Consider the following 56,827-nt stretch of genomic DNA (forward strand, 5'->3'; position numbering starts at 1 on the left):
TCGCGTACACGCCTTTGGCTTCCAGCAACTGGCGCGGGCTGCACAGGAACAACAGCACGCCCAGCGGCAGGCCCAACAGCACGGTGAATAGCAGCGAACCGCCGAGCATCAGCAGGGTGTCGCCGGTAGCCAGCCAGATTTCGTACCAGTCGATATTGGAAAAGAAACTCATCAGGACTTCCATCAGCGCAGCACCTCCATATGGACGTCAGCTGCGGTGAAGTGAGCAAACGCCGCTTCCATGTCGCCACCGGTGACGGCCAGGGTCAATTGCCCATAAGGGACGTCTTTGATGCGATCGATGCGACCGGCCAGGATGCTGTAGTCCACGCCCGTTTCCCGGGCGACGGTACCCAGCAACGGCGCGTAGGTCGCTTCGCCCTGGAAGGTCAGACGCACGATACGCCCCGGTACGTGAGCGAAGTCGTCGCGCTGTTCGCTTTCGTCGATTTGCTCGTCTTCCTGCACGAAGCGCTTGGTGGTCGGATGCTTGGGATGCAAGAACACCTCGGCCACCGAGCCTTGCTCGACGATCTTGCCGGCATCCATCACCGCCACCTGATCGCAGACTCGACGGATCACATCCATTTCGTGGGTGATCAGGACGATGGTCAGTTTCAGCTCGCGGTTGATCTCGGCCAGCAGTTGCAGGACCGACGCCGTGGTTTGCGGGTCCAGGGCACTGGTGGCTTCATCGCACAACAGGATTTTCGGTTTGGTCGCCAGGGCGCGGGCGATGCCGACACGCTGCTTCTGACCGCCGGACAATTGCGCCGGGTACTTTTTCGCATGGTCAGCCAGGCCGACCCGCGCCAGCAACTCCGCCACACGCCGGTCGATTTCGCTACGGGACAGTTCACCGGCGAGGGTCAGCGGCAGCGCGACATTGTCGGCCACGGTTTTGGAGGCCAGCAGGTTGAAGTGCTGAAAAATCATCCCGACCTGCTGACGGAAGCGCCGCAGGCTATTGGCATCCAGCGCGGTGACTTCTTCACCATCGACGATGATCTTGCCGCCACTGGAGTTTTCCAGGCGATTGATCAGACGCAGCAGGGTACTTTTTCCCGCGCCGGAATGGCCGATCAGACCAAAGACCTGACCATTCTCAATCGTCAGACTGGTCGGATGCAGGGCGGGAATATCCTTACCGGCGACGCGGTAAGTTTTGTGGACGTTTTGAAACTCGATCACGTAGCGAACCTTGTGGGGCGCGTTAGAAAAGGATCAGCGGTTAGCCGGGCGCGCATTTTAGCCTGTCCGTATAGAGGTTCTTAGCATTTATTTCGCATTCAACCAGCGATTTGGCAATAACGCGATCAAAGGTCAGAAAAAGGGAACGGCGCCAACGCGCCATCGGTCACTGATTAGGCAACTCGAGAATGCCTGGATGCCGTGTATGGGCAATGGCTCATAAGCCTTGGCCCGACGGGAATCGCAACGAGGAGTTTACGTCTGATGAGTACTAAAAAGCCTGCCGCCCCCAAAAGCGCACTGGCCGGGACCGATACCCTGGACCGCGGCAACACCAATGCCAAGCTCGACAGCCTGGAAAAATTTTGCTCCGATGCCACCGAACAGGCCTTGCGCACCAACCAGGGTGTGAAGGTCGCGGACAATCAGAACACGTTGAAGGGCGGTGCCCGCGGGCCGTCGTTGCTGGAAGATTTCATCATGCGTGAAAAGATCACGCACTTTGACCATGAACGCATTCCCGAGCGCATCGTCCATGCCCGTGGTACCGGCGCACATGGTTACTTCCAGGCATATGAAACCCATTCCGTACTGACCAAGGCCGGGTTCCTACAAGACCCACATCAAAAGACTCCGGTTTTTGTGCGCTTTTCCACGGTGCAAGGTCCGCGCGGGTCAGGCGATACGGTGCGAGATGTACGAGGCTTCGCGGTGAAGTTTTTCACCGACGAAGGCAACTTCGATCTGGTGGGCAACAACATGCCAGTGTTCTTCATTCAGGATGCAATCAAGTTTCCTGACTTCGTACACGCGGTAAAACCCGAACCCCACAACGAGATTCCTACCGGCGGTTCGGCCCACGATACGTTCTGGGACTTTGTTTCTCTGGTGCCGGAATCCGCGCACATGGTGATGTGGACCATGTCCGACCGGGCCATCCCCAAAAGCCTGCGCACCATGCAGGGCTTCGGCGTGCACACGTTTCGCATGATCAATGCCGAAGGCAAGGCGCGCTTCGTAAAATTCCACTGGCGCCCCGCTGCCGGCACCTGCTCGCTGGTGTGGGATGAAGCGCAGAAGCTTGCCGGTAAGGACACCGACTTCCACCGTCGCGATCTCTGGGAGTCCATCGAGATGGGGGACTACCCGGAATGGGAATTGGGCGTACAGGTTATCGAGGAGGAAAACGAACATGCCTTCGATTTCGACCTTCTCGATCCAACCAAAATCATTCCTGAGGAAGTCGTGCCGATCACTCCGCTGGGCAAGATGGTGCTCAACCGCAACCCGGACAATTTCTTCGCCGAGACCGAGCAGGTCGCCTTCTGCCCCGGGCATATCGTGCCGGGGATCGACTTCTCCAATGACCCGTTGCTGCAAGGCCGGTTGTTTTCCTATACCGATACTCAGATCAGCAGACTGGGTGGGCCAAATTTTCATGAGATCCCGATCAACCGCCCGGTGGCACCGTTCCACAATGGTCAACGAGATGCGCAGCACCGCACCACCATCGACAAGGGACGCGCTTCCTACGAGCCAAACTCCATCGACAGCGGCTGGCCGAAGGAAACCCCACCGGGAGCGCAGGACGGCGGCTTCGAGACTTATCCGGAGCGCATCGACGCTGCGAAAATCCGTCAGCGCAGCGAATCGTTCGCCGACCACTTCTCTCAGGCGCGGCTGTTCTTTCACAGCATGAGCAAGCATGAGCAGGAACATATCATCGCGGCCTACAGCTTCGAGCTGGGCAAGGTCGAACGTGAATTTATTCGTGCGCGGCAGGTGAATGAGATCCTGGCCAATATCGATCTGGAACTGGCCAAACGCGTGGCACAGAACCTGGGCTTGCCGGTACCGAAGGCCGGAACGGTCGAGGTGCGTAAAACGTCACTCGACCACTCCCCCGCCCTGAGCCAGGCCAACCTGCTGTCAGGGGATATCAAAACCCGAAAAGTGGCCATTCTGGCAGCCAACGGGGTGGATGGCGCGGCGATTGATGCGATGAAGAAGGCTCTGATGGCCGAAGGCGCGCACGCCAAACTGCTCGGTCCGACCTCGGCCCCTGTGACAACCGCCGACGGCAAAGCGCTGCCGGTAGATGCGTCGATGGAAGGTCTGCCTTCTGTAGCGTTCGACGCTGTATTCGTGCCGGGTGGCGCGGCGTCGATCAAGGCGCTGAGTACCGATGGTGTAGCACTGCATTACCTGCTGGAAGCCTATAAGCACTTGAAAGCGATTGCGCTGCATAGCGAGGCAAGGCAGTTGTTGGATGTGTTGAAGCTGGAAGTGGATGCGGGGTTAATCGTGGGTAACGATGCCAAACTGTTCGAGGCGTTTTTCACCGCGATCGGACAGCATCGGATTTGGGAGAGGGAGCCTAAGGCCAAGGCGGTTCCGGCTTAAGGATTTTTATCGAACAGAAGGACGCCTTCGCGGGCAAGCCTCGCTCACAGGTACAGCATAACCCCTGTAGGAGCGAGGCTTGCCCGCGAAGCTTTTAAGGCTTACGCGGACTCAACACCATCTGCGCCGGAATGTTGCGCAGGATCTGTTTCTCCAGCTTCAGATCAAACTCCGAATCCAGTTTTTTCACCCGTTTGGTCAGCAGCGTGGCCAACCATGGGTAATCCTGGGTGCGCGGCGCCTGAATGCTCACGTCGCACTGATAATTCACCACATCGGCGGCGATGGCATCCAGTTGACGACGAAGCTTGCTCATATCGGTGAGATTCAACGCCACCGTAGTACTTTCAGCCGTCGGGTCGATGACTTTGGCCTGAGGTTTGGCTTCGGCAGCCTTGAGAGCTGCTTCGGCTTTATCCAGTTCTGCCTTGCGGGCATGGACAATGGCGCTGTTGACGCCACCGGTCAGCGCCGGGGCCTTGGGCATCAACAGCCGGGCACGGCTCAGCGCCGTGGCTGCTGCATTCACATCACCTTTTTGCAGCACGATCTGGCTACGCAGCAAATAAGCTTCGGCCAATTGCCGCTGGTATTGCTCGAGGGACTGATCGTTGGGCGACTCGGCCTGCAAAGCCGCCAATTGTCCTTCGGCGGTGGCCAGTTCGCTGCTGGCCAGGCTTTGTTCCAGCTGTGCGATCGCCGTGGCCCGCGCATCGGGGGCCTCAGTGGCCGCCGGTGGCGTGCTTTGGCATGCGCCCAGCAGCAGCGAAAATGCGACAAGGAGCAGATAACGGGAGGCGAACGGCTTCATTCCTGCGACTCTCTATTTGCGCAAAAAACGAGCAAGTCTACACCCCTCGACGGGGCAGGACAAAACTCAGCAGAAACAGCGCGGCGGCCGTCACCACAATCGACGGGCCGGCCGGAGTGTCCTTGAACCAGGACAACGCCAGCCCGCCACACACCGCGAGCATGCCCAGCAGGCTCGCGCCCAATGCCATCTGCTCCGGCGAGCGGGCGTGACGCTGTGCCGCAGCCGCCGGAATAATCAGTAACGAAGTAATCAGCAACACGCCGACGATTTTCATCGCCACCGCAATCACCACAGCGATCAGCAACATCAGCGCCAGGCGCAACGCCGCCACTGGCAAACCTTCCACTTTGGCCAGTTCTTCATGCACCGTAATCGCCAGCAAAGGTCGCCACAGCGTGACAAGCAAGGCGAGCACCGCCGCGCTACCGCCGAGGATCCACGCCAGATCGGTCGGACTGATCGCCAACAAGTCGCCGAACAGATAGGCCATCAGGTCGATCCGCACTTCATGCATGAAGCTTAGTACCACCAAGCCAAGAGAGAGCGTGCTGGGTGCGAGAATTCCCAAAAGCGTGTCAGACGCCAGGGGCTGCCGTTGTTGCAACGTCACCAGCAATACCGCCAGCAACAAGCAGCCTACCGTGACGGCAACGGTCGGGCTGACATCCAGCAGAAAACCCAGTGCCACGCCGAGCAATGCGGCATGGGACAGGGTGTCGCCGAAATAGGCCATGCGTCGCCAGACCACGAACGAACCCAACGGCCCCGCGACCAGCGCCAGGGCCAGACCTGCAAGCAGGGCAAAGAGCAGAAAATCAGCCATGCTTGCAGCTATCTCCATGAACGTGAGTGGACGGGCCCGCGCTGACCACCGAGCCATGCAGGTCGTGGGCGTGATCGTGATGGTGGTGATAAATCGCCAGGCTTTGTGCGTTTTTTCCGAACAGCTCGACGAATGCCGGATCGCCGCTGACCTGCTCGGGATGCCCGGAACAGCAGACGTGGCGGTTCAGGCACACCACCTGGTCGGTGGTGCTCATCACCAGATGCAAATCGTGAGAAACCATCAAAACGCCGCAACCATGACGATCACGCAAGCGTGTGATCAGGCTGTAGAGCTCGGCTTGACCGGCCACGTCGACGCCTTGTACCGGCTCATCAAGCACCAGCAATTCTGGCTCGCGCAGCAATGCCCGCGCCAGCAGCACCCGCTGCATTTCGCCACCGGAAACACTTTGCACCGGGCTGTCGATGACCTGTTCGGCACCGACTTCCTTGAGGGCGGCCAACGCCCGAGCGCGGTCCACGCCTGGCACCAGACGCAAGAAGCGCAGCACCGAAAGCGGCAGGGTTGGGTCGACATGGAGTTTTTGCGGCATGTAACCGACGCGCAACTTCGGCTTGCGCCAGACGCTGCCGCTGTCCGGTTTCAACAGGCCGAGCACCGCGCGCACCAGCGTGGTTTTGCCGGCACCATTGGGGCCGATCAAGGTCACGATCTGCCCCGGCTCGACACTCAGCTCGATGTTGTCCAGCACGTTTTGCCCGGCAAAGGTGACAGCCACCTGCTCGAGACGAATCAGCGCGTTGCTCATCAAGCCCCCTGGCAACCCGAGCAGAGACCGATGACTTCAACGGTCTGGGCTTCGACGATAAATCCGACATCTTTGGCGCTATCGATGATCGCGTCGCTGATGGATTTCTGTTCGAGTTCGATGGCGGCGTGGCATTCGCGGCAAATCAGAAACTGCCCCTGGTGGGCGTGTTCCGGGTGATTGCAGCCGACGAAGGCGTTCAACGAGGAGATGCGATGTACCAAGCCGTTTTCCAGCAGGAAATCCAGCGCGCGGTACACGGTAGGAGGCGCGGCGCGGCGGCCGTCCTGCTCGCTGAGCACCGCCAGAATGTCATAGGCACCCAACGGTTTGTGGCTTTGCCACACCAGTTCCAGCACTCGCCGGCGCAAAGCGGTCAGACGCAGCCCCTGACGTGCGCACAAGACATCGGCCTCAGACAATGCGCTATGTACGCAATGAGAGTGGTCGTGGGGACGGCTGGCAATCGGTGTTTTAGGCATGAGCGGCGACGAGTTTTGTGAGAGACGTTATTATGTTACCCGTTCTCGCCTCTTTGAGTGGTCATCGTGTCCCGACTTTTTTCTATCTTTGTCGCATTTGTCGCCAGTTTTCTGCTGATCGGCTCAGCTCAAGCCGAGGTTAAAGTCCTCACCAGCGTCAAGCCTCTGCAGCTGATAGCCGCGGCGGTGCAGGACGGCGTAGCGGTTCCGGAAGTTTTGCTGCCGCCCGGTGCCTCGCCCCATAACTATGCCTTGCGTCCATCCGATGTACGGAAAGTGCAATCGGTGGATCTTCTGTACTGGATCGGCCCGGACATGGAAGGTTTCCTGCCCCGTGTGCTGAAAGGTCGTACGTTGCCCAGCGTCGCGGTGCAAGACTTGCCTGGCCTGAAACTGCGACACTTCGCCGAAGATAACCACTCCCACGCCGAAGAAGCCGACGAGCATGACCACGATCACCGCCCTGGCAATCTGGATGCGCATTTGTGGTTGTCACCGATCAACGCCCGCGTGATCGCTACCAAAATGGCCGCCGATCTGAGTGCCGCCGATCCAGCCAACGCAGCGCGCTACCAGAGCAACCTCAAGGTGTTCGATGAGCGTCTGGATGCTTTGGACCTGCGCCTGAAGGCTCGTCTGGCGGGTATCGCGGGCAAGCCTTACTTCGTGTTTCACGAAGCCTTCGACTACTTCGAAGACGCTTACGGCCTCAAGCACACTGGCGTATTCAGTGTCGCAGCCGAAGTACAACCCGGCGCCCAGCATGTGGCGGCGATGCGCACTCGGTTGCAGGAGGTCGGCAAGACTTGCGTGTTTAGCGAACCACCGCTGCGCCCGCGCCTGGCAGAAACCCTGGTGGCCGGGCTGCCGGTGAAACTGGCGGAACTGGATGCGCTCGGCGGGTACACGCCAGCGACCGCTCAAGGGTATGAGCAGTTGCTGGAAAAGCTGGGGAATGATTTGGCTGGGTGTCTGGAGTCGCTGTAGTTCCGAAAATTGTGTCGCCCCCAATCGCGGGCAAGCCACGCTCCCACAGGGTTTGTGTCGTTCGCCAATATTATGAACGACACAAACCCTGTGGGAGCGTGGCTTGCCCGCGATGCTTTTAGAGGGCGAAAGGCAGCGGTGTGTGGACCTTCTGCCGCTGCATCAGCCGCAGCTGAAACTCCATCGGATCGTGAATCAACACGTCCTGCCCGGCGAAAGACTCCGCGGCGATCAACCGCGACAACCAGAACCGAACGCACGCCACGCGCAGCATGGTCGGCCATAGCTCGGCCTCGGCAGCGGTAAACGGTCGCAGCGCGGCATAAGCGCCCAGCAATGCCCGCGCCCGAGCGCCATCAAGCTGCCCTTGCTCGTCCGAGCACCAATCGTTCAAGGCAATCGCCACGTCATAGAGCATCGGCCCGGAACAGGCGTTGTAGAAGTCGATCAACCCGGTCAGGTGCGTGCCTTCGAACATCGCGTTATCGCGGAACAGGTCGGCGTGGATGTTGGCCCGCGGCAGCGCCAGAATTTTCGTCTTCTGCTGTGTGATTTCATCCAGCGCCCGTTGCAGCAAATCGCTTTGCTCGGCATTCAGGTGCGAAAGCAACTGCGTGCCCTCTTCCAGCATCCAGTCCAGGCCGCGATCGGTTTTGCGTTTGATCATGTTGGCTTGGGTCGCCAAGTGCAGATGAGCCAGCAGCTCGCCGACCTGAGCGCAATGCTGCGCGTTGGCGTCCTTGATGTGCTTGCCCGCCAGACGGGGCTGCAACAGCGCAGGTTTACCGGCCAGTTCGCGCAACGCGACGCCGTCGGTGGTGCGCAGGGCATAAGGCACCGGCAGGTTGGCGTCGTGCAGCACGTCGAGCAGTTCGATGAAAAACGGCATCTCCTGCACCGGACCGCGCTCGACCAGAGTCAGGACAAACTCGCCCTGCTCCAGGCTGATAAAGAAATTGGTGTTTTCGCTACCGGCGGCGATCCCCTGGAAATCAAGCAGGCGGCCAAGCCCGTAAGGGGCGAGAAAGGTTTCCAGCTCGGGCCGAGCCAGGGGGGTGAACACAGACATGGTTAAAACTGCCAGTACGGGCGCCGCGACTGCCGGCGCCGATTTAAGTTAGGAGCGGTTTACCACTCGAATATTTTCCACGACGGAATCAGCATATCCGGCTGGTCCGAGCGGATGAAGTTACCGTCGGAGCCATCAGCGCGCACCAGGAAATACGGTTTGCCGACTTTCGGGGTCACCTTGATGGCATACAAAAAACCATTTTGCCGATACTCCTGAATGGTTTTATCGCCTTCCGTGCGGATTGTTACATCCGGGTCTGCCGAGGGCGCTTCGTCCGCCGCCATGACAGCCAATGGAGTGATTGCAAACAAGCCAGCCAGCAACAAGCGATTTAGTGTGCGCATGATAACCTTGTCCCTTTGTCGTCAACGGTCCCGCTATTCTAGCGCCGGACCCGCCGAAAAGGTTGATCCTGCTCATGAGCCAAGCCCCCCTCGTCCTGGTGGACGGTTCTTCTTATCTGTACCGCGCCTTTCACGCGCTGCCACCGCTGACCACGTCCAAAGGCCTGCCGACCGGAGCGGTCAAGGGCGTCTTGAACATGCTCAAGAGTCTGCGCAAGCAGTACCCGGACAGCCCGTTCGCCGTGGTGTTCGACGCCAAGGGCGGGACGTTCCGCGACGCAATGTTCGCCGAATACAAGGCCAATCGCCCAAGCATGCCCGACGACATGCGGGTTCAGATCGAACCGTTGCACGCCAGCGTCAAGGCCTTGGGCTTTCCATTGCTGTGCGTGGACAACGTCGAAGCCGACGACGTGATCGGCACCCTGGCCCGCAGCAGCGCGGCCGCCGACCGCCCGGTGGTGATCTCCACCGGCGACAAGGACATGGCGCAACTGGTCGACGGGCACATTACCTTGGTCAATACGATGACCGGTAGCACGTTGGACATTGAGGGCGTGAAGGAGAAATTCGGCGTCGCTCCCGAGCAGATCATCGATTATCTGGCACTGATGGGCGATTCGTCCGACAACATTCCGGGCGTTCCGGGTATTGGCCCGAAAACCGCGTCCGGCCTGCTGGTCGGTGTGAACGGCGGCCTGGCCGAGCTCTATGCGCAGCTCGACATCGTCCCGACCCTGCCGATTCGTGGCGCCAAGACCCTGCCGGCCAAGCTTGAAGAACATAAGGAAATGGCCTTTCTTTCTTATCGCTTGGCAACCATCAAGATCGATGTACCGCTGGACTTCGGCCTCGATGACTTGCATATGGGGCCACCGGATCACGATAAACTCGCCGAACTGTATTCCCTGCTGGAGTTCAAGAGCTGGTTCGAAGAGAACCAGCGCGATGCCAAGCGCGCAGGTCAGGACATTGTCGAGGTCGCCCAGGAACAACCGGGCGCCGCCGAGGCGAAGTACGAAACCATTCTCGACCAAAAGCACTTCGAGGCTTGGCTGGACAAGCTCGACAAGGCGCCGTTGATTGCCTTCGTCACCGAAACCAACGGCAGCGATGCCCAACATGCACAACTGGTGGGTCTGTCGTTTTCCGTCGCGGCCAACGAAGCGGCCTACATTCCGCTGACCCATTCCTACATGGGCGTGCCGGAGCAACTGGATCGCGACACTGTGCTGCTGGCGCTGAAGCCACTGCTGGAAAACCCGAATAAACTGAAAGTCGGCCAACACGCCAAGTTCGAAACCAATATTCTCGCCAACTGCGCCATCGGTGGCGATCAGAGCAACGGGATTATTGTTCAGGGCATTGCCTACGACACCATGCTCGAGTCTTACGTCCTGGACTCGACGGCCACCCGCCACGACATGGACAGCCTGGCGCTCAAATACCTGGGCCAAAGCAAGACCGACATTCAAGGGATCGCGGGCAAAGGCGTCAAACAGCTGACTTTCGACCAGATCTCTCTTGAGCTGGCAGGCCCCTATGCCGCCGAAGACGCTGACGTCACCTTCCGTCTACACCAGGCTTTGCAGGAAAAACTGGCAGCAACGCCAAGCCTGGGCAAAGTGCTCAACGAGATTGAAATGCCGCTGATGCCGGTTCTGGCCCGAATCGAGCGTCAGGGCGCGCTCGTGGATGCCAACCTGCTGGGCATCCAGAGCGTCGAACTGGGCGAGAAACTGGTCGCCCTTGAGCGCGAGGCCTTTGCCATTGCCGGTGAAGAATTCAACCTCGGTTCGCCGAAGCAGCTGGGCGTGATCCTCTACGAAAAGCTCGGTTTGCCTGTAATCAGCAAAACCGCCAAAGGCCAGGCCTCGACTGCCGAAGCGGTGCTGGCCGAGCTGGCCGAACAGGACTACCCGCTGCCCAAGGTGCTGATGCAGTACCGCTCGCTGAGCAAGCTCAAAAGCACCTACACCGACCGTTTGCCAGAGCAGATCAACGCTCGCACCGGGCGCATTCATACGTCTTACCAGCAAGCCGTCGCCGCCACCGGACGTTTGTCATCGATCGACCCGAACCTGCAGAACATTCCGATTCGCACTGCCGAAGGTCGTCGGATTCGTCAGGCGTTCGTCGCGCCGAAAGGCTACAAGCTGCTAGCCGCGGACTACTCGCAAATCGAACTGCGGATCATGGCGCATCTGGCCAAGGACGAAGGTTTGCTGCACGCCTTCCGCAACAACCTCGATGTACACCGGGCAACGGCCGCAGAGGTGTTTGGCGTCGAACTGGACGCGGTCACCAACGATCAGCGTCGTAGTGCGAAAGCCATCAACTTCGGTTTGATCTACGGCATGAGCGCGTTTGGCCTGGCCAAGCAGATCGGCGTGGACCGCAAACAGTCCCAGGCCTACATCGACCGCTACTTCGCCCGTTATCCCGGCGTACTGGAATACATGGAGCGCACGCGCGCCCAGGCCGCCGAGCAAGGTTTCGTCGAAACCATCTTCGGCCGTCGTCTCTACCTGCCGGAAATCAACGCAAAAAACCAGGCTCTGCGCAAAGCGGCCGAGCGCACGGCAATCAATGCCCCAATGCAAGGCACCGCGGCGGACATCATCAAAAAAGCCATGGTAACGGTGGATAACTGGCTGACATCGTCAGGCCTGGACGCCAAAGTCATCCTGCAGGTACACGATGAATTGGTGCTTGAGGTGCGTGAGGACCTGATCGATCAGGTGCGTGAGGAGATTCGCGTGCATATGAGTAGCGCCGCACAACTGGATGTACCGCTTCTGGTCGAGGTAGGCGTAGGCAACAACTGGGATGAAGCGCACTGATCGGCCTGAACGACGCCTGTGCTGCGGCCATATGCCGCAGCACAAAATAACGAAGGGCTATAGTGCGGAAAATGACATCGATTATTTCCAATGGTTTTTGAAAATAGTCTGAACTAAATCCGTGAACCGCCACTCAGAGATACTGAATGGCTGGTGAAGCCCTTCGATGCTCCTATGTTGTGTTAAGTGTTGGCAGATATCTGGACCCCGCCCTAGCGGTCCGGAACTTGAACCCCGGAACTTCTCCCTCCCCATATGAAGTCCGGGGTTTTTTTTGCCTGGCTTTTCACCTGTAAAAGCCTTACTCGGCAGCCTCGCTGCCCTTGTCTGCCAACTCCATCCAGCCCGCCAGTACAGTGTAGGCGTCTTCCAGCCCCATTCGTTTCGGTGCCGAAAACAGCTGGATAGTGATCGTATCGCCCCAGCCCTTGCGGATTTGCGCCTGAACCTTGAGCAGCGCGTTTTTCGCCGCGCCATAGGTCAGCTTGTCTGCCTTGGTCAGCAAAATATGCATCGGCATGCCGCTGGCAACGGCCCAATCGAGCATCAGCAGGTCGAAATCGGTCATTGGATGACGGATGTCCATCATCAGAATCAAACCTTTCAAACTCTCGCGACCGCCCAGATAGGCTTCCAGGTGACGCTGCCAGTGCAGCTTCAACGGGATCGGCACTTTCGCGTAACCGTAACCCGGCAGGTCGACCAGACGGCGTTCATCGTCTAGCTTGAAGAAGTTCAACAGCTGCGTGCGACCCGGAGTTTTCGAGGTCCGCGCCAGGCTGGCATGTGTCAGGGTGTTCAATGCGCTGGACTTGCCGGCGTTGGAACGCCCGGCGAAGGCCACTTCAAAGCCTTCGTCGTCGGGGCATTGATCGACTTTGGCGGCGCTGAGCATGAAGGTGGACTGTTGGCACAGACCGAGGATGGGGTTCTTGAGTTGCATGGGATTTCCGATGTGGGCGGCGCCGGGAATGGACGCGGCAAGCTGTGTCGTTTCCGTTTCAGTGACGCCAGTATATAATGCCGCAGATTTTGTGTGCGCTTTGTCCCAGCGTAGGATGAAGTTCACGAGAGCGATTAACCTTGATTGCGAATTAGAACGCAGCACGCTCTCAACCCTGAAAAGGTCGTTTTATGACGAAATGGCTGCTAGCTGCCGGTGTCTTGATGCCGCTTTACAGCGCTCAGGCTACACAGGATCCGGAAGCTGTGTACAACCGTGTTTGTGGTGCCTGTCATTCCGGCCAACTACCCATGGCGCCCCGCAAGGGCGATCAGGAAGCTTGGACGCCGAGGTTGGCGAAAGGTATGGAGACGCTGGTGCAACACGTGACCCAGGGTTTCAAGGCGATGCCGCCGCGTGGTTTGTGCATGGACTGCAGTGCCGAGGATTACCGAGCCATCATCCACTGGATGAGCGAGTAAACCCGGCCCATAACTCTTTAACCCTTAGCCGTAGTTGGATTAGCTGATGAACAAACTGATCGTGAGTCTGCTGTTGACCGTGGGGATCTCCGGCATTGCCCATGCTGCAGGTGATGCAGCCGCCGGCCAGGCGAAAGCCGCCGTATGCGGTGCCTGCCATGGCCCGGATGGCAATAGCATGGCGCCTAACTTTCCGAAACTGGCAGGCCAGGGCGAGCGTTATCTGAACAAACAGCTGCACGACATCAAGTCCGGCAAGCGCACGGTGCTGGAAATGACCGGCCTGCTGACCAACCTGAGCGATCAGGACCTGGCCGATATCTCCGCCTACTTCGCCAGCCAGAAAGGCAGCGTCGGTGCCGCCGATCCGAAAGTCGTGGCGCGCGGTGAAGCGTTGTTCCGTGGTGGCGACCTGGCCAAGGGTCTGCCAGCCTGCACCGGCTGCCACTCTCCGGACGGCAAGGGCAACGCAGCTGCGGGCTTCCCGCATCTGGGCGGCCAGCATGCTCAGTACGTCGGCAAGCAACTGACCGACTTCAGGAAAGAAGAAGGTGGCCGGACCAACGACGGCGACACCAAACCGATGCAGAGCATCGCTAAAAAGCTGAGCGACGAAGATATCGCCGCAGTCTCCAGCTATATTCAAGGCTTGCACTGAGACTGATCGAACAAGCGTTGCTGGAGATGTACATCTCTTGCAACGTTAACACTCGATTAATCCGTCGATGCAAACATAAAAAGGGTGGCTTTGGCTGCCCTTTTTTGTGGCTGCTGCCGTTACACTACAAACTCAAGCCCGCCAGGATCTGTCTGAAAACAGGTCGCGCGAGGCGACCCAATTGTCCAGGAGTAAAGCATGCGTAATCTGATCATCAGCGCCGCGCTCGTCGCTGCCAGCCTGTTCGGCATGACTGCCCAAGCCGCCGAAAAACCTGCAGCGCCCTATGTCGAGCTGAGCAATCCGGTCCCGGTGGCCGTGCCCGGCAAGATCGAAGTCGTGGAGCTGTTCTGGTACGGTTGCCCGCATTGCTATGCCTTCGAACCCGTCATTAACCCATGGGTTGAAAAACTGCCTTCCGACGTGAACTTCGTGCGCATTCCGGCCATGTTTGGCGGCCCTTGGGACGCACACGGCCAGATGTTCCTGACCCTTGAAGCCATGGGCGTCGAAAGCAAGGTTCACGCGGCAGTTTTCGAAGCGATTCAGAAAGAACACAAGAAACTGACCGACAAAGACGACATGGCAGACTTCCTGGCGACCCAAGGTGTAGACAAGGACAAGTTCCTGGCCACCTTCGACTCCTTCGCCATCAAGGGCCAGATCAACAAAGCCAAAGAGCTTGCAAAGAAATATGAAATCTCCGGCGTGCCTACCATGGTCGTCAACGGCAAGTATCGCTTTGACATCGGCTCTGCTGGTGGTGCCGAACAAGCGCTGAAACTGGCCGACCAACTGGTTGCCAAAGAGCGAGCGGCAACCAAGGCCGTCGCCAACTAAGCGCGGCACCTGCCATGCGCCGCTGGGGAACTGAACGCATCGTTGGCCTGCATCATCCGCAGGTCAACGAGCATCACCTGGAATCGACGGGGTTGCCCGTGGACAGCCGTCTGCGTTTACTCAGTTTCAATATCCAGGTTGGTATCAGTACCGAGCGCTATCGGCACTATCTGACCCGCGGCTGGCAGCATCTGTTGCCGCACACCGGGCGTGCCGACAATCTGCAAAAAATCGGTAATCTGCTGGGCGATTTCGATCTGGTCGCCTTGCAGGAAGCCGATGGCGGCAGTCTGCGATCAGGTTACGTCAATCAGGTCGAACACCTGGCGCAGCTCGGCGCCTTCCCCTACTGGTATCAACAACTCAATCGCAACCTCGGCCATCTCGGTCAGCACAGCAATGGTGTACTCAGCCGACTGCGCCCGTGGGCGATTGAAGATCATCCGCTGCCGGGACCCAAGGGTCGCGGGGCCATTCTGGTGCGCTTCGGCGAAGGTCCGGAGGCACTCGTGGTGGTGATGATGCACCTGGCGCTGGGCGCTCGCGCCCGTAGCCTGCAACTGGCCTACATCCGCGAGCTAATTGGCGGTTATAAACACCAGGTGCTGATGGGCGACATGAATACCCATGCCAGTGACTTGCTGCAAAACTCCCCGTTGCGTGATCTAGGCCTGCTCGCGCCGCAACTTGAAGCGACCTTCCCCAGCTGGCGCCCGCAGCGTTGTCTGGACCATATTCTGCTCAGCCCCACTCTGACCCTTGAAAAGGTCGAAGTGCTGGCACAGCCCATTTCCGATCACCTGCCGGTCGCGGTAGAGATTCGTCTGCCAGGTTCGCTCACGGCCGATGCATTGCCCGCGTTGAGTCCTGCCTGAATGAGCGACGAAGCACAGCGCTGGAAAGAGAAATACCTCAAAAGCATCGAACAACAAGAAAAACTGGAACGTCGATGGGACGCCCGGCTTGATCTGTTGCGTCGTGGGCTGGTGCGCAGCACCCTGGCCGCGGAAGGAACCGATCGCGCCGTTGATCAATGCATGAAGGAAATGCGTGAAGTCGTACGCACCGATGACATGGACGCCGGCCTGGCAGCCTTGCTGCCACGCCTGGAAAGAGCCGTGCTCGACTCCGAGCAGCGCCGGGAAACCCGGGTCAATCAAGTCAGTGCCGCCCTGACAGCGCTGGTCTCTCAGTTGCAAGCGTTGCCGCTGCCCCGGGAAGTGAGCCGGCCACTGAAGCATTTCGCCAAGCAACTGGATGGACGCGTAAGCCAGGCTCGCGAAATCCCGTTGCTGCTTAGCGAGCTGAGCGGCTTGCAAGGCAAAGCCTTGAACCTGCTGGAGAACCCTGCCGAACCTGATCGCCCGGGTTTTCTGCAGCGGTTGTTCAGCAGGGAAACGGAAGAGACCGCGCCACAGCTCGCCGTCCCCGAATCGCATATGCCTGCCCCGCAACCTGTCGAACCGATTGCAGCCTCGCCGGCCGAGCCCCCACAAGCGACGGCCAATCTCGCGCCAGCCGCCGATAAACCGCAAGGGGTATCGCCAACCGTCGAAGCCGCGATGCCCGCCACTGCCCCCCCCGAGCCAGCGCAAATTGAGGCGCCCATAGCAATGGCGCCTGCGGCTGAAGTCGTGGCGTTTGAGCCACCCGTCCTTGAGCCAGAAGCTACGAGCAGCCAAGTGACGGAGCTACAAACCCGCCCCGATATCGAGCAATCACAAGAGCCGGTTCCGGCGATCGCCCTACCGGTCACTCAGGTTCTGTCGGCAATCAATCCCGATGAGCTCACTCCGGTGGCCATCGATCCAGAGCCGTCCGGGCACGATATTCTGTATGGCCTGCCGGACTCGCCGGAGCCCTCCTATAGCTCTGTCGCCAAGCACATCGAGGACACCCTGCTGGGCCTTCTCGATGACCTGGCGCTGCCTGAGCGCCATCGTCCGCAAGCCGAGGCGATGCGCGATCGTCTTCAAAATGGCTTGAACTGGTACGAACTGCTGCCCATTCTCGATGACCTGGCCACATTGATGCTGGCAATCACCGACAGCGGCCAGCACGAATTCGAAGCCTATTTGCAGCAACTCAACGAACGCCTCGAGTCATTCCAGAGCAACCTGCAAGCCGCGAGCGAAGGCCACGCCGACAACCGCTCAGCCGCACGGGATATGGACACGCAGATTCGCGAGCAAGTCGACGGCTTGCAAAGCAGCATGCAGGAAGCGGCGGACCTTGATGATCTCAAGCATGTGCTGGAAAACCATCTCGAAGGCCTGCTCGGCACCATGGACCAACACCAGAAGCAGCGCGATGAGCGTGAGCAGGAAGTAGCGGCCCGTCTGCAATGCCTGGCCGAAAGGGTTGCCCACATGGAGCAGGAAGCCCTGGGCTACCGTGAGCATCTCGAAGAACAGCGTCAGAAGGCGCTGATCGATCCACTGACAGGTTTACCCAATCGAGCAGCCTGGAGCGAACGCCTGGAGCACGAAATTGGTCAATGGCAACAACATGGCACTACCCTGTTGCTGGCAATGCTCGACCTCGACCATTTCAAACGCATCAACGACAACTATGGCCATCTGGCGGGCGACAAGGTGCTGAAAATCATCGCCAGCGTTCTACGCAAGCGTCTGCGTGGGTCTGATTTCATTGCCCGATTTGGCGGTGAGGAGTTTGTGCTATTGATGCCTGCCACACTACCTATGGTCGGCGCAAAACTACTGGAAACCTTGCGCGCATCGATCGAAGCCTGCCCGTTCCACTTCAAGGGCGAGCGAGTCACCATCACCATTTCCATGGGATTGACCGCCTTCAGACCGGGCGAACACAGCGATTTGGTACTTAAAAGAGCCGATCAGGCGCTATATCGGGCGAAAAATAATGGCCGGAATCGAGTAGAAGCGGGCTGATAGCTAATTGTTCCATTTTGTTTAAAACAGCATTTTTTGCCATCTGCGCGCAAGGCAATACCGTTACACTGTTGCATTATTGTCTTGCGTGTACTGCCTCCCACCATGAAATGTCTTGCTCTTATTGTCTCGCTGCTTCTATTGGCCGGTTGTGCCAGCGGCCCCCGAATCGATACCAGCCACCGTTCAGCCAATTACGACAATCGTATTCAGTTCGTGGTGATGCATTACACCTCCGCATCCCTGGAAACCTCACTGCAATTACTGACCCATGGCGAGGTCAGCAGCCACTACCTGATTAGCGACGACAAGCGCGCCACTATTTATAAGCTGATAGATGAAAATTTCCGGGCCTGGCACGCAGGCGAAAGCGAATGGCAAGGCCGGACCTGGCTGAACTCCAGTTCCATTGGTATCGAGATCGTCAATCAGGGCTTTGAGGACACCCCGAACGGGCGTCTTTGGTATCCCTACAGCGAAGCCCAGATTCAGTCGATGATCTTCCTGCTCAAAGACATCAGTAAGCGCCAAGGCATCAGCCCCCGTCATATCATTGGCCATAGCGACATCGCACCGATGCGCAAACTCGACCCCGGCCCACTGTTTCCCTGGAAGCGCCTGGCTGCCGAAGGCCTGGGAATATGGCCGAACGAGCAGGCCGTGGCGCGGCAGCAAGCGCAGTTCGCGGTGCAATTACCCAGCATCAGTTGGTTTCAGGCGCAGCTTGCCCGCTTGGGCTATGCCACGCCGCAAACCGGCGAACTGGATGTAGCGACACGCAATGTGCTGGCGGCCTTCCAGCTGCATTTTCGCCCTTCCCGTTTCGACGGCACACCGGACGCCCAGACCGCGGCGATTCTTCAGGTGTTGAATCAGACAAAATAATGACGCCCGCCCGACGGTCAGCGCTTTTTCCAAATCAGCAGCTATAACTCATTGGTAATTCTTCGGATATTCCATGATGCCTGCTGCTCGGGAGAGACTGCATAGCTGGTTCTATCGCCCTTGGTTTTTGGCGATGCTGGCTACTGCCTTGAGCGCAACGCTTCTAACGGTCGGCAGTTTGTTCGTGGCGATGAATCAGGTCGAGCACAACGAAAGCCAGGAAATGAATGCCCAGGGAGAACGCTTTCTGGTCCGGCTGGAGCAGCTGTTCGGGCAATTGCGCGAAAGCCTCGATGACCTGGAAGCCCAACCGCTGCGAGGTTGCGATGACGAAATGATCGCCACCCTGCAGCAGGTCAGCTTCAATTACCGCTTCGTTTATGAAGCCGTTTATATGGACACATCGCGAACCTGCTCCAACCGCCCTCGCCAGGAAGGGGTATCGCTGATCCGACCGCCGGACATCAAGGGTCCCACCTACAGCTATTGGCTGAACACCACCACCGAACCCGATGAGAACCGCGCCGCACTGATGCTTGGGCGTGGCAATTTCCGGGTTGCGACGTCGCGCGGGCATTTGACCGACATGGTCGATCTGTCTCCGGGGAGCAGCCTGTTGGTGGTGCTCGACCATGGCACCCGGGCGATTCCGGTGCTCGGTGTCGCTCAGGCCTGGCCCCCCGCGGAGCCCTGGCCCCCGAAAAGCCCCGATGCGCTGCAAGTCACCCCTACCCGCCTGATTTACCGAATGCCCACTAACACCCCCGAATACCAACTGGTACTGATCACCCCACGTACCGGAATGCATGTACCGCCGGTATGGTGGTGGCTACTGCCGGCCAGCCTGGCGCTGAGTGCCTGTGTAGGCATTCTGGTGTTTTTGCTGGTACGCCAGCGTCAGTCGCTGGATGCCGAACTGCAAGGCGCCATGCGGCGAGGCGAGCTACAGGTGTTATATCAACCGATCTTCGACCTCGACAGCCGCAACTGCGTCGGCGCTGAAGCCCTGCTGCGCTGGCGCAGGCCGGACGGCACGCTGACCAGTCCCGACCTGTTCATTCCGATGGCGGAGAATACCGGCCAGATTCGCCAGATGACCGACTTCGTATTACAGCGCCTGCTGGAACAGCTCGGGCAACTGTTGCGGTCCAATCCGCAGCTGTACATCTCGGTCAACCTGGCGGCCTGCGATGTCATGGTGCCGCGTATCGGTCAGGTGATGGCGCGTCTGCTGAGCATGCACCGGGTGGCGGCCAGGCAAATTGCCTTTGAAGTGACCGAGCGCGGATTGGTGGACGTGGTGGTGGCCAGAGAAAACCTGCAAGCCCTGCGGGATGTCGGGCATCAAGTGCTGATCGACGATTTTGGCACCGGCTATTGCAGCCTCGCCTACCTGCAGACCCTACCGGTGGACTGCCTGAAAATCGACAAGGCGTTTATCGACGCGCTGGGGCATGACGCCGCCAGCAGCGGCGTGGCACCGCACATCATTCGCATGGCTCAGGCCCTGCAACTCAAGGTGATTGCCGAAGGCATTGAACATGAAGCCCAAGCGGTGTTTCTGAGCAGCGAAGGGGTGAAATTCGGTCAGGGTTGGCTGTTCGCCCACGCCCTGAGCGCCGTGCAGTTCATCGAACTGATTACCCGTGGCCGCCGACTGACTACGCGACGCCAGGATGACGAAGCCTGAGAGGGCACCGGCTTATATCGCCAGCGCCATGTAGAACTGCGTCCCCTGCCCCGGCCGCGAATAGACACCCATCCGTCCGCCGTGCAACTGCACGATTTCCTTGCACAGCGCCAGACCCAGCCCGGCACCGCCCTTTTTGCGACCGACCTGAACGAAGGGCTCGAAGATCCGTCCCTGCTGGCCGTAGGCAATGCCTTCGCCGTTGTCCTCGACGCTGATAATCATCCGTTCACCATGGCGCCGGGCCTGCAAACGTATCAGTCCGTCGTGGGAGGTATGGCGCAAGGCGTTGTCGATCAGGTTGTCGAGCACCCGTTCCAGCTGCGCCTGATCGGCTTGCAACCGTGGCAACGGCCCCTGCACTTCCACCAGCAGCTCGATACCCTTCTCCTGCGCCAAGCGGGCAAAACGTGTCTGGGCCTGATCCAGCAAGTCTTCGATGGAGCAGGGTGCCAGGGTGAGTTTTTGCAGGCCGTTTTGATAGCGAGAGAAATTCAGCAAGTCATTGATCAACTGCATCAGGCGCTGCATTTCTTCGTTGACGGTGTCCAGCAGGTCAGCTTCGCGGGAGTCTTCGGCAAAATGCGTCCGCTCGCGGAACAGGCCGAATGCCATGTGCATCCCGGTAACCGGTGTGCGCAACTCATGGGAGGCGCGCAAGACGAACTCGCTGCGCACTCTTTCAAAGGCCCGCTGTTCGGTAACGTCATGCAACACCATCACGGCGCCGAGAATATGACCCTGGGTATGGCTGACCGGCGTCAGGCTATATGTCAGCAATCGCGACTCTCCATCGACTTCGATGCTCAGGTCGTCTGGCGCTCGTTCCAGGGTGCCACCGCGCAATACCAGTTGCAGTTGTTCATCCAGTTCGGGACGCTCAAGCGCCGTACCCAGCCCTTGGCCGAGACGATCGGTGTCCCAGCCTAACTGACGCTGAGCCACCGGATTGAGGTGCTCAAGATGACCTTGACGATCAATGATCAGCAAACCGTCGTCGATGCTGTCGAGCACTGCTTGCAAGCGTTGCTGGCCGGCGAGCAGTTCGTCGATATTGGTAGCCTGGTGCTCACGCAAGGCCTCGGCCATGATGCCGAAACGCCGGGTCAGTTGGTTCATTTCCACCGCGGAGGAAATCGGCAGGGTCACTTCGAAATTACCCTGGCCGATGTTGTCAGCCGCTGCGGCCAAGGCCTCGATCGGAGCCCCGAACCGCCGGGCGATCGCATGGGCGGTAATGAAGCCGATGAACAACACCGCCACCCCGACCAACCCAAGCAGGCCGGCAATCAACAGTGCCCGCTCCCGGGCCTTGCGTTCGATCTCAGTGATGTTTCCCAGTGCGCGCTTCTGTTCAGAGATCAAACCGTTACGCAACGCGTTGAATTTTTCCGCAAGATCCCCGTCACCACCGACTACCTGGATAGGAGCACTGGAAAAATCAAAGGACTGCAGTAGGTTCTGATAATCAGCCTTGGCCTTTTTGAAACCATACTGGGCACCTTCGCTGGACGGTTCGCGAGCAATGCCTTCGTCAAACAATTCAAGGGAATGCTGTTTGGACGCCTCAAACGCCGCAGGATCCGGTTGCTCGTCGAGCATGATGATCAGTTGATCACCCAAGGTCTGACGCAGCTTCAATCCCAGATCCAGCGTGACGAAGTTGTCACGGATCAGGGCTTCCTGAGTCCCTGCCATCTGCATCACGCCGACCAGCCCGAGCAAGAGCCCAAGCAGCGCCACCGTAATCAGTGCGGAAATACTCAGAAACAGCCGGGTGCGCAACGTCATCGCCAGTTTCATCGGTTACGACTCACAAGTTGTACTGCTTGCGTTTGCGGTACAGGGTCGAGGCATCGATACCCAAGGTTTTGGCCGCCTGATCCAGCGTGTCGGCCGTGGCGAGAACCGCGCCAATGTGAGCTTTTTCCAGTTCATCCAGGCTCAGCGCAGCACCAATGCGTGGCGTGTGGTTGGTCGGGGTTTCGGCCATGCCCAAGTGGCTGAGCTCTACCCGCTCCTGCGGACAAATAATGCTCGCGCGCTCCACCACGTTGCGCAGCTCGCGAATGTTGCCCGGCCAGCGGTAGCTGAGCAGCGCTTCGCGCGCCTCGTCGCTGAAACGCCGGGCTGGACGCGAGTATTCCTTGACGAAGCGCGCCAGGAAGCGGTCCGCCAGATTCAAAATATCTTCCCTGCGCTCGCGAAGCGGCGGCAGGTGCAAGGTGATGACGTTGAGACGATAGAGCAAGTCCTCACGAAAACGACCATCGCGAACCATGTCTTCCAGGTTGAGGTTAGTGGCGGCGAGGATTCGCACGTCGGCGCGACGGGTTACCGGGTCGCCCACGCGTTCGTATTCCTTGTCCTGAATGAAACGCAGCAATTTTGGCTGTAAGGTCAGGGGAAAATCGCCGATCTCGTCGAGAAACAACGTTCCGCCGTCGGCCTGATTGACACGACCCAACGTGCTTTCGCTGGCACCGGTGAACGCCCCCCGGCTGTGGCCGAAAAGTTCGCTGTCCATTAGTTCGGCAGTCAGGGACGGGCAATTGATGGTGACGCAGGACTTCTTCTGGCGTTTGCTCCAGCCGTGAATTGCCCGTGACAGTTCACCTTTACCGGTGCCGGACTCGCCGAGAATCAGGATGTTGGCGTCAGTACTGGCAACCTGGCGTGCGGTTTCGAGCACCACTTTCATCGCCGGACTGTGGGAGTCCAGGCCCTCCTTGGGTTTTCGCACTTCACCTTCGAGGGCTTCCAGACGCGCCGAGAGCTGCCGAACTTCCAGTTGTTTGGCAGTAGCCAGGCGCAACTGGTCGGGGCTGCAAGGTTTGACCAGATAGTCGGCGGCACCGGCCTGAATCGCATCCACGGCAGTGTCCACGGCCGAGTGAGCAGTGACGATCACCACCCGCATCCAGGGCGCCTGGATGCGCATCTGGGCCAGCACATCGAGCCCATTGTCTTCACCCAGGCGCAAATCGAGGAAGCACAGATCAAAAACCTGGCGCTGCAACAAGGCTTCAGCCTGAGCCGCGCTGGTCGCCGTAGCCACGCTATAGCCTTCGTCTTCGAGGCAATAGCGAAAGGTTCGAAGGATGGCGGACTCGTCGTCTACCAGCAGAATGCGGCCTTGATGCTCAGTGGCTGATTCCATGTTCCTACGCTCCTTTATTGTTGAAGTGGGTTATGCCCGGAAAAATCGGGCAAGTTGCATGATTGATTGTGGCCGATTTCAGCCATATCAGCGGTGCTATCTACTTCATAACAAGATAACCCGCTGATTTATTTAAATTTTTATTAATGCACCACTCTTCGGCAATTGCCTGCGTCCCTTTCTGACATCCGCGCCCTTCCTTCAATTCCAAAAATATTGAAAGTTTTGGCGAATCCATCGTGCATTACGCACGGCCTTGAATGGGCCATCGTGCAGGATGCGTCCGAACCTATTTTCACAAACCATGTAACTCATTGATTCTGATCAGATTAAACCTGACAAAAAGGTGGCATGCAGGCTGCAGGTATCTGAGTAATCAGGGCATTTAATCAATCAGTGCCCGCCAACCTACCCCTAGAGGGAGGAACTTCAGGATGAATCGCCAAGGTGCCGCTCAATTGCGTATCTCGCCATTGCATATCCAGCAAGGTTTGTTTGCCCTGCTGGCATTGTTGATCACCTTGATTGGCGGCCAGCAGTTCTTGCGCTGGGAACAGAGCCAGCAGCCAGAGACGCCGCACCTGTCGATTCCACACGCACCCCAAACCCATTTCAGCGCGGTCAGCAGCAACCTGGCTGACAGCGACTCGATGCGAATGATGGATGTCGACCAGGCCCAGCCTGTGGACGAGACGTCTCAGGAGCGTTGGGTGTTTTAAGTAAACGAACTTGGCGCGCTCAACGCGCCGGGATAAGCACCACAAGCAACACCTTTAAATAGAAGCGTAAGGAGAATCACCATGTTGAGCTGGGCAATCACATTCCTGATCATTGCCATCATCGCTGCAGTATTGGGCTTCGGTGGTATCGCGGGCACCGCCACGGGTATCGCCAAGATTCTCTTTGTCGTATTCCTGGTGATGTTCATTGCTTCCTTCTTCTTTGGCCGCCGCGGTCGAGGCTGAACATGAGCATTTCATTAAAGACAATGGCAGCCGCCCTGCTTCTGGGCGGCAGTGCCAATTAAAGAAGATCCAGACGGGTATTGAGTTTCGAAACACGAAAGAGGCCACAGCGCCTTTTTCCACTGCGCTACCCGAGGACGGTAGACGCATGACCAAGGGGTCGGGACGTTCTGACTGTTTCAGGGTCGGAGTGACCTACGGGTACAGGGAGTACCTGCGCAAGGGCCGGGTCAGGCAAAGCTGCGACGCAAGTTCGCCGGGGCCAGAGCGGCTCGACGAACTTGCGGAGAGCTTCAACGTGCAAAACGTTGATCTAGAGCATTCAGCTCATCTGCTATTGGTGCATATTCCCCGCAAAACCGTTTCGCGGTGTTTCTTCGTGACCGTATATCGAGAAAGCTCCGACTTTCCCGATAAGAGAATTCGCAGCCAAACGTAGGCTTTTTCCTAAATTTCCGCTTATTTAAAAACCTTCGTCCTGCGCTGAAATGGCCGGCATACGGCACTTATGCCCGCCTGAATGTCGCATTCAAACCGGTTGGGACGCGGGTTTCAGTAAGAAAATCTCATGCCGATTCGGCATAGGGTAGGCGTTTACGGCATTAGACGGCGCTTCCCTGCATCGGAATAGTTGCGCCTTTTTCGCTGCCTGAGAGCTGTAAATGCTCGGTCGCGGGGACCTTATACGGGGGCCGATGCAAGATTTGTTCGCCATTGAGCGTTTCAGTTCATGCATCAGCCTGAGTCAAACGCAAGTAAGGGTAAAGATATGAAGAAGGCAAAGCTTAGCCTCGCCTGGCAGATCCTCATCGGTCTGGTTCTGGGGATAGCAATTGGTGCACTGCTCAACCATTTCAGTGCCGAAAAAGCCTGGTGGATCAGCAACGTGCTGCAACCGGCAGGCGATATCTTTATCCGTCTGATCAAGATGATCGTGATCCCGATCGTGATCTCCTCGCTGATCGTCGGCATTGCTGGCGTGGGTGACGCGAAGAAACTCGGTCGCATCGGTCTGAAGACCATCATTTACTTCGAGATCGTCACCACCATCGCCATTCTGGTTGGTCTGGTGCTGGCCAACGTGGTCCATCCGGGCAGCGGCATCGACATGAGCACCCTGGGGACGGTGGATATTTCCAAGTACCAGGCCACTGCCGCCGAAGTTCAGCATGAACATGCGTTCATCCAGACCATCCTCAACCTGATCCCGTCGAACATTTTCGCGGCCATGGCCCGCGGCGAGATGCTGCCGATCATCTTCTTCTCCGTGTTGTTCGGTCTCGGTCTGTCGAGCCTGCAATCGGACCTGCGCGAGCCGCTGGTGAAGATGTTCCAGGGCGTATCGGAAAGCATGTTCAAGGTCACCCACATGATCATGAACTACGCCCCGATCGGCGTGTTCGCATTGATCGCGGTGACCGTGGCCAACTTCGGCTTCGCCTCTTTGCTGCCGCTGGCCAAACTGGTCGTTCTGGTTTACTTCGCCATCGCCTTCTTCGCCTTCGTGGTGCTGGGCCTGATCGCTCGTCTGTTCGGCTTCTCGGTGATCAAGCTGATGCGCATCTTCAAGGATGAGCTGGTCCTGGCCTACTCCACCGCCAGTTCCGAAACCGTGCTGCCGCGCGTGATCGAGAAGATGGAAGCCTACGGCGCGCCGAAAGCCATTTGCAGCTTCGTGGTGCCGACCGGCTACTCGTTCAACCTCGACGGTTCGACGCTGTACCAAAGCATCGCGGCGATCTTCATCGCCCAGCTCTACGGCATCGACCTGTCGATCAGCCAGCAATTGCTGCTGGTGCTGACGCTGATGGTCACCTCCAAAGGCATCGCCGGCGTACCGGGCGTGTCCTTCGTGGTGCTGCTGGCCACCCTGGGCAGTGTCGGTATTCCGTTGGAAGGCCTGGCATTCATTGCCGGTGTCGACCGCATCATGGACATGGCCCGTACCGCGCTGAACGTAATCGGTAACGCCTTGGCCGTGCTGGTCATCGCACGTTGGGAAGGTATGTACGACGACGCCAAGGGCGAGCGCTACTGGAACTCCCTGCCGCACTGGCGCAGCAAGGAAAAGTTGCCGGTTGGTGAAATTTCCAGCAACTAACGCATAACCCTGTGGGAGCGGGCTTGCTCGCGAAAGCGGTGGATCAGTCAACAGAGATGTTGAATGTTCCGGCCTCTTCGCGAGCAAGCCCGCTCCCACATTGGTCTTTTGCTAGCCGCACTAAACAAACCCCGGAGAAATCCGGGGTTTGTCGTTTCTGCCTACCCCGCTATCATTCGCCGCATTCTTCGGGGGATTTAACTGATGCTCAATGGCCTGTGGCTAAGCTTCTTCATCGTGGCTGCCGTTTCGGCACTGGCGCAATGGCTGATCGGCGGTAACGCCGGGATCTTCGCGGCGATGGTGGAAAGCATTTTCGCCATGGCCAAATTGTCGGTCGAGGTCATGATCCTGCTGTTCGGCACCCTCACCCTCTGGCTGGGTTTTCTGCGGATTGCCGAGAAGGCCGGGATCGTCGAGTGGCTAGCCAAAGCGCTGGGCCCGTTGTTCCTGCGACTGATGCCGGGAGTGCCGGCCGGGCACCCCGCCATCGGCCTGATCACGCTGAACTTCGCCGCCAACGGCCTGGGCCTGGACAACGCCGCCACACCGATCGGCCTCAAAGCCATGAAGGCGCTGCAAGAGCTCAACCCCAGCGACACCATCGCCAGCAACGCGCAGATCCTCTTTCTGGTACTCAACGCCTCGTCCCTGACCCTGCTGCCGGTGACGATTTTCATGTACCGCGCCCAGCAAGGTGCGCCCGATCCGACCCTGGTGTTCCTGCCAATCCTGCTGGCCACCAGTTGTTCGACCCTGGTGGGCTTGTTGTCGGTGGCGTTCATGCAGCGTCTGCGCCTCTGGGACCCGGTGGTGCTCGCCTACCTGATTCCCGGTGCCTTGGCCCTCGGTGCGTTCATGGCGCTGCTGGCGACGCTCTCGGCGACCGCTCTGGCGAGCCTGTCATCGATCCTCGGCAACGTGACGCTGTTCGGGCTGATCATGCTGTTTCTGGTGATCGGCGCATTGCGCAAAGTGAAGGTCTACGAGGCGTTCATCGAAGGTGCCAAAGAAGGCTTCGACGTGGCCAAGAACCTGCTGCCGTATCTGGTGGCGATGCTCTGCGCCGTAGGCGTGCTGCGAGCATCCGGGGCGCTGGATTTCGGTCTGGACGGGATCCGTCATCTGGTGGAGTGGGCCGGTTGGGACACCCGCTTTGTCGACGCGCTGCCGACGGCCATGGTCAAACCCTTCTCCGGCAGCGCCGCTCGGGCAATGCTGATCGAAACCATGAAAACCTCTGGAGTCGACAGCTTCCCGGCGCTGGTGGCGGCGACGGTCCAGGGCAGTACTGAAACAACCTTTTATGTACTGGCGGTGTACTTCGGCGCGGTGGGCATTCAGCGCGCACGGCATGCGGTGGGGTGTGCGTTGCTGGCGGAGTTGGCGGGGGTTCTTGGCGCGATCGGGGTTTGTTACTGGTTCTTCGGTTGACCGAAAATCCTGTGGGAGCGGGCTTGCCCGCGATGGCGGTCTAACCGTAAACAGAAATGTTGAATGCTCCGGCCTCATCGCGGGCAAGCCCGCTCCCACAGGGGTTCAGCGGTGGCCTCAAGGCCTCAGCGGCGGCGCAATCTTCTGACCTTGCTCCACCGTCCAAGCCACCACCTGCGCCGTCAATTGATCGCTGGCCTGACCAAAACCGGTCACCACCGCCGGCACCTTCACATCGTTCAACGGCTGACGCACTTCAAAGCGTCGGCTGGCGAGGATTCGCTGGTCATACCCACGCACCAACAACGCATCCAGGCGCACGACCACGCTCGCCGCCGTGCCTTGGTACTCGGTCTGGAACGCTTGCAGGTTGCCGCCCAGTTCCAGGTCTGCCTGGAAATTACTGTCATCGGTGCTGAGCAACGGCACGCGACCGTCACGCTGGAAACCATCGAGCAGACGATTGCGCAACAGCACCGGTGCCGGATCGCTCCAGCGTGAAGCCTTGTAGCTGCTGATCAGGTCACCCTGAGGGATTACGGCGATTTTCGGGTTGTTCAAGGCTTCGCTGGTTTGAGGCTTGGCCAGCCGCAACGACCAGCGCTGCGGCGAGCCGTGTTGGGCCGATGCGTCGCGCTGTGCCGACGGCAGTCGATAAACATCGGACGGCTCGGTCTTGGGGAAAATCGAACAGGAAGCGATCAACGCAAAACCGGCGAGGAGGGCGAGATGAGCCAGTTTCATGGCGTGAACTCCTTGTTTTTGTCGCTGCCCAGCAGGTAACCGCTGGGGTTGGCCTCAAGCCGCTGGGAAATGGTCCGCAACGAGCTCAAGGTATCGCGCAACTCGCGCACCGCCGGTGCCAGGCCATTGAGGCCCTGCATGCCGCTGTTGAGGGAATCCTGATTGGCGGAGAGCAATGTGTTGATGGTCGCGCTGCTTTGTTCCAGGGACTTCATGGCTTGCTCGGCACTGCCAAACATCTGCTTGCCCTGATCGTTGAGCAGGCCGTTGGCGTTGCGCATCAACGCGGTGGTCTGTTCCAGAGTGGCGCTGGCCTGCTTGCCAACCGAAGCCAGTTGCTGCATCGCCTGACGAATATCGCCGCGCTGATCGGCAATGGTGCCGGTGGTTTGCTCCAGGTGCTCCAGGGTGCTGCTGATACGCGCGACGTTCTCCGAGGAAAACAACTGATTGGCGTTGTGCATCAACACGTTCACGCCCGCCATCAGATCATTGCTGTCATTCATCAACCGGGCAATGGGCGAGGGCGATGCAACGATTGTCGGCAAATTGCCGTCCTTGCCCTTGAGCGTCGGACTTTGTGGCGTGCCGCCGCTGAGCTGGATGATCGAGGTCCCGGTGATCCCGGTCAGCGCCAGCTTGGCCTGAGTGTCTTCTTTGATCGGTGTGTCTCCGCCCAGGCGAATCCGCGCCAACACCCGGCGCGGATCGTTCGGGTCCAGGCGCAGCATCACCACGTCGCCGACCTTGATTCCGCTGTACTGCACGGCGCTGCCCTTGGACAGGCCGCTGACCGCCTCGTTGAAGACGATTTCGTAATCCTTGAATTCGGTATCGACGCTGGATTTGGCCAGCCACAGACCGAAGAGCAGGGCGCCTGCCACCACTATGACGGTGAACAGGCCAATCAATACGTGATGGGCTCGGGTTTCCATGTCAGACCTCGTTGAGCTGGTTAGCGGCCGTCAGCGCCGCGCGGCCGCGAGGGCCATGGAAGTATTCGTGAATCCACGCATCATCGGTTTCCGACACCTTGTCGATGGCGTCCGCCACCAGCACTTTCTTCTGCGCCAGCACCGCCACTCGGTCGGTGATGGTGTAGAGCGTGTCGAGGTCGTGGGTCACCAGAAACACGCTCAGGCCCAAGGCATCGCGCAGCGTCAGGATCAGTTGATCGAAGCCTGCGGCGCCAATCGGATCGAGGCCGGCGGTGGGTTCGTCGAGAAACAGGATGTCCGGGTCCAGCGCCAGTGCTCGGGCCAGGGCTGCGCGCTTGATCATGCCGCCGGACAGTGAAGCAGGGTATTTGTCGGCCGCCGATAACGGCAGCCCGGCCAACGCCATTTTCACTGCCGCCAGGTGCTCGGCGTCGGCACGGCTCAGGCCGGCGTGTTCAATCAGGGGCAGGGCGACGTTCTCGGTCACGGTGAGCGAAGAGAACAAGGCGCCTTTCTGGAACAACACACCGAACCGCCGTTCGACCAGCGAGCGCTCGTGTTCCGACAGGCTCGGCAAGTTCTTGCCGAAGACCTTCACCAGCCCTTCGCTGGGCTGGCGCAGGCCGACAATGCTGCGCAGCAGCACCGATTTGCCGCTGCCAGAACCGCCGACCACCGCCAGAATCTCACCCTTGTACAAGTCCAGGTCAAGATTCTCGTGCACGCTCTGGCGGCCGAAGCGATTGCACAGCCCACGGACTTCGATCACTGCCTCTGAAGGCGCTCGGGGTAAACGACTCACCAGTCCATCTCCATGAAAAACAACGCAGCCACAGCGTCGAGCACGATCACCACGAAAATCGACTGCACCACACTGGACGTGGTGTGCGCGCCGACGGACTCGGCGCTGCCGCTGACCTTGAAGCCCTCGAGGCAGCCGATGGCGGCAATCAGGAACGCAAAAATCGGCGCTTTGACGATCCCCACCAGAAAGTGCTGAACGCCGATGTCCGATTGCAGCAGTGACAGAAACATCGCCGGCGAGATATCCAGCGACAGAGCGCAGACTACGCCACCGCCGACAATCCCTGACAACATCGCCAGAAAGGTCAACATCGGCAGCGCCACCAGCAACGCCAGGACGCGGGGTACTACCAGCAACTCCATCGGGTCGAGGCCAAGGGTGCGGATCGCGTCAATCTCTTCGTTGGCCTTCATCGAACCGATCTGCGCGGTGAACGCGCTGGCGGTGCGGCCCGCCATCAGGATCGCCGTGAGCAACACGCCGAACTCCCGCAGAAAAGAGAACGCCACCAGGTCCACGGTGAAAATACTCGCACCGAAACTCGCCAGCACCGTCGCCCCGAGAAACGCCACCACAGCGCCCACCAAAAACGTCAGCAAGGCGACGATGGGGGCGGCGTCGAGGCCGGTCTGTTCAATGTGAGCGACCATCGGTGTGAGGCGCCAGCGCTTTGGACGAAACAACCCGCGAGCGATGGTTTCCAGGATCAGGCCGACGAAACCCAACAGTTGCAAGGTGTCCTGCCAGACCGCGTCGACCGCACGGCCAATACGGGTCAGCAGTTGAATGCCGACGCTGATTTCCGGTTCTTTGATCGGCACGCAGAAATCGGTCAGCGAGCAGTACACCGTCTGCAACAAGGCGCGATCAGCGGAGGAAAGGGTGCAATCGGGGTGTTCGGCAGATTTGCCCAGACGCTCGGCGCCCAGCAACTCCACCAGCAATGACGCACCCGCCGTATCGAGCGCGCCGAGACCATTGAGATCGATGTGGGTGTTGTTGTCGTATTGGCCACGGAGCTTTTCACTCAGGCGGCTGAGATCGGCGTAATGGGCGAGCGTCCAGTCACCCGTGACCCGCAACAGGGCAGGGCTGTGCGAGGTGTCCAGTCGGGCACTGCCAGGCATTGTGCTGCTAGTCATAAGCTCCGTGCTTGTTCGGCTATTACGCAGATCTGACTAATAGCACGAACCGCGTTACTTTTCTTTGATGGGTGTGCTGTCCATGACTTTGAAGCGCAACACGCCAATCAACTGACCGTCTTCAGTCAGCACCCGAACCTGCCATTTGCCTGCGGGGTTGCCGGGGAAGTTCTGCTTGTGGGTCCAGGCGCGGTAGCCTTCCTTGCGCCCGCCGTGGATGTCCAGGGGAATACGGTCGACTTCTTTACCGTTGAATATCCAGACGTGATAAATCCGCTCGGCCAGCCCCCGCGGAGCGTTGATCGCGGTGTACGCGTACAGCCCACCTCCGCGAATCTGCTCGGCGCTGACTTCTTCCAGGCTCTTGCCGGGGGTGCGGTCCTGCATTTGAGTGCTGATCGCCACATCGGTCATCCATAAGGTCGCCGGCGGAACCCAAGAGCGCAGCACCCAACCAGCGGCGCCGATACCGACGGTGATGCTGAGGATCGCCAGCGCATTGCGCACAGTGCGAATCGGGAAGATCGAGGCCAGGCTCGGGAACGACAGCAGCATGGCAATGCCTAGCGCCAGCTTGAAGCTTTGGGCGGTGGTCAGGTGCAGGATGACGGGCAGGGCGGTCAACAGGGCCGCGAACAGGGTCAGTGTGTGCAGCGCCAGGAACGCCCAGCGGCGCGGTGCCAGCCATTTGTAGTAGAGCGGGTCGATGATCGAAATCAGCGCCGCCATGCTCAGTAATCCAGTGAAGAACAACTGGCCGCTGTTCCAGGTGGTGGTGATTAAAAAGAACGGCAGGACGAAGAACAGGCTTTCCTGATGGATCATCTGCGTTGCGTAACGCAGCAGTGGCTGGGGTATCTCGCGCTTGAAGACCCTGGCGAACAGCTTGGTGAGGCTGTTTTCCAGCATCAACCAGACCCAGCTGATCAGCATGATGGTGGTGATCCACGTCGCCAGACCTTGTTGGCGATCCACCAGCATGAAGCTGCCGACCCCTGAAATGAAACCGCCGAGCGCAATGACCCCGGGATAGCGCTTCATCAACTCCAGGAGGCGCTGTACGTACAGGGTCAGGTTCGGCATTCGGCGATTCACAATAGTCGTGGGGAAAATCCTCGACAGGGTACCGCCCGAGGGGCCCTGTGGCGAGGCTTGCGGTCACTTTGATCGAACCCAAAACCCTGTGGCGAGGGAGCTTGCTCCCGCTCGGCTGCGCAGCAGTCGCAATATCGGTGAATGCGGTGTGTCTGATAAACCGGGGTGCCGTTTTTCAGGGCCGCTTCGCAGCCCAACGGGAGCAAGCTCCCTCGCCACAGGGCCCCCTCGCCACAGGGAAATCATTTCTTTCTGCGGTGAACGCGCCAACCCAATATTGCAAGCACCATCAGCCCAAATCCCCCGACAATCGTCCACATCACCTGGTCATAACTCATCAGCGGCTTCTCGATCCGCAGATACCCCGGTTGCAGCAGCAATTCGCGCATCGCCTTGTTCGCCTCGGCCAGTTTCACGTCTTGCAGTGCCTTGGCCGGGTTGACGAAATGGCCGTCCTCATAGTCGCCAAGGGCGCTCCAGTAATAGTCCGCCAGGGCGCTGTTGCCTTGCACGGCCCAGGCCTGGCGAGCGATGGCGGCTTGCTTGAGACGGGCGAAGGTGGCGGCATCGAGGCCGTTCTTGAGCAAATCGGCTTTAAGCTCATCCAGCACCTGTTCCGCTGCCAGCACGTCGTCGCGATCGAGGTCGGCGTTCAGGCTCATGAAGCCCACCCCGCCAAATATCTCGCGCTCGGCCGAGGGACCGTAGGACAACCCATGGGCCAGGCGCAATTGGCGATAGAGCGCCCAGTCCAGATAGTCCTTGAGCAGGTCAAAGGTTTCGTCATGCTGGTCTTCCAGCACCGGTTCCGGCACCAGCCAATGCAATTTGGCACCGCCGCCGACGAAACCGTTACTCAAATTGCGCTCGTGGGCCGCGCTGGCCTGAATGTCTGGCAGCGGCAGGTGAGCGCTAGGCTCAACCGCTTCGAGCGCACCATAGGCCCGTTCCAGATAGGCCGGCAGGAGGCGGTCGAGGTCGCCGACCACGATCAGGGTCATATTGTTGGGCGCATACCAGGCCTGGCGCACCTTCTCCAATTGCTCGCGGGTCAGGTGATCGACTTGCGCGCGCTCGGGGCATTTGAGGCCCAGCTCCACCGCCAACTGATTACTGGCGGTATGACCCAGGTCCTGGCGATCCAGCCAGCGTTGCAGGTGCGAGTAATGACCACCGTCTTCGCGCTCGACCACTTGCTTGGCGACGTTGATCGCATGGTCGTCGATACGGGTCTGGGTCAGCAGCGCCAATAACAGGTCGAGGACCTTGCGCTGGTTTTTCGCCGGAGCTTCGATGACGAAGGTCGTGTCGGCATTGTTCGTATAAGCATTCCACTCGCCGCCCAGGGCCTGCATGCGCTCTTCCAGACCGCCTTCGCCGGTGGCGTCGATGCCGCTGAACAGCAGATGTTCGAGTAGATGCGGCAGCTCCTTGTCGGCACAGCTGAAATCATCCCGGCCTACGCCAACCACCAACCGGATCGCCACATGCCCGCGCTCCGTACCCGGTTTGAGGACCAATTGCAGGCCGTTGCGCAACGTGTAGCCCTCGACCTGAAAGCGATCCAGGGCAAATGAAGGCAGTGAGCCGAGCAGCAGACAAGCGAACAGGAGACAACGCATAACGAATTTCCGTACGACCCGCGTAAGTTCAACAGACTTCAGGCAACTGTGGACGTTCAGGGTGAATGAGTGATGTCAGTCAAATCGTCGACCGCCAGAGCGCCAGTATCCGAAGTACCCAACACTGCATAGGCGCTGCTGCAGAACAACGAATTCAAGCGTCTCATGTCAGCAATCAGTTCCAGGTGCAGCGAACTGGTCTCGATACTTTGTACGATCTTACGGTTTAAACGGCTGACATGAGCGTGGGCCAGGCGGCGCTCCTGTGCGCGAAAGCGACGTTTCTCACGCAGTAACTGGCGAGCACTTTCCGGGTCGGCACTAAGGAACACTGACAACCCCAGACGCAGATTGGCAATCAGCTGACTGTGCAGCCCCGCCAACTCCTCCAGACCGACCTCGGAAAAAGACCGGCGTTGCGAGGTTTTCTGCTGCTGAACCTTGCGCAGCATGCGCTCGATCAGATCGCTGGAGAGCTTCAGGTTGATCGCCAGCTCGATGGTTTCCGCCCAGCGCCGACTGTCCTGCTCGCTGAGGTCTTCACGGGGCATTTGTGCCAGATAGAGTTTGATGGCGCTGTAGAGCGCTTCAACATCATCGGTCAGGCGACGAATTTCCTGGGTGACGGCGGTCTGCTTGCCGCGCAGCACGGCGAGCATGGCTTCGAGCATGCTGTCGACCAGATCGCCGATGCGCAGGGTTTCCCGGGCAGCATTGGCCAGCGCCAGACTCGGGGTGACCAATGCCGTCGGGTCAAGATGCCGTGGTTTGGCCGTGCCATTGATGTCCGGCCGCTCTGGCAGCAACCACGCACAGAGCTTGGCCATCGGCCCGACACTGGGCAACAGGATCAGGCAACGCACGGTGTTGTAGAGCAGGTGGAAGCCGATGACCATTTCCTGAGGGCTGAAGTCGAGGCTGTCGATCCAGTGTACCAACGGGTCGAGCACCGGAATGATCAGTAGCAGGCCGATCAGTTTGTACAAGAGGCTGCCGAGCGCCACCTGACGGCCGGCCGCGTTCTGCATGCTGGTGCTGAGAAAGGCAAGAATGCCGCTGCCGATGTTGGCGCCGATCACCAGGCCGATGGCCACCGGCAGGCTGATCACGCTGGCACCGGCGAGGGTCGCGGTCAGCAAAACGGCGGCCAGGCTGGAGTAGGAAATCATCGCAAACAGCGCGCCGACCAAGGCATCGAGCAGAATATCGCCGGTCAGGGAGGCGAAGATGACCTTCACCCCTTGCGCCTGAGTGATCGGCGCGGCGGCCTCGACGATCAGTTGCAACGCCAGAATGATCAGCCCCAGACCAATGCCGACCCGGCCCATCTGTCCGACCCGGGTTTGCTTGCGTGACAGAAAGAAAATCACCCCGAGGAAAATCAGCAGCGGCGACAGCCACGATAGATCGAGGGTCAGAACCCGCGCCATCAGCGCGGTACCCACATCGGCGCCGAGCATGGTCGCCAGGGCCGGGGTCAGCGCCATCAGGCCCTGACCGACAAACGAGGTCACGAGCATGGCGGTGGCATTGCTGCTCTGGACCATGGCGGTCACCATGATTCCGGCGAGAAACGCCAGCCAGCGCCTGGACATGTTATGGGCGATCACATGGCGCAAGTTGGAGCCATAAACCCGCAGGATGCCGGTTCGGACGATGTGCGTGCCCCAGATCAAAAGGGCCACGGCGGATAGCAGATTGAGCAGGGTGAGCATGCAGGCCCCCTGTGGTGGTAGCGCCCCAGTGGGGCAAGTCGACGGTGCCGCGCGTTTTTCTACGTTCTGTACATAAGCTGTAGTTGGCTAACGGTCTGGGCGCCAGCATCGCATAGCCAAAGAGGCGATTGAAACAAAACTGTCATGAAAACTGTTTGCTTCAGAAACGAACAAAGGGCCGTAGGCCCTTTGTTCTTGTGGCGAGGGAGCTTGCTCCCGCTCGGTTGCGAAGCAGCCGCAATACAGGCCTCCGCGATTTTATTGAGTAATCGCAGTGACTGGTTTCAGGGCCGCTTCGCGGCCCGGCGGGAGCAAGCTCCCTCGCCACAGAGACCCCATTGGGACCGGTTACTGACCCGGAACATCCTTGCGCAGTTTCACTGGCTCCTGCTGCTTCCTCTTTTTCATCATCGCGGTGCGCATCTTGATGTTGATCGCTTCCACCGCCAACGAGAACGCCATGGCGAAGTAGACGTAGCCTTTTGGCAAGTGCACGTCGAGCGATTCGGCAATCAGCACGGTACCGACCAGCAACAGGAACGACAACGCCAGCATCTTCAGCGACGGGTGCTTGTCGATGAACTCGCTGATGGTGCCAGAAGCCCACATCATCACTAGTACCGCTACGACAATCGCCGCAACCATGACCGGTACGTGGGACACCATGCCCACCGCGGTGATCACCGAGTCCAGCGAGAACACGATGTCGATGATCGCGATCTGGATGATGGTGTACAGGAAATTGCCGCCCTTGCCCGAAGGCTCGTCGCCGACTTCATCTTCACCTTCCAGCGCGTGGTACATCTCTTGCGAGCTCTTCCACAGCAGGAACAGACCACCGAAGAACAGGATCAGGTCACGCCCGGAAATACCCTGGCCGAACACTTCGAACAGGTCTGCGGTGAGGCGCATGACCCAAGTGATCGACAGCAGCAACAGGATCCGCGTGATCATGGCCAGCGCCAGGCCGAAAATCCGGGTGCGCGCCTGCATGTGTTTGGGCATGCGGCTGACCAGGATCGAGATCATGATGATGTTGTCGATGCCCAGGACGATCTCCAGGGCAGTCAGGGTGAAGAAGGCAACCCAGATTTCAGGGTTGGTCAGCCATTCCATGTGTATTCCTTTGAGCGAGTGTTTAAACCACAAAGGGCCCAGGCTTCAAACAACAAAGCCTGGACCCGTCATGGTGAGTCTTGGGCTTATAGAGTGCTGAACAGCGGGAAAATCCCCATCAGCAATGCAGCGACCAGTATGCACAGGCAAACCAGCACTGCCCACTTCAAGGTGAACCGCTGATGATCACCGAATTCGATACCGGCCAGCGCCACCAACAGATAAGTCGATGGTACCAGCGGGCTCAGCAAGTGGACGGGCTGACCGACGATCGAGGCACGTGCCATTTCCACCGCGGTTATACCGTAATGACTGGCGGCTTCGGCAAGTACCGGTAACACGCCGTAATAAAATGCATCGTTCGACATGAAGAACGTGAACGGCATGCTTACCAGCGCGGTAATCACAGCCAGGTACGGGCCGAGGAAATCGGGAATAACCGCCAGCAGGCTTTTCGACATGGCATCGACCATGCCGGTGCCCGACAGGATACCGGTGAAGATACCCGCGGCAAAGATCAACCCGACCACCGCCAGTACGCTACCGGCGTGGGCCGCAACGCGGTCCTTCTGCATTTGCAGGCAAGGGTAGTTGACGATCATCGCGATACTGAACGCCACCATGAACAGCACTGGCAGCGGCAACAGGCCGGCGACCAGCGTGCACATCAGTCCCAGGGTCAAGGCCCCGTTGAACCAGATCAGCTTTGGACGACGGGCATCCGGGAACTGCGAAACGCTGATTTCGCTGTGATCGACTTCATCACCGACCAGGTGCAGTTCACCCAGACGCGCACGTTCGCGTTTACCGTAGAAGTAGGCAATTGCCAGAATCGCCACCACGCCGGCCAGCATCGCCGGAATCATCGGTACGAAAATGGCGGACGGGTCGACATGTAGCGCACTGGCCGCACGAGCCGTCGGGCCACCCCAAGGGGTCATGTTCATCACGCCGCCGGCGAGGATGATCAGACCGGCCATGATCCGCGGGCTCATGCCGATGCGGCTGTAGAGCGGCAGCATGGCAGCCACGCAGATCATGTAAGTGGTCGCACCGTCACCGTCCATGGACACGATCAGCGCCAGAACGGCGGTGCCGACCGAAACTTTCAACGGGTCGCCCTTGACCAGTTTGAGGATCTTGCGCACGGCCGGGTCGAACAGACCGGAGTCGATCATCAGGGCGAAGTAGAGAATGGCGAACATCAGCATCACGCCGGTCGGCGCGAGCTTGGTGATGCCTTCAAGCATCATCGGGCCGATCTTCGGCGAGAAACCGCCGAACAGGGCGAAGATAATCGGGATGATGATCAGAGCGATCAGCGCGGACAGGCGCTTGGTCATGATCAGGAACATGAACGTGATGACCATGGCGAAGCCAAGGAAAGTCAGCATAGGAATACTCCAGGCGTAGCGCGGCTAGGGAATGGCGAACCGGATGGGGTCAGCGCAGAACGGGAAGCACGAGACGTACGGGCGGAGTGACAGCGAAGAGGCGGGTAGTAGCAGACATCAGAATCACCATTGTTGTTGTTTAATGGACCGGGCGGGCGATAAAACACTCGCATTGGCCAACCGGTCTGTTGCCGGCAGTGAGGGCGATCCTAATCGGGGAAGCTTTCAGCCAGCTTTCGCGAGTGAAAGCATTGACCGAATGTGCAACCGGTCGTCGGGCCGGGTTTAGAGTCCGTAAACACGGGGGCAGGAGAAAAAACATGGGCGAACTACACACCGGCGGCTGCCACTGCGGACAAATGCGCTATCAATTCAGCGGGCCATTGCACGATATCGCTCACTGCCATTGCTCGATTTGCCGACGGGTCAGCGGAGGAATCGTGACCACCTGGATTACCGTGCCGGCCTCAGCATTTGAGTGGATGGCGGGTACGCCTTCCCGGTACGAGTCTTCATCCACCTGCGTGCGCTATTTCTGCCCGAACTGTGGGGCGCAACTGGCGCTGGTGACGCAGCTGAGTCCCGAGAGCATCGATGTGACCATCGCCACCCTCGACCATCCCGAGCAGGCTCCGGCCGAGCGGCATATCTGGACCGACAGTCGTTTGCCGTGGCTGCATCTGGACGAGCACTTGCCCGGCGAGGCCCAAGAACAACTCTGATCAGAAAACAGACAGGTTCAGCGGCCGGATCGCGCCCATCCAGATCGCATGTTCGGTGTGGTCGAGCAAATCGTCGCCCGTGTCCGGGTGCAGGAATATCACTAATCCCTTGCGGTTGAGCGCCAGCCACGGCAATACCTCACCCATGTATTGGGGCTCGAAAGCCAATTGGCAGCTCCAGTCCGGGTGCGGGCCTACCGGGCGTTCGTGCATGCGCCCCATTTTCAGTGGAAACAATTGCGCGGCCTGCTCACACAAGGCCCGTGCCTGTGGCAGGGTGCTGGCATCGAAGTAGACATGCGCGTGGTAACCCTTGATCTGTTGCATCTCAAACCCCCTCTAAAACTACTTGTCGAACCCACCCCGCTTCCCGCAGGTCACACGCTATATAGGCAGCAAGTACGGAGCACATCCATGAAAAATGCCGAAACCCCAGTGGTGAAGGTGGTGCTTTATGGTGCCATGAGTAGCCTGGGCAGTGCGCTGATGGCTGAAATGCTGCGACGCCAGCATGAAGTGATCGCGATTCTCGATGACCTGACCGCACTCGCGCCGCGCCCGGGTTTGCGCACCAAGACCGGCGATCTGTTCGATGCCAATCGAGTCAAGCAGAGTGTGGCCGGCTGTTCGGCGGTGATCTGCCTGCTCGATGCGCCAGGGTTGCCGATGAACAGTGAGCACATCGAAAAAAAATTTGTGCCCGGCCCGGTCGAGGAGGTACTGGCGGTGGATGCACTGATCGACGGCATGCAGGCCGCAGGTATTGCCCGGCTGTTTGTGGTGGGCGATTTCGAGGTACTGGACGACCCGGAAATCGAAGACCCGTTGCAACGCCACGCCGCCGAAGAAATCCGCGAGTCTCTGCAAAGCAGCTCGTTGCACTGGACCTTGGTGAATGCACCACGGCGCGTGCCCGGACTGACCATCGAGCATTTCAGTCACGTCAGCAGTAGCCTGGAACCTGGTCTGGCCGCAGCGCTGGAACAATTGAACAGGGTAGCCATAGGGATTGCCGATGAGCTGCACCTGAACCTGCATGTGGGTGAGCATGTGAGTTTTGTTGGGACTTCGGAATAGTAAAAGATCGCAGCCTTCGGCAGCTCCTACGCGCCTGTGGGCGCTGCCGAAGGCTGCGATCTTTTCGTTTTAGCTTTACACCGCAATCGAAGGTAAAAGGAGACCATTGAGCGATTGCGCACTACTGGCCTGTTCCGCCATCAACCAATCCACAAACAGTTGAATCAACGCCCCACGCCGTTTGCGCTGGGGCAGGACCACGTAATAACCCAGCCTGGAAATCACCGTGTCGGCAATCGGGCGACACAACAGACCTTGCGCCAACAAGTTATCCACAAGGTGCCGCCAACCGATCGCAACGCCCTGGCCGCCAATCGCCGCCTGAATCAGTAAGGTGTAATTGTCGAAGCGCAGTTGCCCCGGCGCTGGGGCCGAGGTGATTCCCAACTCGCGAAACACGCCGCTCCAGTCAAACCAGTTGCTGCTGTGTTCGCCTCGCAGGTGCAGCAGCGGAAACTCCAGCAATGACTGGGCCGGCAAGGGCAGGGCACGGTCCTTCAACAGCAGCGGGCTGCACACCGGAAACACTTCTTCGCTGAACAGCCAATGGCTCTCGCCCTGCTTGAACCGGCCATCGCCGAACAGCACCGCCACATCGATATCGGTTCGCAGCATGTTGTGGCTGCGTTCGCTGGTAACCAGGCTGACATCCACTTGAGGGTTGGCGCTATGGAAGCGATGCAGACGCGGCATCAGCCAGTACGCGGCGAAGGCAAAGTCGGTGGCCACTTGCAACACTTCGTGCTGCTGTTGTGCGCTGATTGCGCTCAATCCTGCATCGATATTCTGCAAACCGAGCTGAACTTGCTCGAACAGAATAGTCCCGGCCTCAGTCAGCTCAATACCGCGATAGATACGGTCGAACAACCGTGTCGCAAGTTGTTCCTCCAGTCGTTTGATCTGCTGGCTGATGGCCGGTTGCGTGGTGCCGAGCTCCACCGCGGCGGCGGTGAAACTGCGATGCCGGGCCGCGGCTTCAAAGGCACGCAGCAGGTCCAGAGACAAATCACCGAGGGCGTCATACATAAGCTGTGCTTATCCTAGTCATTGCCTGGCATGGGCTTTACCACAAAGATTATGGACTCCATGCTCGATCACAGCACTCTCGCATAAATATCCACTATGGAATGCCGCGATCACATGAAGCGCAAAAATATTCTTTTCATCATGGCCGATCAAATGGCCGCGCCAATGTTGCCGTTCTACGGCCCTTCGCCTATCAGACTGCCGAATCTCAGCCGCCTCGCCGCTGAAGGCGTGGTGTTCGACGCCGCTTATTGCAATAGCCCTCTTTGCGCGCCGTCGCGTTTTACTCTGGTCAGCGGTCAGTTGCCGAGCAAGATCGGCGCCTACGACAACGCGGCCGACTTCCCCGCCGATATACCGACCTATGCCCATTACCTGCGGCGCCTTGGTTACCGCACCGCGCTGTCGGGCAAGATGCATTTCTGCGGCCCGGACCAGTTGCACGGTTACGAAGAACGCCTGACCAGCGACATCTACCCGGCCGACTATGGTTGGGCGGTGAACTGGGACGAGCCGGATGTGCGTCCAACCTGGTATCACAACATGTCGTCGGTGCTGCAAGCCGGGCCATGCGTGCGCACCAATCAGCTGGATTTCGACGAAGAGGTGGTGTTCAAGGCCCAGCAATACCTGTTCGATCACATCCGCGAAGATGGCGATCAGCCGTTTTGCCTGACCGTGTCAATGACTCACCCACACGACCCGTACACAATTCCCAAGGCTTTCTGGGATATGTACGACGACGCCGACATCCCTTTGCCCGAGACACCTGCACAGGATCAACTTGATCCTCACTCCCAGCGTTTGCTCAAGGTCTACGACCTTTGGGACAAGCCGCTGCCTGTGGATAAGATTCGCGATGCGCGCCGCGCCTATTTCGGTGCGTGCAGCTATATTGACGGCAACGTCGGCAAACTTCTGCGAACTCTCGAGGAAACCGGGCTGATCGATGACACCATCATCGTATTCTCCGGTGACCACGGCGACATGCTCGGCGAGCGCGGCCTCTGGTACAAGATGCACTGGTACGAAATGGCTGCCCGTGTACCGCTGTTGATCAGTGCACCAGGGCAATTCGGGGCTGGGCGGGTCAGCGCAGCGGTGTCCACTGCCGACCTGCTACCGACCTTTGTGGAATTGGCCGGCGGCTCGCTGGAACCGGGTTTGCCGCTGGACGGCCGCTCGCTGGTTTCGCATCTGCAAGGGCAGGGCGGTCACGACGAAGTGTTCGGTGAATACATGGCTGAAGGCACCATCAGCCCGTTGATGATGATTCGCCGCGGCGCTTACAAATTCATCTACAGCGAAGACGACCCTTGCCTACTCTTCGATGTACATAACGACCCGAAGGAACAGGAAGAACTAAGCCAATCGCCGCAATATCGGCAGCTTTTCGAGGAGTTTCTCGCCCAAGCGCGGGCAAAATGGGATATCCCGGCGATCCACCAACAGGTGCTCGCCAGTCAGCGACGCCGGCGTTTCGTCGCCGACGCCCTGACCATCGGCAAGCTGAAGAGCTGGGATCACCAGCCGCTGGTGGACGCCAGCCAGCAGTACATGCGCAACCACATCGATCTCGACGATCTGGAACGCAAAGCACGTTATCCACAACCCTGCCAAAACCAATAATGTTAAGGGGAAGTCCATGCAAAGGTTATCCACAGTACTGACGGTCGGGCTTCTGGCTCTGGGCAGTGCCTCGGCCTATGCCGAGCAAAGCTGCGAGACGGTGAAAATGGCCGACCCTGGCTGGAGCGACATCGCTGCAACCAACGCCATCACCGGGTTTCTGCTGGACGGCATGGGCTACAAGGCCAAGGTCGACACACTGGCGGTGCCGATCACCTTTGGCGGTCTGAAGGATGGCCAGGTGGACGTGTTCCTGGGTAACTGGATGCCGGCACAGCAAGGCTTCTATGACAAATTCGTGGCCAATGGCGACGTTACGCAACTGGCGAAGAACCTCGACGGCACCGAGTTCACGCTGGCGGTTCCGGATTATGTTTGGGACGCGGGTGTGCATAACTTTAATGACTTGAACAAGTACGCCGACAAGTTTGACAGGAAGATCTATGGCATCGGCTCAGGCGCCCCAGCGAACATTTCGCTGCAAGAGATCATCAAGAAGAACGACTTCGATATGGGTCAGTGGAAACTGATTGAGTCCAGTGAGCAGGCGATGCTGGCCGAAGTGTCTCGCGCAGTGAAGAAACAGAAGTTCGTGACCTTCCTCGGCTGGACGCCACATCCGATGAACGTACAGCTGAAAATGCATTACCTGAAGGGTGGCGAGAAATACTTCGGTGACACCGGCAGCGTTTATACACTGACCCGCAAAGGTTATGCACAGGCCTGCCCGAATGTCGGCAAACTGCTCACCAACCTGAGTTTTACCCAAGAAATGGAGAACAGCATCATGGCCGAGGTGGTGAATAAAAAGATCAGCAATGCCGCGGCGGCCAAGGCGTGGATCAAGGCCAACCCGGCGGTGCTGGATAAGTGGCTGGACGGGGTGAAGACAGTGGATGGAAAGGATGCATTGCCGGCGGTGAAAGCCAAGTTGTAATAGTTACCTGTGGCGAGGGAGCTTGCTCCCGCTGGAGTGCGTAGCGCTCCCATTTCGGCAAACACGGTTTATCTGTCTCACCGAGTTGTCCGGATTTGCGGCTGCTGCGCAACCGAGCGGGAGCAAGCTCCCTCGCCACAATGATCTGCCCACTGCAGGCCAATGCTTTACCCTGACGATTTACCCCTTGCCGAGAGGACCCATGGCCTTCCCCAGCCTTCATTCACTCTTCCCCTTCCTGACCTGGTTGCCCCGGCAAACCCGCGCCAGCGTCGGTCGTGACCTGATCGTCGGCCTGAGCGGCGCGATTCTCGCGTTGCCACAATCCATTGCCTACGCCCTGATCGCCGGTCTCCCACCGGAATACGGGTTGTACGCCGCGATTATCCCGGTGCTGATCGCCTGCCTCTGGGGTTCGTCGTGGCATTTGATCTGCGGTCCTACGGCGGCCATTTCCATCGTCCTGTACGCCAGCGTCAGTCCTCTGGCCGTCCCCGGGTCGCAGGACTACGTCACGCTGATCCTGCTTCTGACACTCCTGGCGGGCATTTTCCAGTGGCTGCTGGGTTTGCTGCGTTTCGGCGCCTTGGTGAATTTCGTCTCTCACTCGGTGGTGCTGGGCTTCACCCTTGGCGCAGCGGTGGTGATTGCCGTCGGGCAACTGCCGAATTTGCTGGGGCTGGATGTGCCCAACCAGGCCACGGCGCTGAACAGCCTGCTGCTGCTGTTCAGTCATCTCAGTGAGGTGGACAAACCCTCGCTGGTACTGGGCCTGGCCACGGTCGGGGTGGGCATCGCGTTGAAGCTGCTGGTGCCGCGCTGGCCGACGCTGTTGATCGCTCTGGCCTTGAGCGGATCGCTGGTGTGGCTATGGCCAGCGATGTTCGGCCATGTGCAGTTGGTCAGCGCCTTTGTCGGACGGCTGCCGCCCTTCAGCCCGCTGCCGCTGGATCTGGACCTGGTGTTGCGCCTGCTGCCCAGCGCGGTGGCGGTCGGCATGCTCGGGCTGGTGACGAGCCTGTCGATTGCCCGCTCCTTGTCGGCGCGTTCCCAGCAGTTGCTCGACGCCAATCAAGAAGTCCGCGCCCAGGGTTTTTCGAACATGGTCGGTGCGTTTTTTTCCGGCTCGCTGTCAGCCGGTTCCTTCACCCGCTCGGCCCTGAGCTACGACGCCGGTGCCTGCTCACCGTTGGCAGGGGTTTTTTCCGCGGTTTGGGTAGCCTTGTTCGCTATCTTCGGTGCGGTATTGATCGCGCACATTCCGATCCCGGCCATGGCCGGTAGCATTTTGTTGATCGCCTGGGGATTGGTCGACCATCGCGGCATTCGCGCGTTGTTACGAGTCAGCCGTGCCGAGTTTCTGGTCATGGCGCTGACCTGTGTCGCGACGCTGTTGCTGGAGTTGCAAACGGCGATCTACGCCGGAGTGCTGGCATCGTTGTTCTTCTACCTCAAACGCACCTCGCAACCTCGGGTGCAGCATTGGCGTGAGGGCGACGAAGACATTCTGCGAGTCGGCGGTTCGATCTTTTTCGGCGCCAGCCATTACCTGCAGGTGCGTTTGCAACGAATGCACGGCGCGCGGGTGGTGATCGAGGCGCAGCAGATCAACTTCATCGACTATTCGGGCGTGGAAATGCTGCACCAGGAAGCACGACGGCTGCTACGCCAGGATCGCAGCCTGACGCTGCGGCGGGCACGGCCGCAGGTGGTGGAGGAGTTGAGAAAGCTCGAAGGCGCGGAGAAGTGCCCGATCCGCTTCGAAGATTGAAACATCCCACCTTGGAATAAACACAGACCACTGTGGCGAGGGAGCTTGCTCCCGCTCGGGTGCGAAGCGCCCGCAGATTTTAGGGTCGCTTCGCAACCCAACGGGAGCAAGCTCCCTCGCCACAGAGAACTAAGCGGCCAATTGCCGGCGGAGTTCGGCCAATACCGGCGCTGTATCCGGGCGCACACCGCGCCACAGGTAGAAAGCTTCCGCCGCCTGCTCTGCCAACATTCCCAGGCCATCCATCGCCACCGCCGCGCCGTGCTCGCTAGCCCAGCGGCAGAAGGAGGTCGGCTCCTTGCCGTACATCATGTCATAGCAAACCGTCTTGCCCGGCTCGATCAAGCTGCTGGCAATCGGCGGTACATCGCCTGACAGGCTCGCCGACGTAGCGTTGATGATCAGGTCCACCGGCTCCTGCAACCAATCGAAACCACTGGCCGATACCGGCCCCAGATCCGCGAACAATTGCGCCAGCAACTCGGCTTTTTCCACCGTGCGGTTAGCGATGATCACTGATGCCGGTTGCTCCGCCAGCAACGGCTCCAGCGCACCGCGCACCGCGCCGCCCGCACCCAGCAGCAGGATGCGTTTGCCCTTGAGGCTGAAACCGGCATTGACCGTCAGGTCCCGCACCAGCCCGGCGCCATCGGTGTTGTCGCCCAGCAGACTGCCATCGGCCAGTTTGCTCAGGGTATTCACCGCGCCAGCCCGCTGCGCCCGCTTCGTCAAGCTGTTCGCCAGGCGATAAGCGTCTTCCTTGAACGGCACCGTCACATTCGCCCCACGCCCTTCACGGAAAAATGCCCGGGCACAGCCGGAAAAATCATCGAGGGGCGCCAGCAAAGTGCTGTAATCGAGTTTTTGCCCCGTTTGCTCGGCGAACAAACGGTGGATCAGCGGCGACTTGCTGTGGCCAATCGGATTACCGAATACGACGTAACGATCCATCTACATTCCTCAACCGTAGGAGCTGCCGAAGGTTGCGATCTTGACGGCAACCCCGACGATGCAAAAACTCAAACCCTGGAATCAGGCCTTCGCCAACCAATCGCGGTCTTGCAGGAAGTACTCGGTCAGGCGCGCTTCTTCACTGCCCGGCTCGGCTTTCCAGTCGTAGGCCCAGCGCACTTGCGGCGGCAGCGACATCAGGATCGACTCGGTACGCCCGCCCGATTGCAGGCCGAACAGCGTGCCGCGGTCATAGACCAGGTTGAACTCGACGTAACGGCCACGGCGAAACTCCTGGAATTCACGCTGTTTGGCCGTGAACGCATCGTTCTTGCGGCGCTGCACGATTGGCAGGTAAGCGTCGATGAACGCATCGCCGATGGCGCGCATGAAGGCGAAGCTGGTCTCGAAGTCCCACTCGTTCAAGTCATCGAAAAACAGGCCGCCGATGCCACGCGGCTCGTGGCGATGCTTGATGTGGAAGTAACTGTCGCACCAGGCTTTGTAGCGCGGGTAGACGTCTGGCCCGAACGGCGCGCAGGCCTGTTCGGCGACGCGGTGCCAGTGCACGCAATCTTCTTCATTACCGTAATAAGGGGTCAGGTCGAAGCCGCCACCGAACCACCAGACCGGCTCTTCACCTTCTTTCTCGGCGATGAAAAAGCGCACATTGGCGTGGGACGTCGGTACATGGGGGTTGTGCGGGTGAATCACCAAAGACACGCCCAAGGCTTCGAAGCCTCGGCCGGCCAGTTCTGGCCGATGAGCGCTGGCAGAGGGTGGGAGACCGCTGCCAAAGACGTGGGAAAAGTTGACGCCGCCCTTTTCAATGACCGCGCCGTTTTCGATCACCCGGGTGCGACCACCACCGCCGGCAGGGCGGGTCCAGGCGTCTTCGACGAAATGCGCGCCGCCGTCTTCAGCTTCCAAAGCAGCGCAAATGCGGTCTTGCAGGTCGAGCAGGTAGGCTTTTACGGCCTCGGTGCGGGTAGTCATGGCATCACCTTGAATCGGGCAAAGCTACGCGGCGCTCATACAGGCCGGCGGCAAATTGCTGCGTAGGATAACACTGCACCTTGTGCCGTCGCAGTTGACGAAGGTCAAGCTTTAAGAGTCCGATAGGGCGCTTGGCGCTACAACTCTAGAAGCTGATACTTAAGGAAAGTGCAGATGGCAAAGCGTATCCAGTTCCGCGCCCATGGCGGTCCCGAAGTGCTTGAGCATGTCGATTACCAGCCCGCCGAACCCGGCCCGCTGCAGGTGCGCGTGACCAACAAGGCCATCGGCCTGAACTTCATTGACACCTATTACCGCGGTGGTCTCTATGCGCCACCCGCCTTGCCGTCGGGCCTGGGCGCTGAAGGCGCGGGCGTGGTCGAAGCAATCGGCAGCGAAGTCACCCGCTTCAAGATTGGCGATCGCGTGGCGTACGGCAGCGGCCCATTGGGTGCTTATAGCGACGTTCATGTATTGCCGGAAGCCAATCTGGTCCATCTGCCGGATGCCATCAGCTTCGAACAGGCCGCCGGCGTGATGCTCAAAGGCCTGACCGTGCAGTACTTGCTGCGTCAGACGTATGAACTCAAGGGTGGCGAAACCATTCTGTTCCACGCGGCAGCCGGAGGCGTCGGTTCCCTGGCCTGCCAATGGGCCAAGGCCTTGGACGTTAAGCTGATCGGCACAGTCAGTTCAGCAGAGAAAGCCGCCCTGGCGAAAGCCAATGGTGCCTGGGCGACCATCGATTACAGCCATGAAAACGTCGCACAACGGGTGCTGGAATTGACTGACGGTAAAAAGGTGCCGGTGGTGTACGACGGTGTAGGCAAAGATACCTGGCTGACATCGCTCGACAGCGTCGCGCCTCGGGGGCTGGTGGTGAGTTTCGGTAATGCATCAGGCGCAGTGGATGGAGTGAATCTGGGGATTCTCGCGGGGAAGGGTTCGCTGTACGTGACCCGACCGACTCTGGCGACCTACGCCAACAACGCTGAAAACCTGCAAAACATGGCCGATGAGCTGTTCGAGATGATCATCAGCGGGAAGCTTACGGTGGACATCAGTCAGCGGTATCCATTGGCTGAAGCGGCCAAAGCGCAGACCGAATTGTCGGCGCGGCGTACGACTGGCTCGACTGTTTTGTTGCCTTGAGGACGCCATCGCGGGCAAGCCCGCTCCCACAGGACTTCGGTCGTGCACATTATTCGTGTACGACTCGGATCTGTGGGAGCGAGGCTTGCCCGCGATGAACGATGATGCGGACTTAATCCGGGCGCACAACGTGGCCGGTCGCCAGATCGCGAATGACGCTCGGATTCTTCCGCCCACCCAGATTGCCGCCCAGCACCCAATCAACCTGCCCGCGGAAATACTGCTCCACGCGAATCCGCGTCCGCGCCGCTGGCCGCCCCTGAGGGTTAGCCGAGGTCGACACCAACGGCCCGACCACCGCACACAAATCCCGCACCAGTGGGTGATCGCTAACCCGCAACGCCACCGTTTCATGCACACCGGTAATCCACTGGGGCAACATATTTTGATGCGGCACCAGCCAGGTGTTGGGGCCCGGCCAAGTGCTGGCCATGCGGTCCATCCACAATTCAGGGAAGTCTTCGAAGAGGAAGTCGAACTGGCGAATATTGTCGGCCACCAGAATCAGACCTTTATCCACAGACCGTCCCTTGATCAGCAGCAGACGATCCACCGCCTCTTCGTTCCACGGGTCACAACCCAGGCCCCAGACAGCTTCGGTTGGATAGGCAATGACCGCCCCGGCGCGAACTTCTCGTGCGGCTTGTTGCACACGCCAACTGTTAACCATGAAAGACTCTCCGGAATAAGGCTCTGGGCAGTTTACCGATCTTCCATGCAAAACCTAGCGTCCCCGTGCAAGCCAGCGGCCACTTTCACAGACCGCACGGCCGTCCATTTCCAGTTCCGTCAGCGCTGCCAACACTTTCGACAATGCCCAGCCGCTGGTGATCGCCAAGGCTTCGCTGGTATGGGGCGCCGCGTGGAGCAATATGAGCAGCGGATGAGTCTCTGTCGTCTGCGGCGTTTCCGAGGATAACGGCAGCCTTTGCCAGCCGCGCAAGGCTTCGAGGATATGCTCGATGGTTTCCACCAGCACCGCACCGTCGCGAATCAACTGATGGCAACCCTTTGCCCCGGGGTGATGGATCGACCCTGGAATCGCATACACCTCACGCCCCTGTTCCGCCGCCAGCCTGGCGGTGATCAACGAACCACTGGCAACACTCGCCTCGACCACGAGCACGCCGAGGGACAAACCGCTGATGATTCGATTGCGCCGGGGGAAGTTGCTGGGGGAAGGGCCGGCGTCCAGCGGGAACTCCGAAAGGACCGCGCTTCCCGAGGCAATCATGGCGTCTGCCAGTCGCCGATTGCGCTGTGGATAAAAATTTTCAAGCCCCGTGCCAAGTACGCCGACCGTTTGCCCGCCAACGTCCAGAGCCGCCTGATGCGCCGCCGCATCGATGCCCAGGGCCAGACCGCTGGTGATGACAAAACCGGCGCCGGCCAGCGTGCGGGAAAACGCGGTGGCGGTGTCCATGCCCGGTCGCGAAGCATGGCGGCTGCCGACCATCGCCAGCTGTGGTTTTTCCAGAATTACCGGATCGCCCGCGACGAATAACAGCGGCGGCGCATCGCTGATTTGCGCCAGCAACGCGGGGTAGTCAGGTTGGTCCCACATCAGTAAATGCTGGCCCGGGCGCTCTAACCAGGCTAATGCATGACGGGCGCCGTCACGGACTTCAATAGAGCGCCGGCCCTCCGCGCAAGTGAGCGGCAGGCCCAATGCACGCCAGGCGCTAGCCGGTGCGCTGATGGCTTTGGAGGCAGAGCCGAAGGCCTCAAGCAACTTCTTGAAACGCGCAGGGCCGAGTTCCGGCAAACGGTGCAGGCGTAAACGGGCTTCCAGTTCCGCGGGGGAAACGGACATACAGGCAGACAACGACATAGATCATCCTTGATCGTTATAGAGTCCCATCGAATCGGGAATAAGCTGTGGATAACTCTGTTGGTAACTTGTGAGCAGGCTTAAGGATTTCGCACCTTGTCCATCACCGCCAAGGAGCGCGATGCGTTAAGGACAAGCCCGTAGCTGAGCTTGTCGTAGGTGCGGAATACCATCAGCAGCCCGGCCCGCTCGTCGGGAATTTTCAATGGCTGGCCGGTGATCCGGTCACGCACGGTTTCACCGGTTTTCATCACCACCAGCACATTGCCTTCGGCCAGGCCATCGCGCTGCCCCTTGTTCAGCGTGACGACATCCAGTGCGCCGATCTGGGTGACCCCTCGCGGCACATCAATGATCAAGCCGTTGATTTCGGTTGTCGGGGCACTGGGCATGAAGGTCGAATTGATCGAGCGTTCTTCGCCGCCGAATAAGCGGTCGCCGAGTCGCACTTCCTGAGTGGTGCGTTGCAGGGCCAGGGTGGCGACATCGCCCTCAGTGGCAATGATTTCGCCGCCACCGATGTCGTCGGCGTTGATCCCCAGAAACTCCTTGCTCTGCGGATCGGTGTAGACCTTGCCCTGACGGAAGATGCCGTACACCGGTTGTGCCGGGTCGAAATGGCCACGCGCGAATATTCGATCACCGGTGCCACTGAGCACCCGTTCGGCATCGCCGGCGACGATATAGGGCGCCTTGTCGAAATCCTCTGCCTTGTCGACGATGCGATTGCTCAGCAGAAAGCTGTTGATCGATTTCAGCGGAATGCTCGGAATGGCGTCGGCCACCGGCGAGCTGCGGATTCGTGGCGAAAGCTTGATGGTGCCCCGGGAAGCGCCGCGATTGAGGGTCAGACGTGGCTGACCGTTGACGTAGACCAGCGACAGCGTATCGCCCGGATAGATGAGATTGGGGTTTTCGATCTGTGGATTGGCCTGCCAAAGCTGCGGCCACTCCCATGGCTCACGCAGGTATTTGGCGGAAATATCCCAGAGTGTGTCCCCTGCCACCACGGTGTATTGCTGTGGAAAACCTTCCCTGAGTTGCACTTGCCCATGCGCAAAACCGGCCGAGGCCAGAAGGAGCAAGGCGAGTAGTGATTTCCTCATGCGGTGAATCCCTTTATTATGTACGTTCGCGTGAAACGCCAGAGCCCTCGTGGCTCGCTTCCGGCTCATTATTGAAAAGCGGGAAGCTACGTTCACAACGGTAGCCTGCATCCTCGGACTCGCCAGGCCATCGACCCGACTTTACCTCACACGTGCAGCAATTGAGCTTATGGCCATTTTAGACATCCTCGAATTCCCCGACTCGCGCCTGCGCACTATCGCCAAACCAGTGGCTGTAGTGGACGACGAAGTGCGTCAGTTGGTCGATGACATGTTTGAAACAATGTATGAAGCGCCAGGCATCGGCCTCGCCGCGACCCAGGTCAACGTGCACAAACGTATCGTCGTGATGGACCTCTCCGAAGACCGCAGCGAACCGCGAGTGTTCATCAACCCCGAGTTCGAAGTCCTGACTGACGAGGTGGACCAGTACCAGGAAGGCTGCCTCTCGGTGCCGGGCTTCTACGAAAACGTCGATCGCCCGCAAAAGGTCAAAATCAAGGCCCAGGATCGCGACGGCCAACCGTACGAACTGATCGCCGAAGGCCTGCTTGCGGTATGCATCCAGCATGAATGCGACCACCTCAACGGCAAATTGTTCGTTGATTACCTGTCCACGCTCAAACGCGACCGGATCAAGAAGAAACTGGAAAAGCTCCATCGCCAGAACGCTTGATGCCCTTCTTTCAAAGGCTTGCTGCGGCAAGCCTTTTTCTTTTGCGACTGCTTTGTAATTGAGAGCTTCCCATGACTGAGCCACTGCGCATTGTCTTTGCCGGTACCCCGGAATTCGCCGCCGAACACCTCAAGGCTCTGCTCGACAGTCCTTACGAAATCGTTGCGGTCTACACCCAACCGGACCGTCCGGCAGGCCGTGGGCAGAAGCTGATGCCGAGCCCGGTCAAGCAGTTGGCGTTGGAAAACAATATCCCGGTGTTGCAGCCGCCAACCCTGCGCAACGAAGATGCTCAGGCTGAACTCGCCGCACTGAAACCGGACTTGCTGGTGGTGGTCGCCTACGGGCTGATCCTGCCGCAAGTGGTGCTGGATATCCCGCGTCTGGGCTGCATCAACAGCCACGCTTCCTTGCTGCCACGCTGGCGCGGTGCGGCACCGATCCAGCGCGCCGTTGAGGCGGGCGATAGCGAAAGCGGCGTGACCGTGATGCGTATGGAACTGGGTCTGGATACCGGGCCGATGTTGCTCAAAGTCACCACGCCGATCAGCGCAGAAGACACCGGCGGCAGCCTCCATGATCGCCTCGCAGAGATGGGCCCACCGGCCGTGGTGCAGGCGATTGCTGGCCTGGCTGCAGGCACTCTGGAAGGCGAAGTGCAGGACGACAGCCTCGCCACCTACGCACACAAATTGAACAAGGACGAAGCACGCATTGACTGGAGCCGCCCGGCGGTTGAGCTGGAGCGTCTGGTTCGTGCTTTCAACCCTTGGCCGATCACCCACAGCACGCTGAACGGCGAAGCGCTGAAAGTGCTGGCTGCGAGCCAGGCCGAAGGGCAGGGCGCACCGGGTGAAATCCTCAGTGCCAGCAAGGACGGCTTGGTCGTCGCCTGCGGTGAACAGGCGCTGTGCCTGACCCGTCTGCAATTGCCCGGCGGCAAGGCGCTGAACTTCAGCGACTTGTTCAACAGCCGTCGTGAGAAATTCGCTGTCGGCACCGTTCTCGGTCAAGCGGCGGACGCTCAATGAATCCACGTCTGGCTGCCGCCAAGGCACTTGCTGCTGTTCTTAACGGAAAAGCCTCACTCAACAGTTCTCTGCCGACGCAAATGGACAAGGTCGAAGACCGCGATCGCGGCTTCACCCAGGACCTGGCGTTCGGCACGGCTCGTTGGCAGCCACGTTTGTCGGCGTTGGCGGCCAAGTTGCTGCAAAAGCCGTTCAAGGCAGCTGATGCCGATGTCGAGGCGCTGTTGTTGGTCGGTCTCTACCAACTGCTCTACACCCGGGTTCCGGCCCACGCTGCCATCGGCGAAACCGTCGGTTGCGCCGACAAACTGAAAAAACCGTGGGCCAAAGCCTTGCTCAACGCCGTTTTGCGCCGCGCCCAACGGGAAAGCGAAGCGCTGCTGGCCGAGCTGGAGCACGACCCGGTGGTACGCACCGCTCACCCACGCTGGCTGCAAAAATCCCTCAAAGCCTTCTGGCCTGAGCAGTGGGAAGCCATTTGCGCGGCGAACAACGCGCACCCGCCGATGATTTTGCGGGTCAACCGTCGCCATCACACTCGCGATGCTTATCTCGGGTTGCTGACTGAAGCGGGCATCGCTGCCACGCCGTGCATTTACAGTCAGGACGGCATCATCCTCGACGCCGCTGCCGACGTGCGCAGCCTGCCAGGTTTCGCCGAAGGCTGGATCAGCGTGCAGGACGAAGCCGCGCAACTGGCCGCTGACCTGCTGGACCTGGCGCCAGGCCAACGGGTGCTGGACGCCTGCTGCGCACCGGGCGGCAAAACCTGCCACATCCTTGAAGCCGAGCCAAAACTGGCTGGCGTGGTGGCTGTGGATCTGGAAGCCAAACGTCTGGTGCGGGTGCGGGAAAACCTTGCACGCCTGGGCCTGAGCGCCGAACTGATCGCCGCCGACGGCCGCGACACCGCGAGCTGGTGGGACGGCAAGCCATTCCAACGCATTCTGCTGGACGCGCCGTGCTCGGCCACCGGGGTAATTCGTCGTCATCCGGACATCAAACTGACCCGCCAACCCGATGACATCGCCGCGCTGGCGGTGCTTCAAGGCGAGCTGCTCGACGCCCTGTGGATAACGTTGGAAGTGGGCGGCATTCTGCTTTACGCCACCTGCTCCACGCTGCCGAGCGAGAACACCGAAGTCATCGAAGCGTTCCTCGCTCGCACGCCGGGTGCCCGTGAACTCGATATCGCCAGTCAGGCCGGCATCAAGCAGCCCCATGGTCGCCAATTGCTGGCACAGGAAGGTGGCCACGACGGGTTCTATTACGCCAAGCTGATCAAGATTGCCGCCGCGCGCGGTTAACCGGTTTTAAGGAGTGAATGGATGAAAATCATCATCCTCGGCGCAGGGCAGGTCGGCGGTTCGCTGGCAGAACATCTGGCCAGTGAAGCCAATGACATCACTGTGGTCGACACCGATGGCGAACGCCTGCGCGATCTCGGTGATCGACTGGACATCCGCACCGTGCAAGGTCGCGGTTCGCTGCCGACCATCCTGCGTCAGGCCGGTGCCGACGACGCCGACATGCTGGTTGCGGTGACCAACAGTGACGAAACCAACATGGTGGCCTGTCAGGTCGCTCACACTCTGTTTCACACACCGACCAAGATCGCCCGGGTCCGCGAAGCCGCGTACCTGACCCGCGCCGAACTGTTCGATAACGAAGCGATTCCGGTCGACGTGCTGATCAGTCCGGAGCAAGTCGTCACCAATTACATCAAGCGCCTGATCCAGCATCCGGGGGCGTTGCAGGTAATCGACTTCGCCGAAGGCAAGGCGCAACTGGTGGCAGTGAAAGCCTATTACGGCGGTCCGCTGGTAGGTCAGCAATTGCGCCAGTTGCGTGAACACATGCCGAACGTCGAAACCCGCGTTGCGGCGATTTTCCGTCGTGACCGGCCGATCCTGCCCCAGGGCGATACGGTGATCGAGGCCGACGATGAAGTATTTTTCATCGCCGCCAAAGCGAACATTCGCGCGGTGATGAGCGAAATGCGCCGCCTGGATGAGAGCTACAAACGTATCGTCATCGCTGGCGGCGGGCAGATTGGCGAGCGCTTGGCCGAGGCCATCGAAAGCCGTTATCAGGTGAAGATCATCGAGATGAACCCGGCCCGCTGCCGCCATCTCTCGGACACCCTCGACAGCACCGTGGTGTTGCAGGGCAGTGCCTCCGACCGCGACCTGCTGATCGAGGAGAACATCGCCGACGCCGATATCTTCCTGGCGCTGACCAACGACGACGAAGCCAACATCATGTCGTCGCTGCTGGCCAAGCGCCTGGGCGCGAAGAAGGTGATGACGATCATCAACAACCCGGCCTACGTCGACCTGATCCAGGGCGGCGACATCGACATCGCCATCAGCCCGCAATTGGCGACCATCGGCACCTTGCTGGCCCACGTGCGGCGCGGCGATATCGTCAGCGTGCACTCATTGCGTCGAGGTGCGGCGGAAGCCATCGAGGCCATCGCCCACGGTGATGAAAAGTCGAGCAAGGTGATCGGCAAGGCCATTGAAAACATCGGCCTGCCACCGGGGACCACCATCGGCGCGATCATCCGCGACGAAGAAGTGATCATCGCCCACGACAAAACGGTGATCGAAGCCGGCGACCATGTGATTCTGTTCCTTGTGGATAAAAAGCATATTCGGGATGTGGAGAAGCTGTTCCATGTGGGGTTGAGCTTCTTCTGATCCGGCATTTGCAGTGGCTGGCCGGGCCCCTTCGCGGGCAAGCCCGCTCCCACAGTGTTTTGCAGTGAACACATATTTTGTGTACGACCGAAGATTCCTGTGGGAGCGGGCTTGCCCGCGAAAGCAATCTCAAGAACGAACAGGCATCCCTGAATAACCTCAATAAGGAATCCACCATGATCGAATCCCTGGAAAAAATGCTCGCCAAGGGTGTGGATAACTCGCTGCTGCGCTTCGGCCTGGGCAAGGGTTATCTGGATCTTGGTGAAAATGCCAAAGCCGCAGAGCATTTCCAGCGCTGCGTCGAGTTCGATCCGAAGTATTCGGCGGCCTGGAAGCTATTGGGCAAGGCCCATCTGGCGCTGGCGGATTACGCGGCGGCACGTCAGGCCTGGGAACAGGGCCTGGAAGCCGCCCGCAACCATGGCGACAAACAGGCCGAGAAGGAAATGACGGTGTTTTTGAAAAAGCTTGAGCGTCAGGCGCACTGATCAGAAGTCACGCAGGCCAAAGATCAAAAGATCGCAGCCTGCGGCAGCTCCTACGGGGGTGTACGCCGCGCCTTTTGTAGGCGCTGGCGAAGCCTGCGATCTTTTAATTTTTACCAGCGTTATCCACAGCCTCAATACCAGCGTTCTTCGCCCGGCGGACGCTTCTTGAAGCGTTTCATGCTCCACATGTACTGGCTTGGATAAGCTCGCACATAGCGCTCGACCACCTGGCTCATCGCCGCGCAGGAGGTTTCGGTGTCGGTGCTGTACATAGCCTCCGGGGCGGCTTCGAGGATCACTTTGTAACCCGAACCGTCCGGCAGCCGCAGGGCATGCAGGAACACGCCGACCGCTTTGCCG

The 56,827-nt window shown here is 59.3% G+C and carries 53 protein-coding genes (2 of these 53 cut by a window edge); 25 read left to right on the plus strand and 28 right to left on the minus strand.

The features are described 5' to 3' along the window. Both AB7M26_RS04910 and AB7M26_RS04915 read right to left on the minus strand, forming a co-directional pair. Nucleotides 1-184, minus strand: partial view of a methionine ABC transporter permease gene (locus AB7M26_RS04910; RefSeq protein ID WP_123500528.1) — the beginning only. Its footprint begins 491 nt before the window's first position; 184 of the gene's 675 nt are visible here — the first part of the coding sequence; its start codon is at nt 182-184; the stop codon falls past the left edge of the window. Next, a complete protein-coding gene (locus AB7M26_RS04915) occupies nt 184-1,191 on the minus strand; it encodes a methionine ABC transporter ATP-binding protein (protein WP_123500526.1) in 1,008 nt (335 codons plus the stop codon). The genes AB7M26_RS04910 and AB7M26_RS04915 overlap by 1 nt, the downstream gene beginning before the upstream one ends. 264 nt (nt 1,192-1,455) lie before the next feature. Between AB7M26_RS04915 and katE the strand changes: the two genes are divergently transcribed. Continuing rightward, nucleotides 1,456-3,594, plus strand: coding sequence for a catalase HPII (gene katE, locus AB7M26_RS04920; RefSeq protein WP_429388169.1), 2,139 nt, complete (start codon nt 1,456-1,458; stop codon nt 3,592-3,594). A gap of 94 nt (nt 3,595-3,688) precedes the next feature. Here katE and AB7M26_RS04925 read toward each other — a convergent pair whose 3' ends face one another. The 4 genes from AB7M26_RS04925 to zur are packed head-to-tail and all read right to left on the minus strand — an operon-like array spanning nt 3,689 to nt 6,485. Further along, a complete protein-coding gene (locus tag AB7M26_RS04925; RefSeq protein WP_123500523.1) occupies nt 3,689-4,405 on the minus strand; it encodes a PA5502 family lipoprotein in 717 nt (238 codons plus the stop codon). A 37-nt stretch (nt 4,406-4,442) separates the two neighbouring features. Further along, entirely contained in the window at nt 4,443-5,231 is a 789-nt protein-coding gene (gene znuB, locus AB7M26_RS04930) for a zinc ABC transporter permease subunit ZnuB (RefSeq protein WP_123500522.1), read from the minus strand. After that, on the minus strand, nt 5,224-6,003 hold the full coding sequence (gene znuC / locus AB7M26_RS04935) for a zinc ABC transporter ATP-binding protein ZnuC (protein ID WP_123500520.1): 780 nt from the start codon (nt 6,001-6,003) through the stop codon (nt 5,224-5,226). Before znuC ends, znuB begins: the two co-directional genes overlap by 8 nt. Further along, the gene (zur, locus tag AB7M26_RS04940) at nt 6,003-6,485 is read right to left on the minus strand and encodes a zinc uptake transcriptional repressor Zur (RefSeq protein ID WP_008076248.1); all 483 of its coding nucleotides are present in this window, start codon (nt 6,483-6,485) and stop codon (nt 6,003-6,005) included. The genes znuC and zur overlap by 1 nt, the downstream gene beginning before the upstream one ends. A 66-nt stretch (nt 6,486-6,551) precedes the next feature. Here zur and AB7M26_RS04945 point away from each other — a divergent pair, with 66 nt between their 5' ends. Further along, the gene (locus tag AB7M26_RS04945) at nt 6,552-7,472 is read left to right on the plus strand and encodes a zinc ABC transporter substrate-binding protein (protein ID WP_192345224.1); all 921 of its coding nucleotides are present in this window, start codon (nt 6,552-6,554) and stop codon (nt 7,470-7,472) included. A gap of 118 nt (nt 7,473-7,590) precedes the next feature. Here AB7M26_RS04945 and AB7M26_RS04950 read toward each other — a convergent pair whose 3' ends face one another. Next, nucleotides 7,591-8,541 (minus strand): homoserine kinase, encoded by a 951-nt coding sequence (locus AB7M26_RS04950; protein WP_008076252.1) that lies wholly within the window; start codon nt 8,539-8,541, stop codon nt 7,591-7,593. Nucleotides 8,542-8,600: 59 nt separating this feature from the next. Further along, nucleotides 8,601-8,888, minus strand: coding sequence for a DUF2782 domain-containing protein (locus tag AB7M26_RS04955; RefSeq protein ID WP_123500518.1), 288 nt, complete (start codon nt 8,886-8,888; stop codon nt 8,601-8,603). 74 nt (nt 8,889-8,962) lie between these two features. On the opposite strand from AB7M26_RS04955, the gene polA reads away from it, so the two are divergent. Then, on the plus strand, nt 8,963-11,731 hold the full coding sequence (polA, locus tag AB7M26_RS04960) for a DNA polymerase I (protein ID WP_429388179.1): 2,769 nt from the start codon (nt 8,963-8,965) through the stop codon (nt 11,729-11,731). A gap of 301 nt (nt 11,732-12,032) precedes the next feature. On the opposite strand, the gene yihA is transcribed toward polA, so the two are convergent. Then, entirely contained in the window at nt 12,033-12,674 is a 642-nt protein-coding gene (yihA, locus tag AB7M26_RS04965; protein WP_123500515.1) for a ribosome biogenesis GTP-binding protein YihA/YsxC, read from the minus strand. 191 nt (nt 12,675-12,865) lie between these two features. On the opposite strand from yihA, the gene AB7M26_RS04970 reads away from it, so the two are divergent. The 7 genes from AB7M26_RS04970 (at nt 12,866) to AB7M26_RS05000 (ending at nt 20,138) form a co-directional block, all read left to right on the plus strand. Further along, a complete protein-coding gene (locus AB7M26_RS04970; RefSeq protein ID WP_038980343.1) occupies nt 12,866-13,156 on the plus strand; it encodes a c-type cytochrome in 291 nt (96 codons plus the stop codon). A gap of 46 nt (nt 13,157-13,202) precedes the next feature. Next, nucleotides 13,203-13,814 (plus strand): c-type cytochrome, encoded by a 612-nt coding sequence (locus tag AB7M26_RS04975; RefSeq protein ID WP_123500513.1) that lies wholly within the window; start codon nt 13,203-13,205, stop codon nt 13,812-13,814. A 198-nt stretch (nt 13,815-14,012) separates the two neighbouring features. Further along, nucleotides 14,013-14,654, plus strand: a complete 642-nt coding sequence (gene dsbA, locus AB7M26_RS04980; RefSeq protein WP_123500511.1) for a thiol:disulfide interchange protein DsbA — start codon at nt 14,013-14,015, stop codon at nt 14,652-14,654. A 14-nt stretch (nt 14,655-14,668) separates the two neighbouring features. Further along, entirely contained in the window at nt 14,669-15,529 is an 861-nt protein-coding gene (locus AB7M26_RS04985) for an endonuclease/exonuclease/phosphatase family protein (RefSeq protein ID WP_192345218.1), read from the plus strand. Next, complete coding sequence (locus AB7M26_RS04990) at nt 15,530-17,563, plus strand: GGDEF domain-containing protein (RefSeq protein ID WP_123500507.1); 2,034 nt, start codon at nt 15,530-15,532, stop codon at nt 17,561-17,563. 105 nt (nt 17,564-17,668) lie between these two features. Continuing rightward, entirely contained in the window at nt 17,669-18,448 is a 780-nt protein-coding gene (locus AB7M26_RS04995) for an N-acetylmuramoyl-L-alanine amidase (protein WP_123500505.1), read from the plus strand. Between the two features lie 73 nt (nt 18,449-18,521). Then, nucleotides 18,522-20,138 carry an EAL domain-containing protein gene (locus AB7M26_RS05000; RefSeq protein ID WP_123500503.1) on the plus strand — a complete coding sequence of 539 codons (1,617 nt, stop codon included), beginning with the start codon at nt 18,522-18,524 and terminating at the stop codon, nt 20,136-20,138. 12 nt (nt 20,139-20,150) lie between these two features. Here the strand turns inward: AB7M26_RS05000 and AB7M26_RS05005 are convergent, their stop codons facing one another. Further along, the gene (locus AB7M26_RS05005) at nt 20,151-21,941 is read right to left on the minus strand and encodes an ATP-binding protein (RefSeq protein WP_123500500.1); all 1,791 of its coding nucleotides are present in this window, start codon (nt 21,939-21,941) and stop codon (nt 20,151-20,153) included. A gap of 10 nt (nt 21,942-21,951) precedes the next feature. Next, a complete protein-coding gene (gene algB, locus AB7M26_RS05010; RefSeq protein ID WP_008076269.1) occupies nt 21,952-23,298 on the minus strand; it encodes a sigma-54-dependent response regulator transcription factor AlgB in 1,347 nt (448 codons plus the stop codon). Between the two features lie 434 nt (nt 23,299-23,732). On the opposite strand from algB, the gene AB7M26_RS05015 reads away from it, so the two are divergent. The 4 genes from AB7M26_RS05015 to AB7M26_RS05030 all read left to right on the plus strand — a co-directional run bounded on the left by AB7M26_RS05015 (nt 23,733) and on the right by AB7M26_RS05030 (nt 27,798). Next, a complete protein-coding gene (locus AB7M26_RS05015; protein WP_123500498.1) occupies nt 23,733-24,017 on the plus strand; it encodes a hypothetical protein in 285 nt (94 codons plus the stop codon). 81 nt (nt 24,018-24,098) lie between these two features. Further along, nucleotides 24,099-24,263: a DUF1328 domain-containing protein gene (locus AB7M26_RS05020; protein WP_003177151.1), complete on the plus strand. Its 165-nt coding sequence runs from the start codon at nt 24,099-24,101 to the stop codon at nt 24,261-24,263. A 769-nt stretch (nt 24,264-25,032) separates the two neighbouring features. After that, nucleotides 25,033-26,364, plus strand: a complete 1,332-nt coding sequence (gene gltP, locus AB7M26_RS05025) for a glutamate/aspartate:proton symporter GltP (RefSeq protein ID WP_123500496.1) — start codon at nt 25,033-25,035, stop codon at nt 26,362-26,364. A gap of 204 nt (nt 26,365-26,568) precedes the next feature. Next, nucleotides 26,569-27,798 carry a nucleoside recognition domain-containing protein gene (locus AB7M26_RS05030; protein ID WP_123500492.1) on the plus strand — a complete coding sequence of 410 codons (1,230 nt, stop codon included), beginning with the start codon at nt 26,569-26,571 and terminating at the stop codon, nt 27,796-27,798. Nucleotides 27,799-27,915: 117 nt separating this feature from the next. On the opposite strand, the gene AB7M26_RS05035 is transcribed toward AB7M26_RS05030, so the two are convergent. The 9 genes from AB7M26_RS05035 to AB7M26_RS05075 form a co-directional block, all read right to left on the minus strand. Further along, a complete protein-coding gene (locus tag AB7M26_RS05035; RefSeq protein WP_429388191.1) occupies nt 27,916-28,542 on the minus strand; it encodes an ABC-type transport auxiliary lipoprotein family protein in 627 nt (208 codons plus the stop codon). Then, complete coding sequence (locus AB7M26_RS05040) at nt 28,539-29,477, minus strand: MlaD family protein (protein WP_429375775.1); 939 nt, start codon at nt 29,475-29,477, stop codon at nt 28,539-28,541. Before AB7M26_RS05040 ends, AB7M26_RS05035 begins: the two co-directional genes overlap by 4 nt. Nucleotide 29,478: 1 nt before the next feature. Further along, nucleotides 29,479-30,282 (minus strand): ABC transporter ATP-binding protein, encoded by an 804-nt coding sequence (locus AB7M26_RS05045; RefSeq protein ID WP_063342006.1) that lies wholly within the window; start codon nt 30,280-30,282, stop codon nt 29,479-29,481. Next, nucleotides 30,279-31,427, minus strand: a complete 1,149-nt coding sequence (locus AB7M26_RS05050; RefSeq protein WP_427626068.1) for an ABC transporter permease — start codon at nt 31,425-31,427, stop codon at nt 30,279-30,281. The genes AB7M26_RS05045 and AB7M26_RS05050 overlap by 4 nt, the downstream gene beginning before the upstream one ends. 54 nt (nt 31,428-31,481) lie before the next feature. Beyond that, nucleotides 31,482-32,510: a DUF5924 family protein gene (locus AB7M26_RS05055; protein ID WP_123495538.1), complete on the minus strand. Its 1,029-nt coding sequence runs from the start codon at nt 32,508-32,510 to the stop codon at nt 31,482-31,484. Between the two features lie 254 nt (nt 32,511-32,764). After that, nucleotides 32,765-34,144 carry a M16 family metallopeptidase gene (locus tag AB7M26_RS05060; RefSeq protein WP_429388196.1) on the minus strand — a complete coding sequence of 460 codons (1,380 nt, stop codon included), beginning with the start codon at nt 34,142-34,144 and terminating at the stop codon, nt 32,765-32,767. A 56-nt stretch (nt 34,145-34,200) separates the two neighbouring features. Further along, on the minus strand, nt 34,201-35,859 hold the full coding sequence (locus AB7M26_RS05065) for a Na/Pi cotransporter family protein (protein ID WP_123495542.1): 1,659 nt from the start codon (nt 35,857-35,859) through the stop codon (nt 34,201-34,203). Between the two features lie 348 nt (nt 35,860-36,207). Then, nucleotides 36,208-36,975: a TerC family protein gene (locus AB7M26_RS05070; protein WP_008076283.1), complete on the minus strand. Its 768-nt coding sequence runs from the start codon at nt 36,973-36,975 to the stop codon at nt 36,208-36,210. An 86-nt stretch (nt 36,976-37,061) separates the two neighbouring features. Next, nucleotides 37,062-38,369, minus strand: coding sequence for a CitMHS family transporter (locus tag AB7M26_RS05075; protein WP_123495544.1), 1,308 nt, complete (start codon nt 38,367-38,369; stop codon nt 37,062-37,064). A gap of 320 nt (nt 38,370-38,689) precedes the next feature. Here AB7M26_RS05075 and AB7M26_RS05080 point away from each other — a divergent pair, with 320 nt between their 5' ends. Then, nucleotides 38,690-39,091: a GFA family protein gene (locus tag AB7M26_RS05080; RefSeq protein ID WP_429388201.1), complete on the plus strand. Its 402-nt coding sequence runs from the start codon at nt 38,690-38,692 to the stop codon at nt 39,089-39,091. Here the strand turns inward: AB7M26_RS05080 and AB7M26_RS05085 are convergent, their stop codons facing one another. Next, nucleotides 39,092-39,418: a DOPA 4,5-dioxygenase family protein gene (locus tag AB7M26_RS05085; RefSeq protein ID WP_063342011.1), complete on the minus strand. Its 327-nt coding sequence runs from the start codon at nt 39,416-39,418 to the stop codon at nt 39,092-39,094. 87 nt (nt 39,419-39,505) lie between these two features. On the opposite strand from AB7M26_RS05085, the gene AB7M26_RS05090 reads away from it, so the two are divergent. After that, on the plus strand, nt 39,506-40,168 hold the full coding sequence (locus AB7M26_RS05090; protein WP_123495553.1) for an NAD(P)-dependent oxidoreductase: 663 nt from the start codon (nt 39,506-39,508) through the stop codon (nt 40,166-40,168). Between the two features lie 75 nt (nt 40,169-40,243). Here AB7M26_RS05090 and AB7M26_RS05095 read toward each other — a convergent pair whose 3' ends face one another. After that, complete coding sequence (locus AB7M26_RS05095) at nt 40,244-41,194, minus strand: choline sulfate utilization transcriptional regulator (protein WP_123495555.1); 951 nt, start codon at nt 41,192-41,194, stop codon at nt 40,244-40,246. Nucleotides 41,195-41,308: 114 nt separating this feature from the next. Between AB7M26_RS05095 and betC the strand changes: the two genes are divergently transcribed. The 3 genes from betC (at nt 41,309) to AB7M26_RS05110 (ending at nt 45,531) form a co-directional block, all read left to right on the plus strand. Continuing rightward, entirely contained in the window at nt 41,309-42,823 is a 1,515-nt protein-coding gene (gene betC / locus AB7M26_RS05100; RefSeq protein WP_123495557.1) for a choline-sulfatase, read from the plus strand. 16 nt (nt 42,824-42,839) lie between these two features. Next, nucleotides 42,840-43,760, plus strand: a complete 921-nt coding sequence (choX, locus tag AB7M26_RS05105; RefSeq protein WP_123495559.1) for a choline ABC transporter substrate-binding protein — start codon at nt 42,840-42,842, stop codon at nt 43,758-43,760. 202 nt (nt 43,761-43,962) lie between these two features. Continuing rightward, the gene (locus AB7M26_RS05110; protein WP_123495561.1) at nt 43,963-45,531 is read left to right on the plus strand and encodes a SulP family inorganic anion transporter; all 1,569 of its coding nucleotides are present in this window, start codon (nt 43,963-43,965) and stop codon (nt 45,529-45,531) included. Between the two features lie 129 nt (nt 45,532-45,660). Here the strand turns inward: AB7M26_RS05110 and aroE are convergent, their stop codons facing one another. Together aroE and hemF are read right to left on the minus strand one after the other, a co-directional pair. Beyond that, on the minus strand, nt 45,661-46,482 hold the full coding sequence (gene aroE, locus AB7M26_RS05115; protein ID WP_123495563.1) for a shikimate dehydrogenase: 822 nt from the start codon (nt 46,480-46,482) through the stop codon (nt 45,661-45,663). Nucleotides 46,483-46,563: 81 nt separating this feature from the next. After that, nucleotides 46,564-47,478 carry an oxygen-dependent coproporphyrinogen oxidase gene (hemF, locus tag AB7M26_RS05120; RefSeq protein WP_123495565.1) on the minus strand — a complete coding sequence of 305 codons (915 nt, stop codon included), beginning with the start codon at nt 47,476-47,478 and terminating at the stop codon, nt 46,564-46,566. Nucleotides 47,479-47,652: 174 nt separating this feature from the next. Between hemF and AB7M26_RS05125 the strand changes: the two genes are divergently transcribed. Then, entirely contained in the window at nt 47,653-48,630 is a 978-nt protein-coding gene (locus AB7M26_RS05125; RefSeq protein WP_123495567.1) for an NADPH:quinone reductase, read from the plus strand. Nucleotides 48,631-48,742: 112 nt separating this feature from the next. Here AB7M26_RS05125 and AB7M26_RS05130 read toward each other — a convergent pair whose 3' ends face one another. The 3 genes from AB7M26_RS05130 to AB7M26_RS05140 form a co-directional block, all read right to left on the minus strand. Continuing rightward, nucleotides 48,743-49,300 (minus strand): L-threonylcarbamoyladenylate synthase, encoded by a 558-nt coding sequence (locus AB7M26_RS05130; protein WP_123495569.1) that lies wholly within the window; start codon nt 49,298-49,300, stop codon nt 48,743-48,745. A gap of 54 nt (nt 49,301-49,354) precedes the next feature. Beyond that, nucleotides 49,355-50,461, minus strand: coding sequence for a DNA-processing protein DprA (gene dprA, locus AB7M26_RS05135; RefSeq protein ID WP_429388208.1), 1,107 nt, complete (start codon nt 50,459-50,461; stop codon nt 49,355-49,357). 80 nt (nt 50,462-50,541) lie between these two features. Continuing rightward, entirely contained in the window at nt 50,542-51,567 is a 1,026-nt protein-coding gene (locus tag AB7M26_RS05140; RefSeq protein WP_063342017.1) for a LysM peptidoglycan-binding domain-containing protein, read from the minus strand. Nucleotides 51,568-51,736: 169 nt separating this feature from the next. Here AB7M26_RS05140 and def point away from each other — a divergent pair, with 169 nt between their 5' ends. From def to AB7M26_RS05165, 5 genes are all read left to right on the plus strand, one after another. Next, nucleotides 51,737-52,243 carry a peptide deformylase gene (gene def, locus AB7M26_RS05145; protein WP_007902944.1) on the plus strand — a complete coding sequence of 169 codons (507 nt, stop codon included), beginning with the start codon at nt 51,737-51,739 and terminating at the stop codon, nt 52,241-52,243. A gap of 71 nt (nt 52,244-52,314) precedes the next feature. Next, nucleotides 52,315-53,274, plus strand: a complete 960-nt coding sequence (fmt, locus tag AB7M26_RS05150; RefSeq protein WP_123495572.1) for a methionyl-tRNA formyltransferase — start codon at nt 52,315-52,317, stop codon at nt 53,272-53,274. After that, nucleotides 53,271-54,581: a 16S rRNA (cytosine(967)-C(5))-methyltransferase RsmB gene (gene rsmB / locus AB7M26_RS05155; RefSeq protein ID WP_123495574.1), complete on the plus strand. Its 1,311-nt coding sequence runs from the start codon at nt 53,271-53,273 to the stop codon at nt 54,579-54,581. The genes fmt and rsmB overlap by 4 nt, the downstream gene beginning before the upstream one ends. 21 nt (nt 54,582-54,602) lie before the next feature. After that, nucleotides 54,603-55,976: a Trk system potassium transporter TrkA gene (trkA, locus tag AB7M26_RS05160; RefSeq protein WP_123495576.1), complete on the plus strand. Its 1,374-nt coding sequence runs from the start codon at nt 54,603-54,605 to the stop codon at nt 55,974-55,976. 176 nt (nt 55,977-56,152) lie between these two features. Next, a complete protein-coding gene (locus AB7M26_RS05165; RefSeq protein WP_008007911.1) occupies nt 56,153-56,467 on the plus strand; it encodes a tetratricopeptide repeat protein in 315 nt (104 codons plus the stop codon). A gap of 131 nt (nt 56,468-56,598) precedes the next feature. Here the strand turns inward: AB7M26_RS05165 and AB7M26_RS05170 are convergent, their stop codons facing one another. Further along, a protein-coding gene (locus tag AB7M26_RS05170; RefSeq protein WP_008007909.1) for a lysophospholipid acyltransferase crosses the window boundary here: on the minus strand, nt 56,599-56,827 show its 3' end. Its footprint extends 659 nt past the window's final position; the window shows 229 of its 888 coding nt (coding positions 660-888); its start codon lies off the right edge, out of view; its stop codon occupies nt 56,599-56,601.

The organism is Pseudomonas sp. F-14 TE3482, assembly GCF_053629455.1.

What these genes read in the sequence shown, in the direction of transcription:
- AB7M26_RS05075 (WP_123495544.1), bottom strand. Translation starts at nt 38,369, where the DNA reads ATGCTGACTTTCCTTGGCTTCGCCATGGTCATCACGTTCATGTTCCTG.
- trkA (WP_123495576.1), top strand. Translation starts at nt 54,603, where the DNA reads ATGAAAATCATCATCCTCGGCGCAGGGCAGGTCGGCGGTTCGCTGGCA.
- AB7M26_RS05015 (WP_123500498.1), top strand. Translation starts at nt 23,733, where the DNA reads ATGAATCGCCAAGGTGCCGCTCAATTGCGTATCTCGCCATTGCATATC.
- choX (WP_123495559.1), top strand. Translation starts at nt 42,840, where the DNA reads ATGCAAAGGTTATCCACAGTACTGACGGTCGGGCTTCTGGCTCTGGGC.
- AB7M26_RS04955 (WP_123500518.1), bottom strand. Translation starts at nt 8,888, where the DNA reads ATGCGCACACTAAATCGCTTGTTGCTGGCTGGCTTGTTTGCAATCACT.
- AB7M26_RS05140 (WP_063342017.1), bottom strand. Translation starts at nt 51,567, where the DNA reads ATGAGGAAATCACTACTCGCCTTGCTCCTTCTGGCCTCGGCCGGTTTT.
- AB7M26_RS05020 (WP_003177151.1), top strand. Translation starts at nt 24,099, where the DNA reads ATGTTGAGCTGGGCAATCACATTCCTGATCATTGCCATCATCGCTGCA.
- AB7M26_RS04995 (WP_123500505.1), top strand. Translation starts at nt 17,669, where the DNA reads ATGAAATGTCTTGCTCTTATTGTCTCGCTGCTTCTATTGGCCGGTTGT.
- rsmB (WP_123495574.1), top strand. Translation starts at nt 53,271, where the DNA reads ATGAATCCACGTCTGGCTGCCGCCAAGGCACTTGCTGCTGTTCTTAAC.
- katE (WP_429388169.1), top strand. Translation starts at nt 1,456, where the DNA reads ATGAGTACTAAAAAGCCTGCCGCCCCCAAAAGCGCACTGGCCGGGACC.
- AB7M26_RS05085 (WP_063342011.1), bottom strand. Translation starts at nt 39,418, where the DNA reads ATGCAACAGATCAAGGGTTACCACGCGCATGTCTACTTCGATGCCAGC.
- aroE (WP_123495563.1), bottom strand. Translation starts at nt 46,482, where the DNA reads ATGGATCGTTACGTCGTATTCGGTAATCCGATTGGCCACAGCAAGTCG.
- znuB (WP_123500522.1), bottom strand. Translation starts at nt 5,231, where the DNA reads ATGGCTGATTTTCTGCTCTTTGCCCTGCTTGCAGGTCTGGCCCTGGCG.
- def (WP_007902944.1), top strand. Translation starts at nt 51,737, where the DNA reads ATGGCCATTTTAGACATCCTCGAATTCCCCGACTCGCGCCTGCGCACT.
- algB (WP_008076269.1), bottom strand. Translation starts at nt 23,298, where the DNA reads ATGGAATCAGCCACTGAGCATCAAGGCCGCATTCTGCTGGTAGACGAC.
- AB7M26_RS05130 (WP_123495569.1), bottom strand. Translation starts at nt 49,300, where the DNA reads ATGGTTAACAGTTGGCGTGTGCAACAAGCCGCACGAGAAGTTCGCGCC.
- yihA (WP_123500515.1), bottom strand. Translation starts at nt 12,674, where the DNA reads ATGCAACTCAAGAACCCCATCCTCGGTCTGTGCCAACAGTCCACCTTC.
- AB7M26_RS05095 (WP_123495555.1), bottom strand. Translation starts at nt 41,194, where the DNA reads ATGTATGACGCCCTCGGTGATTTGTCTCTGGACCTGCTGCGTGCCTTT.
- AB7M26_RS05060 (WP_429388196.1), bottom strand. Translation starts at nt 34,144, where the DNA reads ATGCGTTGTCTCCTGTTCGCTTGTCTGCTGCTCGGCTCACTGCCTTCA.
- AB7M26_RS05110 (WP_123495561.1), top strand. Translation starts at nt 43,963, where the DNA reads ATGGCCTTCCCCAGCCTTCATTCACTCTTCCCCTTCCTGACCTGGTTG.
- AB7M26_RS05030 (WP_123500492.1), top strand. Translation starts at nt 26,569, where the DNA reads ATGCTCAATGGCCTGTGGCTAAGCTTCTTCATCGTGGCTGCCGTTTCG.
- AB7M26_RS05000 (WP_123500503.1), top strand. Translation starts at nt 18,522, where the DNA reads ATGATGCCTGCTGCTCGGGAGAGACTGCATAGCTGGTTCTATCGCCCT.
- AB7M26_RS04985 (WP_192345218.1), top strand. Translation starts at nt 14,669, where the DNA reads ATGCGCCGCTGGGGAACTGAACGCATCGTTGGCCTGCATCATCCGCAG.
- AB7M26_RS05005 (WP_123500500.1), bottom strand. Translation starts at nt 21,941, where the DNA reads ATGAAACTGGCGATGACGTTGCGCACCCGGCTGTTTCTGAGTATTTCC.
- AB7M26_RS04990 (WP_123500507.1), top strand. Translation starts at nt 15,530, where the DNA reads ATGAGCGACGAAGCACAGCGCTGGAAAGAGAAATACCTCAAAAGCATC.
- polA (WP_429388179.1), top strand. Translation starts at nt 8,963, where the DNA reads ATGAGCCAAGCCCCCCTCGTCCTGGTGGACGGTTCTTCTTATCTGTAC.
- AB7M26_RS04970 (WP_038980343.1), top strand. Translation starts at nt 12,866, where the DNA reads ATGACGAAATGGCTGCTAGCTGCCGGTGTCTTGATGCCGCTTTACAGC.
- gltP (WP_123500496.1), top strand. Translation starts at nt 25,033, where the DNA reads ATGAAGAAGGCAAAGCTTAGCCTCGCCTGGCAGATCCTCATCGGTCTG.
- znuC (WP_123500520.1), bottom strand. Translation starts at nt 6,003, where the DNA reads ATGAGCAACGCGCTGATTCGTCTCGAGCAGGTGGCTGTCACCTTTGCC.
- AB7M26_RS05080 (WP_429388201.1), top strand. Translation starts at nt 38,690, where the DNA reads ATGGGCGAACTACACACCGGCGGCTGCCACTGCGGACAAATGCGCTAT.
- dprA (WP_429388208.1), bottom strand. Translation starts at nt 50,461, where the DNA reads ATGTCGTTGTCTGCCTGTATGTCCGTTTCCCCCGCGGAACTGGAAGCC.
- AB7M26_RS05070 (WP_008076283.1), bottom strand. Translation starts at nt 36,975, where the DNA reads ATGGAATGGCTGACCAACCCTGAAATCTGGGTTGCCTTCTTCACCCTG.
- fmt (WP_123495572.1), top strand. Translation starts at nt 52,315, where the DNA reads ATGACTGAGCCACTGCGCATTGTCTTTGCCGGTACCCCGGAATTCGCC.
- AB7M26_RS05125 (WP_123495567.1), top strand. Translation starts at nt 47,653, where the DNA reads ATGGCAAAGCGTATCCAGTTCCGCGCCCATGGCGGTCCCGAAGTGCTT.
- zur (WP_008076248.1), bottom strand. Translation starts at nt 6,485, where the DNA reads ATGCCTAAAACACCGATTGCCAGCCGTCCCCACGACCACTCTCATTGC.
- betC (WP_123495557.1), top strand. Translation starts at nt 41,309, where the DNA reads ATGAAGCGCAAAAATATTCTTTTCATCATGGCCGATCAAATGGCCGCG.
- AB7M26_RS05090 (WP_123495553.1), top strand. Translation starts at nt 39,506, where the DNA reads ATGAAAAATGCCGAAACCCCAGTGGTGAAGGTGGTGCTTTATGGTGCC.
- AB7M26_RS05035 (WP_429388191.1), bottom strand. Translation starts at nt 28,542, where the DNA reads ATGAAACTGGCTCATCTCGCCCTCCTCGCCGGTTTTGCGTTGATCGCT.
- AB7M26_RS05050 (WP_427626068.1), bottom strand. Translation starts at nt 31,427, where the DNA reads ATGACTAGCAGCACAATGCCTGGCAGTGCCCGACTGGACACCTCGCAC.
- AB7M26_RS04975 (WP_123500513.1), top strand. Translation starts at nt 13,203, where the DNA reads ATGAACAAACTGATCGTGAGTCTGCTGTTGACCGTGGGGATCTCCGGC.
- hemF (WP_123495565.1), bottom strand. Translation starts at nt 47,478, where the DNA reads ATGACTACCCGCACCGAGGCCGTAAAAGCCTACCTGCTCGACCTGCAA.
- AB7M26_RS05065 (WP_123495542.1), bottom strand. Translation starts at nt 35,859, where the DNA reads ATGCTCACCCTGCTCAATCTGCTATCCGCCGTGGCCCTTTTGATCTGG.
- dsbA (WP_123500511.1), top strand. Translation starts at nt 14,013, where the DNA reads ATGCGTAATCTGATCATCAGCGCCGCGCTCGTCGCTGCCAGCCTGTTC.
- AB7M26_RS05055 (WP_123495538.1), bottom strand. Translation starts at nt 32,510, where the DNA reads ATGCCGAACCTGACCCTGTACGTACAGCGCCTCCTGGAGTTGATGAAG.
- AB7M26_RS04925 (WP_123500523.1), bottom strand. Translation starts at nt 4,405, where the DNA reads ATGAAGCCGTTCGCCTCCCGTTATCTGCTCCTTGTCGCATTTTCGCTG.
- AB7M26_RS05165 (WP_008007911.1), top strand. Translation starts at nt 56,153, where the DNA reads ATGATCGAATCCCTGGAAAAAATGCTCGCCAAGGGTGTGGATAACTCG.
- AB7M26_RS05040 (WP_429375775.1), bottom strand. Translation starts at nt 29,477, where the DNA reads ATGGAAACCCGAGCCCATCACGTATTGATTGGCCTGTTCACCGTCATA.
- AB7M26_RS04950 (WP_008076252.1), bottom strand. Translation starts at nt 8,541, where the DNA reads ATGTCTGTGTTCACCCCCCTGGCTCGGCCCGAGCTGGAAACCTTTCTC.